Genomic DNA, 54,979 nt, shown 5'->3' on the forward strand with positions numbered 1-54,979 from the left:
GACTACCTGGCCGACATCTTCACCCTGCCCGGCTCGCTGGCCGGGCTGCCCGGCATGAGCGTGCCCGCCGGTTTTGGCGAGGGCGGCATGCCAGTGGGCCTGCAGTTGCTGGGCAACTACTTCCAGGAAGCCCGCCTCCTGAACGCTGCGCACCGCCTGCAGCAAGCCACCGACTTCCACCTCCGCCGTCCGGAGGGCTTCTGACATGACCGCCAAACTGATCCATGGCTACGAAGTTGTCATCGGCTTCGAAACCCACACCCAGCTCGCAACCCAGAGCAAGATCTTCAGCCGTGCTCCCACCGCCTTTGGCGCCGAGCCCAACACGCAAGCCTGCGCGGTGGACCTGGCCCTGCCGGGCACCCTGCCCGTGATGAACCGCGAGGCCGTGGCCTGCGCTATCAAATTAGGACTGGCACTGGGCTCCCACATTGCGCCAGTGAGCATTTTTGCGCGCAAGAATTACTTCTACCCCGACCTGCCCAAGGGCTACCAGATCAGCCAGTTCGAGATTCCGGTGGTGCAAGGCGGTGAGGTGGAATTCTTTCTGGGCGATGAGAAAAAGACCGTGCGCCTGGTGCGCGCCCACCTCGAAGAAGACGCAGGAAAGTCCTTGCATGAAGACTTCATCGGCCAGAGTGGTATCGACCTGAACCGCGCGGGCACACCGCTCCTGGAGATCGTGACGGAGCCCGACATGCGCTCGTCCGAAGAGGCCGTGGCCTACGCGAAGGAGCTGCACAAGATCGTCACCTGGATCGGCATCTGCGACGGCAACATGCAGGAAGGCAGCTTCCGCTGCGACGCCAACGTGTCGGTGCGCAAGCCCGGCGCCGAATTGGGCACGCGACGCGAGATCAAGAACCTGAACTCGTTCAAGTTCATGCAGCAGGCCATCGACTACGAAATCCGCTGGCAGATCGAGCAGATCGAGGACGGCCACGCGATCCAGCAGGCCACCGTGCTGTTCGACCCGGACACGGGCGAAACGCGCGCGATGCGGACCAAGGAAGATGCGGCGGACTACCGCTACTTCCCAGACCCCGACCTGCCTCCACTACACATTTCAGAGCAGTGGGTGCAGGAGGAACGGGCGCAAATGGCCGAATTGCCTCGTACCATGGCCGCACGTTTTGTGGCGGACTATGGCCTGCCCGAGTACGACGCCACCACGCTCACGCAGAGCAAGGCCATGGCGGCGTACTTTGAAGCGGCCGCCAAAGCCTGCAGCCAGCCCAAGCTGGCCAGCAACTGGATCATGGGAGAGGTGTCGCGCCGCCTGAACATGGCGGAGACCGGTATCGAGCAGGCTCCTGTCACGGCAACTCAGCTGGCCGCATTGATCGGCCGCATTGCCGACGGCACGATCTCCAACAACGCCGCCAAGCAGGTGTTTGATGCGCTGTGGACCGGAGAGTCGAACGACGTGGATGCCGTCATCGAATCCAAGGGACTCAAGCAGATGAACGACTCCGGCGCGCTGGAGAAGATCATCGACGAAGTGATTGCCGCCAACCCCGACAACGTGGCGCAGTTCCGCGCGGGCAAGGACAAGGCCTTCAACGCGCTGGTCGGCCAGGTCATGAAAGCCAGCAAGGGCAAGGCCAATCCGACGCAGGTCAACGAACTGCTGCGCGCCAAACTGGCGGACTGAGCGCAAGGCTGTTGAAGCTGCCGCAAAAGCAAAGGGGCCTTTCGGCCCCTTTGCTTTTATGCTGTCCATCCGAGGCAGCGATGCGGCGCGTTCTCTGGTCCGCTGCTACCCTAACTCGGTGGGTTATCGGCTGCCGCCCGCAGGCACCGCGCTGGCAGCGGGCGCCGCAACAGCAGACGCTGCGGAGGGGGGCACACGCTGCGCATCCCACAGCTTGCGCAACTGCGCCAGCTCGGTGTCAAACCGCGCATGCACGCGGCGCTTTTCCTGGTCTTGCCCCGCGATGAAGCGCTGCTGCTCGGCCAGGCTGTCGTCAATCTCAGCGATCTTGCGGCGCAGCGTCATGGGGGCCTTGTTGGGGTCCTTCTTGTAGAACTCCATCTCCACATCGAGCTTCTTGCGCTCCGCCTTCAGCTCCAGCGTTCGCTTTTCTGCGGTGGCCGTCACGTCATCCACCATCTGGATGGCCGCAGCGCGCTCCATATCGTGGGCGGCCTTGTCGGGGTAGCGGGCCACCAGCACGCGTTCGCGGCGGCGCTCTTCCACCACACGGGCGCGCTCTTCGGCATCCTTGCGGTTCTGGGCGTCCTGGGCTGCGCGCTCCAGCTCGGTGAGCGAGGGGCCAATCTGGCGGCGCGTGATGCCCGAAGGGCTGAGTTCGCGCTGCTCGCGGTCCAGGCATTCCGGGATGGGCCGGTCGGCCGTCAGCCGACGGCCGTTGCGGTCCACGCACGTGTAGATACCGCCCGTCGCACCCTGGGACTGTGCCGAGGCCAGCTCTGCGCCCAGTGTGAGCAGCATCACCCCGCCCATGATCCACGCCGACTTGCTCAAATGGTCTACCCTTCGTTAACACCGTACCGCTGGCGATAGGCCAGCACTTTTTCGTGATGCAAGCGCATCCCCTCTTCCCCGTTTTGGGAGAGATACAGCAATAAGTCTGCCAACCGGGCAATGGCACACACCTGCATGCCCAGTTGCTCGCGCACGTACTGCACGGCGCTGTGGTCCACGTCCTGGCCATTCTCCGTGGCTTTTTCCTGGCGGTCCAGCGCAATTGCAACCGCATGCGGCGTGGCACCCGCAGCGCGGATGATGGCGATGGACTCGCGGGCGGCGGTGCCAGCCGACATCACGTCGTCCACGATCAGCACCCGGCCTTTGAGGGGTGCGCCCACCAGCGTGCCGCCCTCGCCGTGGTCCTTGGCCTCCTTGCGGTTGTAGGCAAAGGGCACGTTGCGGCCCAGGCGCGCCAGTTCCACGGCCACGGTAGCGGCCAGCGGAATGCCCTTGTAGGCAGGGCCGAACACCATGTCGAATTCGATGCCGCTGGCCAGCAGGGCTTTTGCATAGAATTCCGCGAGCCGCCCGATCTTGCGGCCATCGTCGAACAGCCCTGCGTTGAAGAAATACGGGCTCAGGCGCCCCGCCTTGGTCTTGAATTCGCCAAACCGCAGCACGCCAGATTCGACGGCAAAACGTACAAAATCCTGCGCCAGCTGGCCCTGTTCAGAGGTTTGCGCGCCAACATCCACCATGGGGAATTCCTTGTTCAAGTTAACCAGCCTCAATCTCAATGGCATCCGCTCGGCCACCAGCAAAGGCGTGGAAAGCTGGATGGCAGCCACGCGGCCGGATTGTATTTGTGTGCAGGAAGTGAAGGCCCAGGCGGCCGACATGGCCAACCGGTTCGAGCGCATGGCGGGCCTGCAGGGCCACTTCCACTTTGCCCAGAAAAAGGGCTATTCCGGCGTGGGCATCTATACCCGGCACGAACCCTCTGATGTAGTCATTGGCTATGGGTCAGCAGAATTCGATACAGAAGGCCGATATGTGGAGCTGCGTTTTGACACACCGGCCCGCAAGCTGTCGATCATCAGCGCTTACTTTCCGAGTGGTTCCTCGGGCGAAGAACGCCAGCAGGCGAAGTTCCGGTTCCTGGCCGAGATCCATCCCCACCTGATGAAAGTCAAGCGCGAACGTGACTTCATTCTGTGCGGCGACATCAACATTGCGCACCAGCAAATCGACCTCAAAAACTGGCGCAGCAACCAGAAAAACAGTGGTTTTTTACCCGAAGAACGGGCCTGGATGACAAAACTGTTGCACACAACTGATGAGGGCGGCGGCATCATAGACGTTTACCGTCAGTTACAACCTACCGCCACAGACACCGCCTACACATGGTGGAGCAACCGGGGGCAGGCGTATGCCAACAACGTGGGTTGGCGGCTGGACTACCACCTGGCCACCCCCGCGCTCGCGGCGCTGGCACGTGCTGAATCCATCTACAAAGGTGAAAAGTTCTCAGACCACGCTCCCATCACGGTGGACTATGACTTCAGCCTTTGACGATGCCCGCTCCTGACCCTTGATGACCGACACCGCTGTTCCCCCCTCCCTCCCCGCCCACGGATTCCGCCCTCCCAATGCGGAATCCTTGTGGAAACAGCTCTCCGCCCCCCATCCCACCGTCGGCAAAGCGCGGCACCTGGGTGAGGCGCTGATCCACGCCGGCATGTTGTCCCCGTCGGCCCTGCAAGACGGCCTGCAGGCCCAGCAGCAGGAGCGCAGCGCCGGGCAGAACCGGCTGATCGGGCAGATCCTGGTGGATGACGGTGTCTTGACCCAGGAGCAGTTGCGCCAGGTTATTGCCGCGTGGTTGGGCGACTACACCGTGCACCCCGGCGACATCACCCCCGATCCGGCGGCCCTGGCCCTGGTGCCCCGGGCGATGGCAGAGCGTGAATCGGTGCTGCCGCTGATTGCCCGCGATGACGCGCTGGTGCTGCTGATGGCCGACCCGCTCGATCGCGTGCTGCTGGACGAACTGCGGTTTCTCACGCAGCGGCGGCTCATTCCGCTGCAGGCCGCGCCAGGCACGCTGATGCCCGCCATTCACCGCGCCTACCGCACCCAGTCTGGCGGCGCCGACGCCACCACCGCGGCCCGAGCCACCTCGCGCGAGCTGGCCGCCAACCTGGGCAGCACCGTCCCGGACGCGGACTCCGAGCAGGCCGACGTGATCAGCGAGTCGGACAACACCCTGGTGCGGCTCATCAACTCGGTGATCGACGAAGCCATCCACCACCGCGCGTCCGACATCCACATCGAGACCGAGCCCGCGCCGCAGAACGTGCGCATCCGCCTGCGCATCGACGGCGACCTCACGCCCTACCTGGAGCTGCCCGCGCGCTACCGCTTTGCGATGGTGGCGCGCATCAAGATCATGGCGGGCATGGACATCTCCGAGCACCGCAAGCCCCAGGACGGCAAGATCGACTTCGCGCGCTTCGGAGGCCCGCCGGTGGAGCTGCGTGTGGTTACCGTGCCCACCTCGCGCGGACTGGAAGACGTGGTGCTGCGCCTGCTGGCGGGTGCCAAGCCCCTGCCGCTGGAGAACATCGGCCTGAGCCAGCCCAACCTGCTGGCGCTGCGCTCCGTGGTGCAAAAAAGTTATGGCCTGGTGCTGGTGTGCGGCCCTACGGGCTGCGGCAAGACGACCACGCTGCACTCGGTGGTGCGCGACATCAACACCGCAGGCCGCAAGATCTGGACGGCCGAAGACCCCATCGAGATCACGCAGGAGGGCCTGCGCCAGGTGCAGGTGAACCCGCGCATCGGCTGGACCTTTGCCGCCGCCATGCGCACCTTTTTGCGCGCCGACCCCGACGTGATCATGATCGGCGAGATGCGCGACGAGGAAACCGCGCGCATCGCCATCGAGGCCTCGCTGACGGGACACCTGGTGCTGTCCACCCTGCACACCAACTCGGCGCCCGAGAGCATTGCGCGGCTGCTGGAGATTGGCCTGGACCCGTTCAACTTCTCCGATTCGCTGCTCGCCATCCTGGCCCAGCGCCTGGTGCGCCGCCTGTGCACAGCCTGCCGCGAGCCACGTGTGGCCGACCACGACACGCTGCTGGGCCTGGCATCGCAGTACCTGGACAGCGGCACCAACAACTCCCCCGAGGCCCGCGAGGCACAGGTGGCGCGCTGGCGCCAGCAGCACGGCGGCGCACAGGGCGAGCTGCGCCTGTGGCGCCATGTGGGCTGCACGAAGTGCGAAGGCCATGGCTACCACGGCCGGCTGGGCATCCATGAGCTGATGATGAGCGACGAGACCATTCGCCAGCACATCCGCCACCGCGCCCCCGCCTCGGACATCCGCCACTCGGCACTGGCCGCGGGCATGCTGACGCTGCGCCAGGACGGCATCGAGAAGGTGCTGCAGGGGCTGACCGATATGTCGGAAGTGGTCGCGGCGACCAACCTGTGAGGCGGGCCCACCGCCGGTGATGCCTGCCGCCGGTTTTTAGCCAAATTGGGCTCTAGCGCTTATCTGGCAAGCGCTAGCAGCTATCAATCAATGAGTCCTTCCGAGAAGAGGAACTCGCCCACCGGCTTGCGCGCACCGCCGCCTCAGCGATCCAGTTCGTAGTGAAACACCTTGGCAATGATCTGCCAGCGCCCGTCCACATGGATCAGGGTCAGCAGGTCGGTGAAGTGCTTGGGCAGGATGGCGCATTCCACCTTGGCCAGGGCCGTCACCGGCCCGGCAAACTCGATGGACAGGATGCGCTCCTGCACCGTCTCGCCCCGGCTGGCGGGCGAGGGGCGCTGGTCCACGATGGGGAAATATTCCTCCATGCGCAGGATCAGCGCAGGCTCGGCCGTGGCGCAGGCATAGACCGCCTGCGGGTGGAACACGCGGCGCAGGCGCTGTGTATCGCTGTGGCACAGACCGTCGAAATATTCCTGCAGCACGGCGGCGACTGCGTCAAAGCGCGGGTCACTCATGGCGCGCTCCCGTCGGCGGCGGCGCGAGCGCGCTGGCGGCGCACGGTCACCGTCTCCCCGGCCACGCCCCAGTTGTCGGTCTCGACCTCGTCGATCACGACAAAGGTGGTGGCGGGCTCCTTGTTCAGAACGCGCACCAGCAAATCGGTGGCGCCTTGGATCAGCGCCGCTTTTTGCGCACTGCTGACGCCTTCACGGGTCACTTTGATGTTGATGTATGGCATGGCTATTTTCCTTGGGATGAAGCAATGGCCTCTCAGCCCAGCAACCCTTCGGCCCGCATCGCGGCCTGCACGGCGGGGCGCGCGGCCACACGGCGCAGGAAAGCCTGCAGATGGGCCAGGTCGCTGATATCCAGCTTCACGAACTTGGCCCAGCCCAGCACCACAAAAAGGTAGGCATCGGCCGCCGTGAAGTGCTCGCCCGTCAGGTAGGGGCCGTGCTGCAGCTGCGCGTCCAGCCAGTCCATCTTCTTGCGCAGCAGAGCGGCCAGCGTGGCCTTGGCGTTGTCGTCCAGCCCGGCGTGGAACAAGGGCGTGAAGGACTTGTGCAGCTCGGTGCTCACGTAGTTCTGCCACTCCATCACCCGGTAGCGCGCCAGCGTACCAGCTGTGGGCATGAGCTGCGTGGCCTGGGCCTGGTCGGCGATGTATTGCGCAATGACCGGGCCTTCGGTGAGGCGGGAGCCGTCCGCCAGCTCCAGCACAGGCACCTGGCCTTTGGTGTTGATGGCATAAAAATCGCGCCCGTCTGCCGTGCGGTGGCGCTCGGTATCGACCTTCTCCAGTTCGAAAGTGAGGCCACATTCGCGCAGCAGGATGTGGGGCGACAGGGAGCAGGCGGCGGGAGAAAAGTACAGCTTCATGGGGTTGCCTTTGGAGCGTGGTGGAAAGATGAAGCGATGGTATTGAGGATGCAAACAGCAATAAACTAGGCTTCAGGAATTTCACTGATTACATGAAGTAATAAACAGAACATGGCGCGCCAATTTGACGACCTGAAGCTGGGCAGCATCGAACTGTTCTGCCTGACCGCGCAGTGGCAAAGCTTCACGGCCGCCGCCCAGGCGGCCGGGCTGACGGCGGCGGCCGTGAGCCGATCGGTGGCGCGCATGGAGGCGCGCCTGGGCGTGCGGCTGTTCCAGCGCACCACGCGCCAGGTGCGGCTGACCGACGCAGGCAAGCGCTACTACGAGCAATGCCGCCAGGCGCTGGGCCAGCTGGCCGAGGCAGAACGCGAGCTGTCGGGCCAACAGCAAAGCCCGGCAGGCCTCGTGCGCTTCAGCCTGCCCACCTCCTACGGGCACTGCCGCATCCTGCCCCTGCTGCCCGCATTTGCGCAGGCCTACCCCGACGTGGAGCTGGAGCTGCAATTGAGCAACCGCAACGTGGACTTCACCGAAGAAGGCTTTGACCTGGCCGTGCGCGGTCGAGCCCCCATCGACTCGGGGCTGGTGGCGCGCACGCTGGAGGACGCCGCCCTGGTGGTGGTCGCTGCCCCGGCGTACCTGGCGCGTTGCGGCACGCCGCATGCCATCGCCGACCTGGCGGCGCACGAATGCATCCAGTTTGTGCTGCCCAGCAGCGGCCAGGCGGTGCCATGGATACTGCGCGACGCCGCCGGGCGCGATGTGGAGGTGCCCACCCAAGGCCACCTGCGCTGTGCCGACGACATCCTGGGCCCCGTGACCCTGGCGCGTGCAGGCGCAGGGCTGCTGCAGACCTACCGCTTCATTGTGGAGGCCGATCTGCACGGCGGCGCCTTGCGGGAGGTGCTGCCCGCCCATGCCGGTGCCTCTCGCCCGTTTTCGCTGCTGTATCCCGCCAACCGGCACATGCCGCTGCGCGTGCGCGTGCTGGTGGATTTTCTCGTCGATCGGCTGGCACGGGCTTGAGCCTCTCCCGACTGCCGTGCGCCACGGCCTGCAAAAATACACACCACCACCTCACCCACCATGCTCCACTACCTCACCATCCCCGTCACCGCGTTCCAGCAAAACTGCTCCCTCGTCTGGTGCGACGCCACCCACAAAGCCGCCGTCATCGACCCCGGCGGCGACCTGGAGGTGCTGCTGGCAGAGATCCAGCGCCTGGGCCTCACGCTCGAACAGATCTGGCTCACCCACGCCCACATCGACCACGCGGGCGGCACGGGCGAGCTGGCAGAGCGGCTTTCGCTGCCCATCATTGGCCCCCACCCGGGCGACCAGTTCTGGATTGACGGCCTGCCGCAGCAAAGCGCGATGTTTGGGTTTCCGCCCGCGCAGCACTTCACGCCCACGCGCTGGCTGCACGATGGCGACACGGTGCAGATCGGCAACGAGACCCTGAACGTGCGCCACTGCCCCGGCCACACGCCTGGGCATGTGGTGTTCCATGCGCCGCAGATCGACCGGGCGTTTGTGGGCGATGTGCTGTTTGCGGGCAGCATGGGCCGCACGGATTTCCCGCAGGGCAACCACCAGCAGCTCATCGACAGCATCACCCAGCGCTTGTGGCCCATGGGCAACCAGACAGTGTTCATCCCGGGGCACGGTCCGGAGAGCACTTTCGGGCGTGAGCGCCAGAGCAATCCCTACGTGGGCGGGACCTGAGACGTGCCAGAAGAGCCTCAGTAACGTCCCGCAGCGCTTCGCTGCACATCGCCTCATTAGTATCTTTTTGATAGCTGCCAGCGCTTGATGGACAAGCGCTAGTGACCAATTTGACTACTACTTTCTCCTTTTAGGAGGTAGCCCCGCCCCACCCAGGCGCCCGCCCGGGGCGGATATGCGCGGCAAAAGCGGCCAGTTCTGCGGACCGCCGATGGTCTGCATGCTTACGATGTATCGTGTTGTAAGCAGCTTGTGGCACCCTTGCCCAGGCTCCATCCGCCCCGCCCCGCCCCGCTTTCGCGCCATGAACCCCACCTTCAAGCCACGCCCTCCCCTAGCACCGCAGCGCGGCTCCAGCCTGGCGGGCAAGGCTTACTGGGCCATGGTGCAGCGGGTGGCGCTGACCGCAGCGGCCATTGATGTGGGCTACATCGTGCTGTTTCTGTGGCTGGGCTCGCTACCCCTGGCGGCCATCAACGTGATCAGCATCGGCATGTACCTGGGCACATACCGGCTCATACAGAAACGCTACAACGTGGCCGGGCTGTTGCTGATCTGGCTGGAGGTGGTGGGGCATTCGGCGCTGGGTTCGCTGCTCATCGGCTGGGACAGCGGGTTTCACTACTACCTGCTGATGTTCATTCCTGCCATCGTGATTGCCAATACGCGGGGGTATGCCGCACCGATGGTGCTGGCGTTGCTGGCGTACTACCTGGGCCTGCATGCACTGAGCAGCCACCTGGGTCCGCTCGACCCCCTGCCCGCCCGCAGCGTCAACATCGTGAACTGGGTGCACATCTGTCTGGTGTTCGCCATGTCGGCCGCGCTGTCGGCCTTTTACCGCCGCACGATCCTGATCGCGGAGGCCCGCTTGCGCAAGCAGGCCACGCTCGATGCGCTGACCGGCCTGGCCAACCGCAGCCACTTCGAAGCCCTGTCCACCAACGCGCTGGCGCGCAGCCAGCGCGACGGTGCGCCAGTCACCCTGCTGCTGTGTGATGTGGACTTGTTCAAACGGATCAACGACCAATACGGCCACGCCGTGGGTGACGAGGTACTGGTGGCCATGGCCAAAGTGCTGGCCGCCAACCTGCGCGAAGGGGACGTGCTGGCGCGTTGGGGCGGCGAGGAGTTTTTGGCGCTGATGCCCGCCAGCCCGCTGGACGCCGCCTGCGCCACCGCCGAACGCATCCGCGCCGCCATCGAGCAAACGCCGCTGGACGTGGGCCAGGCGCCCATCGCGCTGACCATGTCGTTTGGCGTGGCCCAGGTGCACAGCGCCGAAGACCTGCAAGCCGCCATTGCACGCGCCGACAAGGCGCTGTACCAAAGCAAGAACGCGGGCCGCAACCGGGTGAGCGTGGCATAGCTCCACGGCAGCCAAATTCTTAGTCAAATTGGCCGCTATCGCTTACTCATCAAGCGCTAATAGCTATCAAAACAGTAGCATCAGGATTCCCAGACACCTTTCGATGGCGCGCGTCTGCCACCGACCCGCCGTCCACGACTACCCGTTGCGCCGCGCCGCCTCGTACAGGCCCTGCACTTTGGGCACATTCACCTCCAGCTCACGGATGCGCGCGGGGCCTGAAGGGTGTGTGGACAAAAACGCCAGCCCGCCCTGCTTGCTGCCGCTGGCGTTGCCCATCTTCTGCCACAGGCTTACGGCGGCCGAGGGCTGGTAGCCTGCGCGGGCGGCCAGCTCCAGCCCCACCAGGTCGGCATCGGTCTCGTCCGAGCGGCTGAACTGCAGCGTGAGCAGCTGCCCACCCAGCCCCGCCGCCGCCTGGCCCAGGTCGCCAAGCCCCAGCAGCTGCGAGCCCAGGCGCAGTGCCAGGTTGGTGCCCTGCGTCTTGGCGATGCGCTCGCGCGCGTGTTCACGCAGGGCGTGGGCCATTTCGTGGCCCATGATCATGGCGGTCTCATCGTCGGTGAGCTTGAGCTGGTCCAGGATGCCGGTGTAGAACGCAATCTTGCCGCCAGGCATGCAGAAGGCGTTGATCTGCGAACTGCCGATGAGGTTGACCTCCCAGCGCCATTGTTTGGCGCGGTCGTTCCACGGCATGGTGTGCGGAATCAGCCGCTTGGCGATGGCGTGCAGGCGCTGCAGCTGCGGGTGGTCGCTGGGTGCCAGCGCGCGCTTGGCCTTGGCCTGCTGCAGCATCTGCTGGTACTGCTGGGCGGCGGAGTTTTCCAGCGTTTCAGCGGGCACCAGCTTGCGCAGGCTGGATGCCGAGCCCACCTCGACCTGCGCGAGCACTGGCGCCGCAGCGCTGGCGCCTGCCGCCAGCAGGAAGGCGCGGCGCGCCGACCACGGGGACGAGGGCGCAACAGAGGGAGCGGGGCAGAAAAGACACATACAAGGCAATCCCAGAAGGAATAATGAGCGGCGCTGGCACACAACACACCAAAGCCTGCCGCGCAGATGGAGGCCGACAGGCTGGCTACAAGGGTGTGTCGGCGATGATAGACAAAACCTCCACGCGCCCATGTCAGACACCTCCACTTCATCCGCCCCCAACCTCACCCCGGAAAAGCCGCACCGCACGCCCTGGCTGCAGACCCTGCGCGTGTACCTGGAGCCCGCCAGCCTGCGCATGCTCACGCTCGGGTTCTCGGCCGGGCTGCCACTGCTGCTGGTGCTGGGCACGCTGAGCTTTCGCCTGCGCGAGGCGGGCATTGACCGCAGCACCATCGGCTACCTGAGCTGGGTGGGCCTGGCCTACGGCTTCAAGTGGGTGTGGGCACCACTGGTAGACCGGCTACCGATTCCGCTGCTCACACACGCGCTGGGGCGCAGGCGCAGTTGGTTGCTGCTGTCGCAGGCGCTGATCGTGGCCGGGCTCATCGGCATGGCGCTGGCCGACCCGCGCCAGACCCTGGGGCCCATCGTGTGGTGCGCGTTGGCCGTGGCATTTGGCTCGGCCACGCAGGACATCGCGCTCGATGCGTTTCGCATCGAATCCGCCGACGCCAACCACCAGGCGGCGCTGGCAGCGTCGTACCAGACGGGCTACCGCCTGGCCATGATCTGGGCCGGAGCGGGCGTGTTGTGGATTGCAGCGCGCTCCGAGGTGGCGCCCGCCGTGGGCCAGGCCATCGCACAAGGCGCTGCGGCCTACCAGAACAGCGCGTGGCAGGTGGCGTACCTGGTGATGGCGGCCTCGATGGCCGTGGGCGTGGTGACCGTGCTGTTCTCGCGCGAGCCCGCGCCGGTGCAACTGCCCCCTGCGCGCAACGCGGCGGAGTGGATTCAGAGCGCCATGGTGGAGCCGTTTGCCGACTTTCTGCGCCGCTATGGCTGGCACGCGGCGCTCATCCTCGCGCTGATCGCCGTGTACCGCATCAGCGATGTGGTGATGGGCATCATGGCCAACCCGTTCTATGTGGACATGGGCTTCACCAAGGACGAGGTCGCCGCCGTGACCAAGATCTACGGCGTGATCATGACGCTGGCCGGCGCCTTTGTGGGCGGCGTGTTGTCGATGCGGTTTGGCGTGATGCGCATCCTGATGCTGGGCGCCATCCTGAGCGCGGCCAGCAACCTGCTGTTCGCCTGGCTAGCGGGCCACGGACACGACGTGACGGCGCTGATTGCCGTGGTGTCGGCCGACAACCTGGCCAGTGGCATTGCGTCGGCCGCATTCATTGCCTATCTGTCGAGCCTGACGAACGTGAGTTACTCGGCCACGCAGTACGCACTGTTCAGCTCGATGATGTTGCTGCTGCCCAAGTTTGTGGCGGGTTTCTCGGGCGACTACGTGAATGCGTTTGGCTATGCGCAGTTCTTCACATCGACGGCGCTGCTGGGGCTGCCGGTGCTGGTGCTGGTGTGGCTGGCATCGCGGGTGCAGGCTCCCCCAGCAACGCAATCCGCACACACGTCCCCTGGCCCGGCACAGACGTGACATCCAGCTGCGCGCCGATAGCCTGCGCGCGTGCGCGCATGTTGGCCAGGCCCTGGCCCCTGGCTACAGCCGGTCCGGGCATGCCGATGCCGTTGTCGGCGATCTCCAGCACCAGACACGGCGACTCATCATCGGGCTGGCGCACCGGCCCCGGCTGCTGGCGCGCGCTGACCCGTACGCGGGTGGCCTGCGCATGCCGCAGCACGTTGGTGAATGCCTCCAGCAGGATGCGCTGGATCTGAAGCACCCTGTGCGGTGTGAGGCTGTCCAGCGTGGGCAGTTCTTCGTCCACCTGCCAATCGACCGAGATGCCCGAGGCGGACAGCCGCGGTTGTAGCCGGTAGCGCAGCGTGGCCAGCACGGTGGCCAGGTCACCGTCCACCGGCTGCATGGCGTCCACGGCCATGCGCAATTCGTCCAGCGCCGCATTCGCGTGCTCACGCAGCGCGGCCCGGCTGGACCGGCCTTTGCCAATGAGGCTGAGCAGCCCCACCAGTTGCGATCCCACGCCGTCGTGGATGTCGCGCATGATGCGCTGGCGCTCCTGCAGGGCCGCGTGCTGCTCATGCTCCTGCTGCAGGAGCGCGTAGCTGACCTCCAACTCACGCTCGCGCTGGCGCACCTTCTCGTCCAGGGAATTGCTCAGGGCCTGGTATGCACGCACCTGGCGGGCATAACGATCCAGGATGAGCCAGCCCATCAGGAGCACGAAGAGCATGGTCGCCAGAGGAAGGTACGAAGAGCGGCCCACGCTTTCTGTCGCGATGCGGATCTCCAGGAAGTCGTACAGGCCCGCGCCTATGGGAACGAAGCTGGCAATACAGAAGGCGATGGCCTCGGGCTTGCGGGCCACGATCGCTTCCCGTGCAGCGATGACATAGGCCCCAACCGCAGGCACGAACAGCAATCCCAGTGCGGCGGTCCAGTACTCCGGCTGGAACAGGCCAAAAGCTGCTGACACCAGGATGGTTTCAGCGAGCAGCAGCACCCAGAACGCCCGCCGGGCCCCAGGCCCGTCGCGGCCGATCAAAGCCAGCGAGAAGCGCACCAGCAGCAGGACGTGCACCGCCAGCGAGAGCGCCACGATGCCGCCCCACACCGGCCATCCCAGGGGCGAGGTGCTCCACAGCCGGTCGCCGAAGCGCAGCATCCCGAACGGCGCGCACAGCGCGAAATAGCCGTACACCGGCTCCCGGTTGAGGTGCCACAGCCCTGCGGCAATCACGCCCGTGAGGGCCAGTGCAAACACCACGGCCACTGCGCCCCACTGCCGCCAGACATAGCGCTCGCGGTACTGCGGCTGAAGCACGGCCTCATGCCCGAAGCGCGGTGCGGCCAGTCCACCCCAGCGCACCGCTTGCACGGCTACACGAACCTCCAGCACGGTGGGGACGCTTTGTGACAACAGGCGCGCAGGCACGGGCACCCACAGCGGCGCCTTGGTCGCATCGGTGCGGCCATCGCCCAGCACGCCGCGGTGTGCAATCAGATCGCCGCCGACGAAAACTTCGACCTGGTTGCCCACCCGGGGAAAATAGATCCCCCTGAGGACCCCATCGGACGGCACGGGAGGAAGCGCCAGCAGGTAGCGCGCGCGCCCGGACTTGCCGGGGTAGGCCTTGTCCCAGAGATGTGGAAGCGCCACCAGCCCCGCCCAGGGTTCGGCGCCATCGGGTTCGAGGTACGCATGCGCCTGCGCAATCGTCCCTACCTCCGGTTGGGCCTGCACCGTGCCGCCGAGAAGCACCCACAGCACCGCAATCCAGAGCACGCGCAGCGGCGCCTCCCGCGGCATGCCCGGTAGCCTGCTACAGAAGCCCCAGCTGCCGCGCCTCGTGAATCGCCTCCGTCTTTGAATGAACCGCCAGCTTGCTGTAGATGTTCTTGACATGCGATTGGACCGTGGAAGGCGAGATGCCTAGGATCTCTGCGGTTTCGGCGTAGGTGTAGCCGCGCGCAAGCTTGGCGAGGATATCCCGCTCCCGCGCCGTCAAGGTCGCATCGGCGGGAGGCGCACTGGTCGTCGCTGGCGCGGGCGACAGACGTGTCAGCAACTGGCGCGCGATGATGGGGGTCATGGGCGATCCGCCGGCATTCAGGCTCAGGACATGGTCGGCGAGATCGTCTTCGGTCCCGTCCTTGAGGAGGTAGCCGCGTGCGCCGGCTTCGAAGGCGCGCATCATGTTGGCTTCGTCGCCGAACATGCTGATGACCATGATCTCGGTTCCGGGCGAAAGCTTGCGGCAATGGCTGATGACCTGAAGGCCGGAGCCGTCGGGCAACCCGAGGTCCACGAGGAGCACGTCCACACGGTTGTCGCGCAGCCAAGCCACCATCTCGCCCACCGTGCCCGCAGAGTAGGCCAGCCACAGGCGGTCGGCCCGCGCCAGCGCGTGCTCGAACCGCCGCCGCGTGCGCGGATCGTCCTCCACGATCGCCACGGAGACGTCGCGCCCGGACGGGGCAAGGCGAGGCTCCGGGAGCGTCATGCGGACGGCGGGCTGGCGCCGTGGCATCCCGGCGTAAGGAAGGGGGAATTCATGCTTCGAGCGTAGGGGCAAAGCAGTGCCCACACAAGAAGAAGCTGCGCCTCCTGCGCATGGCATGCGTGCAACACAAGCGGCCCGGGCGGGACCGCGCGGCAGGGCAAGTTTGACCGCGGTCGTACGGCTGCACGGGCTTGGTGGCTTTACGGGAGGTTTACATGGCCGACAACGCACCGAGACAGCCCTTGGCGACCATGAAGCCACCCGCTACTACACTGCCCCCATGAGTTCCCAACTGCTGATGATCGAAGACGACGCCCGCCTCGCACAGATGGTGGGCGAGTACCTGGGCCAGTCGGGCCTGCAGGTCACGCACCGCGCGGACGGCAAGAGTGGCCTGGCGCAGCTGCAGGGACCCGACGCCGGGCCGCTGCCCGACCTCGTGATCCTGGACCTCATGCTGCCCGACATGGACGGCCTGGAAGTGTGCCGGCGCATCCGCTCGTTGCAAGGCCACGCGGCCCAGGTGCCGGTGCTCATGCTCACCGCCAAGGGCGACCCCATGGACCGCATCATCGGCCTGGAGCTGGGTGCCGACGATTACCTGCCCAAGCCGTTTGAGCCGCGCGAGCTGCTGGCCCGCATCCGCGCCATCCTGCGCCGCCGCACCGATGGCGGCAATGCAACGGCGGCCACGCAGGTCCTGCGTTTTGGCACTCTGGAGATCGACCGCGACGCCCGCACCGTGACCGTGGCAGGCGAGCTGGCCGACCTCACCTCCTACCAATTCGATTTGCTCGTGGCGCTCGCCGAGCGCGCGGGTCGCGTGCTCACGCGCGACCAGATCATGGAGGCCGTGCGCGGCCGCGAGCTGGAGGCGTTTGACCGGTCCATCGACGTGCACATGGGCCGCATCCGTGCCGCCATAGAGGCCGACGCCAAGAACCCGCGCCGCATCCTCACGGTGCGTGGCGTGGGCTACGTTTTTGCGAAACAACAAGACTGACCGGTAGGGCGCGGCCCCGCTGCGGCGCGCACCTCCACTTTTGCTGAATGTCCCTTTCCACCCCCTTCTCCCGCCGTCTGTACCTGCGCATCTGGCTGGCCGTGGTCGGCGGCATCGCGGTGCTGACGCTGACCGTGGGCTGGGCCTGGCGCATGGCCGAGGAACAAAAGGCGCAGAACGCCCAGCCGTTCGTGCCGCCCTCGCGCGAGATGGTGCTGCGCGATCCCAACGGCACGCAGGTGCTCAAGGGCCTGGCCACGCGCCAGCCCAGCGAGCCGGGCGAAGGCATTGAATTCCAGATCCAATCGGACACTGGGCAGGTCTTTCTGCTGCAGATGGCGCCTCGCCAGCCACGCGGCGATCGGGTAGGCCGACCCGGAGGTCCGAACCAGGGCGACGCCGCGTTCTGGACCCGGCCACCGTTCGGCTTTTTGTGGCTGCTGGGCATCGTGGGCCTGGCCGTGGCCGTGGGTGTGTACCCCATCATCCGGCGCCTCACGCTGCGGCTCGAAGCCCTGCAACGCAGCGTGCAAAAGTTTGGCGAGGGAGACCTGTCGGTGCGTGTGCCCGAGCAAGGGCAGGACGAAGTGGCCGACCTCGCGCGCCAGTTCAACGCCGCCGCTGCGCGCGTGGAAACGCTGGTCAAGTCGCACAAATCGCTGCTGGCCAACGCCTCGCACGAACTGCGCTCACCGCTCACCCGCATCCGCATGGGGCTGGAGCTGATGGGCGGGCAGCAGCCCTCGCCCGCGTTCCGTGAGGAAATCCTGCGCAACATTGCCGAGCTGGACCAGCTGGTGGACGAGATCCTGCTGGCCAGTCGCCTGGATGCACGCGAAGCCGATGTGGGTACCGTGGAGCTGGTGGATCTGATCGGTCTGGCCGCCGAAGAGTGTGCACGCGTGGACGCCGATCTGGACGTGAGTTCGGACTCCGTGGATGTGCGCGGCATCCCAAAGCTTCTGCGCCGCGCCATCCGCAACCTGTTGGAAAACGCCCGGCGCTACAGCACCGGCGAGATCACCCTGGTGGTCGAACGCCGCCAGGGTCACGCCGAGGTGCGCGTGTGCGACCGGGGTCCGGGCGTGCCCGTGACCCACCGTGAACGCATCTTCGAGCCCTTCTACCGCTTGCCCGGCGCCAGCGAGCGCGCCGGGGGCGTGGGCCTGGGGCTGGCGCTGGTGCGCTCGATTGCAGGGCGCCACAACGGCACGGTGCACTGCGAGGACCGGCCGGATGGCGCGAGTGGCGCGTGCTTTGTGCTACGGTTGCCCCTCCCCCAATAGCTATCACATCGATAGCTGCATGCGCTCATTGGAAAAGCGCTACAAGCCATTTTTAGCTTAGCTCACGTTCTCCAGCGCCAGGCCATCAGCGCATACAGCGCCGCCCCCAACCCCAGCGCAGCCCCCGCCACACCCAGCGCCCAGTCAAACCCCTGCGCCTGCGAGCCCGCGCGCGCCAAGAGTGCAGCCGCCATGGGCGGCCCCGCGATCTGGCCGATGCCGTACAGCGCGGTCATCAGGCCGGTGAAGCCTGCGCCCGCCTGGGGCCACTGGTGTCGCGCCTCCTGCAACGCAAAGAACGTGATGGCCGTGAAGGGCAGGCCCAGCAGCAAGCTACCGAATGCAAAGCCTGCCGGGCCGGGCCAGAGCAGGCCCAGGCCGATAGCCGCCGCCTGCAGCAGGTAGGCCCCCGCCAGCAGCAGGCGCCGGTCCCGCGCAGGGTGAATGCGCGTGGACAGCAGCGCCCCCAACGCCACACCCGCGCCGAAGATGGGCCAGAACAGGTCGGGCCAGGCCGAGCCTGCAGGCAGCGCGGCCCGCGCGATCACGGGCAGGAAGGTGGCCGTGACGATGTAGCCCAGGCCGGCCAGGCCATAGGCCAGCGCCAGCAGGGCGCGCTCGGCTGCCGGGTGCGGCGCGGGCGGAGGTGGCGCCGTTGCCGCCGTGTTTGCGGCGCTTGGCACCACCGAGGAGGCTTCGCTGCCCCGCACCACCGGCCACACCAGCACGCACAGCAAGGCGGCGAGCACGGCGAACACGGCCCAGCCCGTGGCGGCGCTCCAGCCCGCTGCCACCATGGCACTGGTGGGCAGGCCGGTGGCGACGATGCCCAGGCCCGGGCCGCAAAAGATCAACCCGCCCAGGGCGGGATGCCCCAGGTGAGCCAACCGGCCCATGCACCAGTTGGCCGTGCCCAGGAACACCATGGCGCTGGCCACACCGGCCAGCAACCGCATCAGCGGCCACAGCACGGGCCATGGCAGGGCCAGCGCGGCCGTGAGCAGCACCGTGGCCACCAGCCCGCTGCGCACCAGGGCTGCATTGCCAGGCACCGCGTCCAGGCGCCGGCCCAGCCAGGGCAAGGCCATGTACAGCAGCGCACCCCCCAGGTAGCCCGCGTAGTTGGCCGTGGCCAGCCAGCTGCCGGTGGCGATGTCCACCACGCCGTCGTGCAGCATCATGGGCAACAGCGGTGTGAAGGCGAAGCGGCCGATGCCCATGGCGGCCGCCAGCGCGGCCATGCCCGCCAGTGCGACCTGGAGCGCGGAGGAGCCGGTGTCGCCACGGCGGATGGATGCAAGCGTGGAAGAAGAAGTGGCCTGGGTCACGGCATTGGGGCAATTGCGCGGTGGGACGGTGGGACGGGAGTTGCGGCGTCGGATGCGGGGTCTTATGATCTTAGCAAGAGATTGAATTTTTGACATTCATACTTTTTCAAGATGGATAAAGCATCCCCCCCACTCGATCTGGCCGCCCTCGACATCTTCCGCACCGTGGCGGCAGAGGGTAGCGTCACGCGCGCGGCCGAGCGGCTGCAGCGCGTGCAGTCCAATGTGACCACGCGGGTGCGCCAGCTGGAGGCCGACCTGGGCACCCCGCTGTTCCTGCGCGAGGGCAAGCGCATGGCGCTCACGCCCGAGGGCGAAGTGCTGCGGGGCTACGCTGACCGGCTGCTGGCGCTGGCCGAGGAGGCTCGGCAGGCCGTGCGGCCAGGCCAGCCCACGGGACGCCTGCGCCTGGGCTCGATGGAAAGCACCGCCGCCAGCCGCCTGCCCGCCCCGCTGGCGCAACTGCACCGCCAGTGGCCCGGGGTGGCGCTGGAGCTGTCGACCGCGCCCACGCGCGAACTGCTGGAGCGGCTGCGCGCCCATGCGCTCGACGCCGTGCTGGTGGCCTGGCCGCCAGGGCAGTCGCCCGACCCTGCGCTGGAAGCCAGCCCCGTGTTCGCCGAGGAACTGATCCTGGTGCTGCCCACGGGGCATCCGCCCGTGTCCGGCCCGCAGGATGTGGTGCCCGGCACGCTGGCGGTGTTCGAGCCCGGCTGCACCTACCGGGGGGTGGCGCAGGACTGGTTCGCAACCCGCACCCCGCCCATGCAGACACTGGAACTGGGCTCGTACCACGCCATCCTGGCCAGCGTGGCGGGGGGTGGCAGCGTGGGCATCGTGCCGCGCTCGGTGCTCCAGCTCTCGCCCCACGCCGCGCTGCTGGCCCAGCACCCCCTGACCACCCTGCAGACGCTGCTGGTGTGGCGCCACGGCTACCGGTCCGCGGCGCTGGATGCGCTGCAGCAAGTGCTGCGCGACTGACAACCCTTCTCTTCTTCCCTTTTTTAGCGAACGGAACGCCACCATGCCCCACCCCAGCCTGCGCACCGCCCTCTCCCTGCGCCTGCCCATCATCCAGGGGCCCATGACGGGTGCCGACACCCCGGCGCTGGCTGCCGCCGTGTCTGCGGCGGGCGGGCTGGGCACCCTGGGCTGCGGCATGCGTTCGCCCGCCGCCATGGCCGAGGCGGCGGCCGAGGTGCGGCGGCGCACCGACCGGCCCTTCGGGCTCAATCTCTTCGTGCAGGACACGCCCGCGCCCGATGCGGCCACGGTGGAAAAGGCCGTGGCCCATCTGGCGCCGCTGTATGCGGAGTTCGGCCTCACGCCCGCCGTGCCCGCGCGCTGGTGCGAGGACTTTGCGGCCCAGTTCGACGCCCTGGTCGAAGCGCGCCCGGCCGTGGCGAGTTTTACCTTCGGCATCCTGAACGCCGCGCAGGTCGAGCGGCTGCACAGCGCGGGCTGCACCGTCATCGGCACGGCCACCACCGTGGCCGAGGCCGTGGCCTGGGCCGATGTGGGCGCGGACGCGGTGGTCGCATCGGGCATGGAGGCGGGCGGCCACCGCGGCACTTTTTTGCCCACGGGCCGTCTGCAGGCCGAGGGCCTTGCGCCCGTAGAAAAGGCCCCTGCCGCCAAGGGCCCCTCGCAGGCCGACTTTGCGGCGTCCATGGTGGGCACCATGGCCCTCATCCCGCAGTGCGTGGATGCGCTGCGCCCCCGGGGCGTGGCGGTGATCGCGGCCGGCGGGATCATGGACGGCCGCGGTATCGCCGCGGCCCAGGCCCTGGGCGCCGAGGCGGTGCAGATGGGCACGGCCTTCCTGGCCTGCGACGAGTCGGGCATCGGCCCGGCCTACCGTGATGCGCTGGCCCACGCCACCGGCACGGACACGCGCACCACCCGCGTCTTCTCGGGCCGCCCGGCGCGTGGCATCGTCAACACGATGCTGCAGCGACTGTACGCGCACGAGGCCGATGTGCCAGCCTACCCGGTGCAGAACGCCCTCACCGGCGCGCTGCGCCGGGCCTCTGCCGAGGCGGGGCGGGCGGACTACCTCTCACTGTGGGCCGGCCAGGGCGTGGCGGCGGTGCGCCCCATGCCCGCGGCGGCGCTCGTGGCGGTGCTGGAAGCGGAATGGCGGGCTGCGCTGGCAGCCGCGGGAGCGCAGGGCGCGGGGTAGAGGTGATTTTGCTATTGATTAAATAGCATATTGCGCTTGATGAATAAGCGCTAGCGGCCAATTCGATCAGTTTTTCACACGCCTCCGCCGCGCGGAACGCGCCCTGGCTTCGACCGGCCCAGTCCGAGCGGGCACGGGTAGGACGATATGTGCACGCTGGTAGACGGTCCTGCACCGCCAAGCAACCAGCCCGCGATGTTCACGCCCTTCGATACCGGAGCGCACCCAAGCCAGTGCACCCGTGGAACCGGCTCTGCCGGGCCACTGGGTGCGTCCCCCTCCGGGGGAAGGCGCGCAGCGCCTCAGGGGGGGTTCAGCCCTTCCAGGGCAGTTCGCGTGCGGGCCCCTGGATGACGGGCGGCTGGGCGTTGATCTTCTCACCCGCCAGCACGCGCTCGTACATGCGCAGGTAGTTGCGGGCCATGCGCTCGGCGCCGAAGTGATCGACCACATGCTGGTGACAGGCGCGGGCGTCAAAGCGGTTGTTGCGCACCGCCTCGGCCAGCACGGAGGCTTCGGCCGACAGCACGCCGCAGTGCACCGGCACCAGCTCGGGCAATGCGCCGTAGGGCGTGGAAAACACCGGGCAGCCGAAGTACAGGCTTTCGATCACGGCCAGGCCAAAGGGCTCGTGCCAGCGCACCGGAAAGATCAGCCCGCGCGAGGCATTGAGCAGGCTGGTCTTCTGCGAGCCGCCCACCATGCCGTGAAAGTGGATCTTGCGCGACAGCGTCCAGCGAAAGCCGCGCTTGAAGTTGATGCGGTCTCCGCCCAGCACGTCCAGCTCCACGCCAGCCATCTTGGCCACCTTGATCGCGCCGCGCACGTTCTTCACGCCCCAGGCCGCCTTGCCCAGAAAGTGGTAGTGGGGCCGTGGGCGGTCAAAGTCCACAGGGCCATAGCCGCTCCAATCGAGTCCGTTGTAGACAAACTCGGTGGAACCGTAACGCGCGGCGTGGTCACGCGAGAGGAACACGGTGTTCAGCGGCAGCGGCTTGGGCTTGCGCGCGTTGCCGTGCTCGGTGACCAGATAGGGCCGGCTCAGCTCGGTGCGGGGGTTGAACTGGAAATGCGCAATGTCCACATCGGCCGGGATCTGGCCCTCCCAAGGTGCGTCGGGGCGGATGGGCAGCACATGGCCGAAGTCGCAGCTGGACCCGTCGGGCACCAGATAGCTCACGCGGTGACCGAGCTGCACCAGCGTCTTGCCCAGATCCCAGATCACACGCTCGGTACCGCCGTAGCCGTAGACGGGGATGGGGGAGTTGTTGATGAGCAGAATGTGCATAGGGAAATCTTTCGTCTCAGTTTTCCATGGCGCTAAGCGACACCCGCAATGCATGAAACCGGCGCGCTCCAAGCCAGCGCCCCCGTGCAAGGGCCGCCCCGCCGCACTGGGGGCGTCCCCCTCCCGCCTTGCGCAGCAAGGCGAGAGAGGGGGAAGGCCCGAAGCGACTCAGGGGGTGCTTCATCTAAAGCGGTCTTGGGCAGCCCATGCGCGTGCGCCGCTCGTGCAGGGCCGCCAGCACCAGGGGGCACATGAAGAGGTAGAACATGTTGCCGCTGTTGTGAGCCAGAAACACTTGCGTGAGCCCAAAACCGATGTACGACAGGGGCACCATCACACCCACCAGGCACAGCGAGAGCGACTCCTTGTCCATCTTGCCGGCACCGTCGCGAATGCGCCGCGCCGTGGGCCAGAACATCGCCAGCGGAATGCCGTAGAACGCCATGAGCAACAGCACGCCAGGCAGCCCGCGTTTGGCAAACAGGTCCAGGATTTCGTTGTGCGCATGGCCAAATTCGAGCACCACGGGATGCGCCAGCCCGGCGGCCACGCGCCGGGCCTTCTCGTCGGTGTACCCGGCCCGGCCCCAGCCGGTGAAGGGCCGGTCCCAGCCCATCTGCCACGCCAGGCGCCAATGCGCCAGCCGCTGGCCAACCGAGCTGCGGCCGTCACCGTGGTCCTTGTAGACCTGCACTTCCTGGCGCGCCTCGTCCACCCGCTGCTCCACCGCAGGCACCTGCGACAGCGCAGCCGCCGCCAGCGCCAGCGCACACAGGCCCCAGTACACGCGCCGCTGCCCGGTGGTGCGCACCAGCAGCCAGGCACACACGGGCAGCAACAGCACCAGCGCCAGCCAGCCGCCGCGCGACTGGGAGAGCACCGAGCCGGCAGCACCCAGCCCGATGGCGCTGGCCAGCAGCAACCGCTGCCACAGGCACCAGCGCTTCCATTGCACGACGAGCAGCAGGCCGCTCATCACGGCCAGCAGCATGCTCAGGTTGCCGTACTGGATGGCGTTGGTAAATCCATTGGCACGCGGCAGCTCCATCACGAAGGTCTGGTACAGCGCAACCAGCCCGCTGCCCACTGCGCCGACCGCCACCCCCATCCACAGCCAGGCGGCACGGGGCTCGAACGTCATCAGGAAAAAGATGCAAGGCAAGGCCAGGAGGTATTTGACCGGCCGATCCATGCTGCCCCAGCCCCAGGTGGCGCCCACATCCAGCATCCACAGCGCAGCCATGCACGAAAAAGCCGCCGTCAGCCACCAGGCGGCACGCGGCGCAGGGCGGCGCCACCACAGCGGCGCGCTGGCCAGCGTGGCCAGCAGCAGCAGCACGGCGCCGTAGGAATAGCCCGAGGGCAGCCACAGCGCCAGCCCCGGGACCATGAACGCGCCAATGCTGGCGCAACGGGAAAACCAGCGGTGGGTATCCTGCGGAGACGTCATCAGCGAATCACCCGCCCCGTCAGGCTGTCGCGGTCGTAGTGCAGGGCGGCGTACCGGAAAAAGCCCTCCAGCGCCACAAACAGGCAGTACAGAAAGCCCGCGCCGCCACACAAAAAGCCCAGCCGGAACACATATAGACGCACGAACATCGACCCGCCCGACGCCAGGCCCCGCAAGACCCCGCCGCGTTTGCCCGCCTCCGCCCGCTTGGCGGCACCGAGCATCACGTACTGGGTAAGCTTCTCCAGGCTGCCGCGCACCGTGGTGCGGGAGTAGTGCAGCAGCCGAGCCTTGATGAGGCGACGCGGCACCGCTGCGCCACCGGGCAGGGCATGGAGCTGGGCCTGCTCGTGCACCACCCCGGTGTATTCCTTCACCAGCGCACGCACAAACAGGCGCTCGATCTGCGACTGCGACCGGAAATACTTGAGCTCGTGCCCATAGGCCACCATGCGCCAGCGGATGGTCCACACTGCCTGCTCGCCCGAACGGACGATGGCCTGCAGCTCCTGCGCAAACGCGGGTGTCATCACCTCGTCAGCGTCGAGGAAAAACACATAGTCGCCGCGCGAATGCGCCAGCAGCCGGTTGCGCTGCACGGCAAAGCCCTGCCAGTCGGGATAGCTGTGGACTTCGGCGCCCAGGCTTTGGGCGATGGCCACGGTGTTGTCCGTGCTGCCGCTGTCCACCACCAGCAGCTGGTCGGCGAACGCGGCGCTTTTCAGGCAGGCCTCAATACGGTGCGCCTCGTTGTGGGTCAGCACCGCCACGGTCAACGTGGGCGGCGCCGATGCGCCGCCGGTTCCCACGGGCATCAATCAGTGGCCAGCGTGTACGTGCTCGCCCGCCTTCAGGCGGTACACCGTGCCACAGTACGGGCACTTGGCCTCGCCGGTGCGGGCCACATCCAGGTACACCTTGGGGTGGCTGTTCCAGATTTTCATATCGGCCTTGGGGCTGGGGCAGAAAACCCCACCCTGGGCATTGAGGTCCTTGGCCAGGAGTTCGATGGCGGCTTGGGACATGGTGTTCAGACTTTCGCGAGCCAGTGGGCGTAGTTGGAGTTGCGGCCGTTGACGATGTCAAAGAAGGCGCTCTGGATTTTTTCGGTGATGGGGCCGCGTGATCCGCTGCCCAGCTCGATCCGGTCGAGTTCGCGAATGGGCGTCACTTCAGCGGCCGTGCCGGTGAAGAAGGCTTCGTCGGCGATGTAGACCTCGTCGCGCGTGATGCGCTTTTGCACGATCTCCAGGCCCAGGTCCTTGGCGATGTGGAACACGGTGTTGCGGGTGATGCCGTTGAGGGCACCGGCCGACAGGTCGGGCGTGTAGATCACGCCGTTCTTGATGACAAAGATGTTTTCGCCCGCACCTTCGGACACAAAACCCGAGCTGTCGAGCAGCAGTGCTTCGTCGTAGCCGTCGTCCAGCGCTTCCATGTTGGCGAGGATGGAATTGGTGTAGTTGCTCACCGCCTTGGCCTGCGTCATGGTGATGTTGACGTGGTGGCGGGTGTAGCTGCTGGTCTTGACGCGGATGCCGCGCTTCATGCCTTCTTCGCCCAGGTAGGCGCCCCAGGCCCAGGCGGCCACCATGAGGTGGATCTGGTTGCCCTTGGGCGAAACACCCAGCTTTTGCGAGCCGATCCAGGTCAATGGACGCAGATAGCAGGATTCGAGCTTGTTTTCACGCACCACAGCCTTCTGGGCTTCGTTCACTTCTTCCTTGGTGAACGGGATCTTCATGCGCAGGATCTTGGCGCTGTTGAAGAGGCGGTCTGTGTGCTCTTCCAGGCGGAAGATCGCCGTGCCGTTGGCGGTGTTGTACGCGCGCACGCCTTCGAAGGCGCCGCAGCCGTAATGCAGGGTGTGGGTCAGCACATGGATCTTGGCGTCGCGCCAATCGACCATCTGGCCGTCCATCCAGATCTTGCCGTCACGGTCGGCCATCGAGGGAACTACGGGGCTCATGGGAATCCTTTGGTTGCTGTGGGTCGCAAAACCGGGATTTTACGGGGCCGCAGCGGGCCAGGAACCGAGGCACCAGGGTGCAGTGCAGCAAATGGTGCCCCGCCAAGGGCAAGGGCCTGTGCAGCGGTCAGCCTTGGGGGGGAGTGGCGGCCGCTTCGCCCTCCGGCCGCACCAGCGTCCATTTCACCAATTTGCCATGGCGAAACTCGCAGGTCACATGCGACTGTGTGCCGTCTGTCCAGCGGTACACCTCGGGGTCAGCGCCCTCGGGCGACAGCAGTTCCCCCAGCGCCTGCGTCATGGCCACCACATGCATCAGGTTCACGCCCTCAGCCAGCCGGGCATTGAGCATGACCGCACTGCCCACATAGCCGATGGGGCGCTTGGCGGCCTTCTTCATCACATTCACCAGCCGCGTGAAATGCAGCAGGGCCCACATGACCAGCCCGCCCACCACGGCCGCCACACCGGCCCAGCCGTAGGCTGTAAAACCAAACCCGACCAGGGCCACCGCCCCCAGGGGCACCAGGATATTGCGCAGATTCATAGGCTGGGATTGTCTTACGGCCTCAACCGTGTGTGGCTGTGGGCATTGCTTACAAGCCCCGCACGACGTTCATGGCCTCTTCCACCCGCTCCACCGCGTGGATGGTCAGCCCCTCAATGGGTTTCTTGGGCGCATTGGCCTTGGGCACCACGGCCACACTGAAACCGAGCTTGGCAGCCTCCTTCAGGCGCTCCTGGCCGCGGGGCGCGGGCCGCACCTCGCCCGCCAGCCCCACCTCGCCGAACGCCAGAAAGCCGCGCGGCAGCGCCTTGCCGCGCAGGCTGGAGGTGATGGACAGCATCACCGCCAGGTCGGCCGCTGGCTCGCTGATGCGCACGCCGCCCACGGCGTTCACGAACACGTCCTGGTCCATGCAGGCCACGCCCGCGTGGCGGTGCAGCACGGCCAGCAGCATGGCCAGGCGGTCCTTGTCCAGGCCCACGGACAGACGCCGCGGGCTGGGGCCACCGCTGTCCACCAGGGCCTGGATCTCCACCAGCAGCGGGCGTGTGCCCTCCAGCGTCACCATCACGCAGCTGCCGGGCACGGGCTCGGAATGCTGGCTCAAAAAGATGGCGCTGGGGTTGCTCACGCCCTTGAGGCCTTTCTCGGTCATCGCAAACACGCCGATTTCGTTGACCGCGCCGAAGCGGTTCTTGATGGCCCGCACCAGGCGGAACTGGCTGTGCGTGTCGCCTTCGAAGTACAGCACCGTGTCCACCATGTGCTCCAGCACGCGCGGCCCAGCCAGCGCACCTTCCTTGGTCACATGGCCCACCAGCACGATGGCCACGCCCGAGGCCTTGGCACAACGCGTGAGGTGCGCCGCACATTCGCGCACCTGCGCCACGGAGCCGGGCGCGGACGTGAGCTGGTCGGAGTACACGGTCTGGATCGAGTCGATCACGGCCACCGCAGGCTGCATGGACTCGATGGTCGCCAGGATCTTTTCGAGCTGAATCTCGGCCAGCACGTTGACCTGGCTATGGTCCAGCCCCAGGCGGCGCGAGCGCAGGGCCACCTGGGCACCGCTTTCCTCACCCGTCACATACAAGGTGGGCAGCCCTGCGCGCTGAAGCGCATCCAGCGCCTGCAGCAGCAGGGTGGACTTGCCAATGCCCGGGTCGCCACCGATCAGTACCACGCCGCCTTCGACAATGCCGCCGCCCAGCACCCGGTCCAGCTCGTCGATGCCGCTCGGTGTGCGCTCCACATCGCTGGCCTCGATGGCCGACAGCGGCATCACGGCCTGCGCCTGTGCCAGGCCCGCAAACTGCGATCCGCTGTAGCGGTTCTTGCCCGGCCCGGCCTCGGCCACCGATTCGATCAGCGTGTTCCAGGCGCCGCAGGCCGGGCATTTGCCCAGCCAGCGCGGGCTGGTGCCGCCGCATTCGGTGCAGGTGAACGTGGTTTTTTCTTTGGCCATGGTGGGTGGGTGTGGGCAGACTCAAAAGCGGGGCAGCCGACTATAGCGGCCATGCCCACTGGAATAGCAACAGCCCGTACGATGGCGGGCTTGGCACTGCCGCATGGAGTTCAGATTGCAGACACCCGTCAACCCTTTCAAACAGGCCATGGCCCAGGGCCAAGCGCAGATCGGCCTGTGGCTGGCCCTGGCCGATGCTTACAGCGCAGAAATCATCGCGGGCACCGGCTACGACTGGCTGCTGGTCGATGGCGAACATGCGCCCAATGACCTGCGCTCCATCCTGCATCAGCTGCAGGCCATTGCCAGCGCCAGCAGCGCCCTGCCGCCCGGCGCGCAGGCGCCCCACCCCATTGCGCGCGTGCCCGTGGGCGACACCGCACTGATCAAACAGTACCTGGATATCGGCGCCCAAACCCTGCTGGTGCCCATGGTGGACACCGCCGAGCAGGCACAGCAAATGGTGCGCGCCACGCGCTACGCGCCCGAGGGCGTGCGCGGCATGGGCAGCGCCCTCGCCCGCACGTCGCGCTGGCAGGCCTACCCCCAGTATGTGCACGAGGCCAACCAGCAGATCTGCTTGCTGGTGCAGGCCGAGACGGTGGAAGCCATGACCCACCTCGATGCGATTGCCGCCACCCCCGGCGTGGACGGCGTGTTTATCGGCCCGGCCGACCTGTCGGCTTCCATGGGCCACCCCGGCAACCCGGGGCACCCTGACGTGCAGGCCGCCATCCACGACGGCATCACCCGCATCCTGCGTGCGGGCAAGGCGCCAGGCATTCTGGCCACCACCGAATCCCAGGCGCGCCAGTGGCTGGCAGCGGGCGCACTGTTTGTGGCCGTGGGCGTGGACACCATGCTGCTGGCCAGCGCTGCGCAGAATCTGCTGGCGCGCTTTCGCGCCGACGCTGGGGGCACACCAGCGCGCCCCGCGGGCTACTGAAGCCCACAAGACACCACACACCGATTCACCACGACACTCACCGGAAGACAAAGGCACGACCACCATGAAAGTTTGTATTTACGGCGCAGGCGCCATCGGAGGTTGGCTGGGCGTGGCCCTGGCGCAAGCGGGCCACCCGGTCAGCATGGTGGCGCGCGGCGACACGCTGCGCGCCCTGCAGGCCGACGGGCTGCGCATGCGGCGCGCGGACGGCACGCTGGCGCAGGTGCCCGTCACGGCCCACAGCGACCCGACAGCGCTGGGCGTGCAAGACCTGGTCGTGGTCGCCGTCAAGGCCCCGGGCCTGCCCGACGTGGCGCGTGCCATGGCGCCGCTGATCGGGCCGGACACCATCGTGCTCACCGCCATGAACGGCGTGCCGTGGTGGTTTCTCGACGGCTTCGGCGGCGCCGCGCAGGGGCGTGCCCTCGAATCCGTGGACGCGGGCGGCGTGATTGCCCAGGCCATCCCGGCGCGCAACGTGGTGGGCAGCGTGGTGCACACCAGCTGCTCGCTGGAGGCTCCGGGCTTCGTCAAACAACACTTTGGCAACCGCCTCATCGTGGGCGAGCCGGACGGCAGCCAGAGCGCGCGCCTGCAAGCGCTGGCCGACACGCTGCAGCGCGGTGGCATCGATGTGGAGGTGAGCAGCTGCATCCAGAAGGACATCTGGTTCAAGCTGTGGGGCAACCTCACCATGAACCCCATCAGCGCGCTCACCGGCGCCACTACCGACCGCATCCTGGACGACGAGCTGGTGCGCGGTTTTGTGAGCGCCGTGATGCTGGAAGCCAAGGCCATCGGCGACAAGCTGGGCCTGCCGATTAACCAGCAGCCCGAGGACCGCCACGCCGTCACACGCAAGCTGGGCGCGTTCAAGACCTCGATGCTGCAGGATGTGGAAGCGAACAAGCCCATGGAGATCGACGCCCTGGTGGGCGCGGTGCGCGAGCTGGGCCAGATCACCGGCACGCCCACGCCCCACACCGGCGCGCTGCTGGGCCTGGTGCGGCTGATGGCACGCACGCGCAAGCTTTACTGAAAAATTCAAGCCAAGCTGGCCTCCAGCGCTTATCCAAAAAGCGCTTATAGCTACTCAATTTATAGCAAACAACCTATGACCAACCTGACCCTTTACTACACCCCTGGCACCTGCGCGCAAGCCGTGCGCATCGGCCTGGAAGAAGCGGGCGCTCCCTATGACCTTGTGCGCGTGGACTTTGCCGCTGCCCAGCAACGCACGCCCGAGTACCTGGCCGTCAACCCCAAGGGCCGCGTCCCCGCGCTGGTCACGCCACACGGCACTTTGACCGAAACACCCGCGCTGCTGGCTTATGTGGCTCAGAGCTTTCCCGAGGCACGCCTGGCCCCCACCGATGCCCATGGCTTTGCACGCATGCAGGAGTTCCACAGCTACCTCGCCTCCACCGTGCATATCGCCCACGCCCACCGCCCCCGCGCCAGCCGCTGGGCCGATGAGCCCGAAGCCCAGGCGGCGATGCAGCGAAAGGTGCCGCAGAACATGACCGAGTGCTTCAACCTTATCGAAAGCCACTATCTGCCCAAAGCGGACCAGGGCCCCTGGGTCATGGGCGAGCAGTACACCGTGGCAGACGGTTACCTGTTCACCATTGGCACCTGGCTAAAAAGCGACGGCGTGGACATCGCCTCGTTCCCGAAGGTGTTTGCACACACCCAGCGCATGCTGGAGCGCCCGGCAGTGCAGCGCGCGCTAGCCTGAATTTCCCAGGCACCAAACATCACCGCCGCTAGAGTGCGCGGCTTTTGAGACTGGCGCGGCCCAGGCCAGGGCCGCCGCGCAAGGGCCCCCCCGCCGCGCTGGCGGCGTCCCCCTTCCCGAATTGTTCAGCAATTCGAGAGAAGGGGGAAGGCGCGAAGCGCCTCAGGGGGTTGTCACTCTCAATTCACCTTCAAATACCGCCAATCAATCCGGTTGTCCGCCCGATGGATGATCTCCACCTTCTTCGTCCCCGCCCACGGGATCACCTGGTTGTACAGCGGGATGTGCGACACCAGCTCGTGCTCCTTGATCAGCGCCTGCTCGATCAGGCTGTTACGCGTGGCGGTGTCCGTTTCCTTCTTCACACGCTCGATCAGCGCATCCATCTGCGGGTCCGAAAAGCGGCCCAGGTTGAAGTTGCCATCCCCACCCGCGCCGGGCGAGCGCACCAGCGACTGCAGGCTGTAGAACGCGTCAAACGTGGGCACGCCCCATCCCAGCAGGTAGATACTGGCTTCGTTGCGCTGGATCATCGGGAAGTAGGTGGCAAACGGCAACGAGCGCAGCTTGGCTTTAACGCCCACCTTGGCCCAATGTGACGTGATGGCCTGGCACAGCTGCTCGTCGTTGATGTAGCGGCCCGCGCTGCAGGCAAAGTCCACCTCAAACCCGTTGGGGTAGCCCGCATCGGCCAGCAGCTTTTGCGCGGCCTTGGGGTCGAAGGGGTAGCGCACATCGGCCTTCTTAGTCCAGCCGTTGACCTGGTTGGCAATCAGCGTGCCCGTGGGCTGGGCCAGGCCGCGCAGCACCACGCGCTGGATGGACTGGATGTCAATCGCCTGGTACAGCGCCTTGCGCACGCGCAGGTCTTTCAGCGGGTTCTTGCCCTTCACATCCGAGCCGGGCAGCTCGTCGCGGAACTGGTCCAGACCCAGGAAGATAGTGCGGTACTCCGGCCCTTCGAGCACCTGCAGGGTGGGCGTCTGCTTGATGCGCGCCAAGTCTTGCAGGCTGGGGTCGATCACAAAGTCAATCTCACCCGACAGCAGCGCCGCCGTGCGCGTGGCGTCGGCCTTGATGGGGGTGTAGACGATCTCGGTCAGGTTGGTGGGGTACTTGCCCTTGCCCCACCAGTGCGGGTTGGGCTCCAGCACCACGCGCTGGTCGGGTGCCCACTGCTTGAGCTGGTACGGGCCGGTGCCCAGCGCATTGCGGTGGGCGTACGTTTCGTCCTTGGTCTTGATGTCCTTGGGCTCGACCGACTTGTTCTTTTCGGCCCAGGCGCGGCTCATGATGCGCAGCTCGGTCAGCTGGTTCACCAGCACCGGGTTGGGCAGGTCGGAGTGGATGTCGATGGTGTAGGCATCGACCTTTTCCACGCGGTCAATGCCCTGGGTGTAGACGGCGAAGTTGGAGGTCTTGGCCTTGGCCCGCTCCAGCGAGAACTTGGCGTCGTCGGCCGTGAACTCGCTGCCGTCGCTGAACTTCACGCCCTTGCGCAACGTCAGGCGCAGCTGCGTGGGCTTGATCAGCTTCCACTCGGTGGCGAGCGATGGCTCGGGTTTGAAGGTCTTGCTGTTGTATTCGACCAGCGTGTCGTACACCGCGCCGTGCATGGTGTTGTTCACGCCCACGTTCTGGGTGTGGATGTCCCAGGTGGAAATATCCACCGAGCGGGACCAGCGGAAGGTCTTGGCCTGCACAGCCATCGGAAGCGCCGTGGCCAGCGCGGCCGCGAGCAAGAGGGTCTTGAAACGCATGGGGGAATCACTCCAGGTCAGTCAGTCCCCCACTATGGCGCAAGTCGCTTCTCCGTGTAACGAACTTGTATTTGTTAGCTTAGAACCATCACCATGGCCAAACCCATCATCGTGACGGCCGTGCCAGCGTCCAGCACCCGCCACGCACCGGGCGATGCGAACAAAGGCGCCAGCCAGCGCGAGCCAAACCCGAGGGTCAGGAACCACAAGGCGCTGGCCAGCGAGCCCCCGGCGGCAAAGGTGGCACGGCCCCAGGTAGGGTACGGGGTGGCCATGGTGCCCAGCAGCAGCACGGTGTCCAGGTACACATGCGGGTTCAGCCAGGTCAGCGCCAGCACCGTGAGCACGATAGTGCGCAGGCTGGCGCCCGGCCCGTTGGCGGACACCAGCAGCTGGGCAGGCTTGAAGGCCCGGCTGGCGGCCTGCACGGCGTAGGCGGCCAGGAAGAGCGCGCCCGCCCAGCGCATGAACTGCGCCCACTCGGGCCGCGCCAGCAGCACCCCGCCCATGCCCCACACGCCCGCCTGCAACAGCAACGCATCGGACAGCGCGCACACCAGCACCACCGGCATCACATGCTCGCGCCGCAGGCCCTGGCGCAGCACAAACGCGTTTTGTGCGCCAATGGCCATGATCAGAAGGGCCGTCGAAGTGAATCCGTGAAGAAAGGCAGTGGTGCTCATGGGCGTGGATTGTGGGGATCGCATTCTCGTCACGCCAGCTATACTTTTTAACGATCCGTCAAAATGGCTAACGCACCATGCGCCTCGACTCTGCCCAGCTCAACGCCTTTGCCACCGTGATCGACGAGGGCAGCTTCGAGCGGGCCGCCGCCGTGCTGCACGTCACCCGCTCGGCGGTTTCGCAGCGTGTGAAGCTGCTCGAAGAACGCGTGGGCCAGGTGCTGGTGCGCCGCGCCACGCCCTGCACACCCACCGAAGCCGGGCAGGCGCTGTACCGGCATGCACGCGAAGTGGCACTGAGCGAGACCGACGCGCTGGCCACCATTGGCGGTGGGCAGCACACGTCCACGCGCCTGGCCATTGGCGTCAATGCCGACTCGCTGGCCACCTGGTTCCCGCACGCCATGGCCCAGGCAGCCGAGGGCCAGAGCATCACCTTCGACATCCATGTGGAGGACCAGGACCATTCAGCCAACCTGCTGCGCGAAGGCCGCGTGATGGCCGCCGTGACGGCCGACCCGCAACCCGTGCAGGGCTGCAAGGTGCTCCCGCTGGGCACGCTGCGCTACCGGGCGCTGGCCAGCCCCGCGTTCATGCAGCGCTACTTTTCCCAGGGGGTGACCGCTGCTGCGCTGGCTACGGCGCCCATGCTGGTGTTCAACCGCAAGGATGCGCTGCAGGCCCGGCTTGTGGGGCGCATCACGCGCCGCAAACTCACGCCGCCCGTGCACTGGCTGCCCGAGGCAAACGCGTTTGTCATGGCCACCCGGGCCGGGCTGGGTTGGGGCATGACGCCCGACCCGATGGTGCAGCACGACCTGGAGGCCGGCACGCTGGTCGAGTTGCTTCCGGGCAAGCCGGTGGACGTGCCGCTGTACTGGCAATCCTGGCGCCTGAACGTGCAGGCGCTGCATCACATGACCGAAGCAGTGCAGCGGGCGGCAGGGCTTACCCTGCTGCGCTGAGTAGTCCAGTGAACCTGAAAAATCGACGGTACGCCGGTGCTCCAAGGGGTGCGGGGCTGGGCGCAGGCCGCAGTCAAGGCTGGCCGCCTTGACAAGGACTGCAACGCTGCACTGCGACTCGAGGGGCCCCGGCCCTTTGGGTGAGTGCCTCGCCGCCCCGCATGCGTCGTTGCCGTGCTCGCCGGGTATTCAACCCGGCTGCGCCCGCCGCCTAGCATGCGGGGCGGCTAGGTACTCACGTACCGCCGATTTTTCAGGCTCACTGGACTAAGTCTTCGTGGTGGTCAGCGGCGCCCCGTTTCCAGTAGGCGGAGATGCGCATGCGCTTGGCATCCACACCCGGCTTGGCGAGCATGGCGCGGCGCACGGCGGACATCTCGCTGTGTTCGCCGGCAGCCCAGACAAACCCGGCGCCGGTTGGCAGGGCCAGCGCTTCCACGGCGGCGGGCAGCGCGCTCACCCATTTCAGGTCGAGCTGTGCCGCACTGGCCAGCACGCGCTGGTCGGCTGGGTTGCGCACCTGGATGCGCACCGTGGCCTGGGTGTGGGCGGGCAGCTCGGCCAGGCGGCGGGCGATGGCGGGCAGCGCGGTTTCGTCGCCCAGCAGCCAGTGCCAGTCAAACCCGGTGGGTACCACCATGCTGCCGCGGGGCCCGGCAATGCCCACCCACTGGCCGACGGCGGCACTGGCGGCCCAGTCAGTGGCGGGGCCTGCGTCGTGCAGGGCGACTTCGATGTCCAGCTCGCCCGTGGCGGCGTCATAACGTGCAGGGGTGTAGTCGCGCAGCACGGGGCGCGGATCGGGGAAAACCGGGCGGCCGTTGTGCAGGGACGGCAGCGAGGGGCGCTCCTGGCCCGGCTGAGGCAGGATGAGCTTGAGATGGTCGTCGAACCCCGCGCTCACAAACCCGGCCAGCTCGGGCCCGGCCAGGGTGAGCCGCACGAAACCGGGGCTGACGGCGGTGCGCCGCACCACCTGGAGGTGGCGGGCTTGCAATGGGTGGCGGACGCGTTCGACGGCAAGGTGTGCGGAGTCAACCGGGGGAGTGGCGGTAGGCAGAGGTGCGTTCATGGCTTAATATGTTGATTTAGTCAACCAATGATCTTCGCATTGGTTGATTTTGTCAACCACATATCGCCATGACCACCCACGCACCCGCCGATGTCTTTGAAGCCATGCACGACCTGCTGCATGTCTACCGGGCGCACATGGTGCGCACGATGGCCGCCATCCACCCCGACCTGACGCACAACGAAGTGCGGGCGCTGATGTTCGTGGGGCGCCACCCTGGCACCACGCAGCGCGAACTGGTGGCGCACAGCGGTGCCGACAAGGCACAGGTGGCCCGCATGGTGGGGATGCTGCAGGACAAGGGTTGGCTGGAGAGCGCACCGAATGCCGAGGACAAGCGCAGCCGCTGCCTGCGCCTGAGCGCCCAGGGTGCGACCCTGCACCAGGCGCTACGCGACGCCCGCCGGGGGCTGGCGGCGTCGCTGCTCAAGGGGTGTGACGACGCCACGCAGGCCCAGCTGCTCGCCCTGCTGGCACAGGTGCGCAGCAACCTGGACGCCATCGACACCGGCTGCCAGGGCGGCCGGGACTGCCGCAGCTAGCGACGGGAAGGGAGGTGCAGGAGGCCCGCCCCCGCTCCAAGAGGGAAAAATGATGAAAACCGGGGCCTAGCGCCTTATGGATATACATTTATAGCTATTAATTTAGTAGCATTTCATCTTTTCCATCACTGCCCCTGGATCACCCGCACGGCCTGGGGCAGCGACTGCACGCCGGGCATGAAATGGTCGATGGTGGCGCCCAGCACCACGGCGCAGACCAGCGCGCCCAGCAGCGGCTTCCAGGTCAGGCGCACGGCAGCCGTGAGCCAGCCCTCGCGCTCCACGCCCACAGCGGCACGGGCGGTGGCCACCGAGAAGGCGATCTCTACCGCCACGGTCAGCAGCACGTCCCAGCCAAAGAACAGCATGGCCAGCGAGCCCGCGCCAAAGATGATCGCCGCGCCGATGAGAAAAATCGCCACCACGGGCACCACCACCACCGCGCCTTCGTCGGCGCTGCCAATGGCGTCGGCGGCGCCGCTGGCCAGGTCGCCCAGCGCGCTGGAATCGCTGCCCGAGCCCCCGCTGGACAGGCCCTGCGTCCACGCACCGCCAAAGTCACCGGATGCGCCGCCGCCGCCAAAATCACCGCCGCCGGTGCGCGGCACCGGCACCTGGCCACTGCCGCCAGACGAGGAGCCACTGGGCCAGGACACATCGGGCACGTCCAGGCTGCTGCCATCGCCCCCTTTGTCCCGGTCCGACCGTACCAGCCGCGCCGCCCAGGCCCGCAGCACCAGCAGGTAGCCCAGGTAGCCGACCGAGAGGGTCACGAAATACCGCAGCGCCAGCGACTCCACGCCCAGCAGCATCTGCACATGGGAGGTGCACCACATCAGCAGCAGCGTGAAGCTGCCGATCAGCAGCCCATGCCAGCGCAGGCTGTAGCGCTGCTGCAGGGTGCGCGCCACCGTGCCGTGGTGCGGCATGCGCACGGAGCGCCAGGTGGAGGTTTTCTTCTTGCTGTTGCTGCTGCGGTCGCTGCGGGAAGTGGCCATGGAGGGAACGCCTGCGGTGAAAAGTGGGTGGTCGCCGGCCGCATGTTCGGCCAGAACCGCGCCATTTCACACCAGTTTGCCGCGCCGCTGCAGCCCAGCATACGGCCGTGCGTGAACTTGTCGATGAATCAGGCGCTGCCGTCCACCGACACCGGCACCCGCTGGGCCAGCGCCGTCAGCAGCTCCCAGCTCACGGTGCCCGCAGCGGCGGCCACCTCGTCCACACCCAGCACCGTGCCGTTGCTGGCCTGGCCCCACAGCGTGACTTCCGCGCCAAACCCTGCGGCCACGCCCGCCTGCTGCAGCGGCGTGAGATCCACCGTGATCATGTCCATGCTCACCCGCCCCACCAGCCGCGTACGGATGCCGTTGACCAGCACGGGTGTGCCGGTGTCGCAGTGGCGCGGGTAGCCGTCGGCATAGCCGCAGGCCGCCACGCCAATCAAGAGCGGCCCCTCGGCCGTGAAGCGCGAGCCATAGCCCACGGTGTCGCCCGCCTGCAGCTGCTGCGTAGCGATGAGGCGGGTGGCGAGGGTCATGGTGGGGCGCATGCCCCAGTGGGTGGCGGTGTGCTCCGGGTAGTCGGGGGCGCTGCCATACAGCGCGATGCCGGCCCGCACCCAGTCGGCACGCACGCGTGCGTCCGCCGCATGGCGCAGGGTGGCGGCGCTGTTGCTCAGCGTGCGCTCACCCGGCAGGTCTTGCGCTGCGGTGTTGAACACGGCCAGCTGGTGCGCCACGCCCCGGGGGCCATCGGCGTCGCTGAAGTGGGTCATGAACGAAATTTCGTCCACCTGCGGCAGCGCATTGAGGCGCGCCCAGGCCGCGCGAAAGCGCTGGGGCGCAAAGCCCAGGCGGTTCATGCCCGAGTTCATCTTGAGGAACACACGGTGCGGCACCTGCGTCTTGTGGGCGGCCAGCATGTCGATCTGCTCGTCGCAATGCACTGCGTGCCACAGGCCCAGGCGCGAACACAGCTCCAGGTCACGCGGCTCGAACACGCCTTCGAGTAGCAGGATGGGCCCGCGCCAGCCCAGGTGGCGCACGCGCTCGGCCTCGGCCAGGTCCAGCAGCGCGAAACCGTCGGCGCCGCGCAGGCCTTCGTACGCGCGCTCGATGCCGTGCCCGTAGGCATTGGCCTTGACCACGGCCCAGACCTTGGCATCAGGGGCCGCCTGTCGGACACGCTCCAGGTTGTGGTGCAGGGCGGCGGTGTGGATGGTGGCGGCAATGGGACGGGGCATGGGGTTTGACCGGGTGGGAAGCACCGGATTCTGGCACCGTGGCCGTTTATCCGCGTGATATAACCGTCCGTCACTTGCCAGGGTCCCCACATTTAACAGGGCATCAGCCGAACTGATGCTGCCACCAGCCATTCGATGAAGCGCGGTTTTTACACCATCATGTCGGCGCAGTTTTTCAGCTCGCTGGCCGACAACGCACTTTTCGTGGCCGCCGTGGAGCTTCTGCGTACAGAAGGTGCCCCCGAGTGGCAGCGCGCCGCCCTGGTGCCCATGTTTGCGCTCTTCTATGTGGTGCTGGCGCCTTTTGTCGGCGCCTTTGCCGACGCCCTGCCCAAAGGCAAGGTCATGTTTGTCAGCAACGCCATCAAGGTGGTGGGCTGCCTCATGATGCTGTTTGGCTCGCACCCGCTGATGGCTTATGCGGTGGTGGGGCTGGGTGCGGCGGCTTACTCGCCCGCCAAATACGGCATCCTCACCGAGTTGCTACCGGCCTCGCAACTGGTCAAGGCCAATGGCTGGATCGAGGGGCTCACCATTGCGTCCATCATCCTCGGCGTGCTGTTTGGCGGCCAGCTGGTGGGGCAGCACCTGTCGCACATGCTGCTGGGCATCGACATCCCCATGATCGACACCGGCGTGGACACGCCCGCCGAATCCGCCATCGCCGCTCTGATTGCGGTGTATGCGCTGGCGGCCTGGTTCAACACCCGCATCCCGCACACCGGGGTGGAGATGCGCCCCCTGCGCGCCGACCCTTCGCGCAGCGTGCTGGCCAACGCACTCAATCTGCTGCCCGACTTCTGGGCTTGCAACGGCCGCCTGTGGCGCGACAAGCTCGGCCAGATCTCGCTGGCCACCACCACCCTGTTCTGGGGAGCAGGCGGCAACCTCAAGTTCATCGTGCTGGCCTGGGCGGCTGTGGCGCTGGGCTACAACACCACGCAGGCCTCGGCCCTCACCGGTGTGGTGGCCATCGGCACGGCCGTGGGCGCGGTGGTGGCGTCCATGCGCATGCGCCTGGACATGGCCACCAAGGTGATCCCGCTGGGCATTGGCATGGGGCTGTTGCTGATCCTCATGGTGTTCATCAGCAACATCTGGCTGGCGATCCCCTTCCTCATCCTGCTGGGCGGCCTGGGCGGCTACCTGGTCGTGCCCATGAACGCGCTGCTGCAGCACCGGGGCCACAACCTGATGGGCGCGGGCCGGTCGATTGCTGTGCAGAACTTCAACGAACAGGCCTGCATCCTGGGCCTGGGCGCGTTCTACAGCCTGTCGCTCAAGCTGGGGCTGTCGGTGTTTGGCGCGATCATCACCTTTGGCCTCGTGGTGGCCGGAATCATGTGGATCATCCGCCGCTGGCACCAGCGCAACTGCATCAACTACCGCGACGAAGTGAACCACTTGCTGGACATTGCGCGGCACGATACGCACCACTGAATCCCCCTGAGTCGCCTTCGGCGCCTTCCCCCTGAGGGGGACGCACCCGCTGGCCTGGCAGAGCCAGTTCCACGGGTGCACTGGCCTTGGGGCGTGCCTGTTTTGAGCGCTGTGTGACTTGGCGCAAATCGCTACATAATTTATAGCTTCCAGCGCTTATCCATAAAGCGCTAGAGCCTATTTTTACTCTCAATGCAATCTCCCCTGCCCTTTGCCGCCCTGCTGTTCAACGCTTTCGTGTGGGGCCTGGCGTGGTGGCCGTTTCAGCGCATGCACCAGGCGGGGCTGCATCCGCTGTGGGCCACGGCGTCGATGTACGCCGTGGTGCTGGTGGCGCTGCTGGCCTGGCGGCCGGGGATCATTCAGCAGGTGCGCGCGCACCCGCAGCTGTGGCTGCTGGCGCTGGCATCGGGGCTGAACAACGTGGCTTTCAACTGGGCCGTGACCATTGGCGACGTGGTGCGCGTGATCCTGCTGTTCTACCTGATGCCCGCCTGGGCCGTGCTGCTGGCCTGGCGCATTCTGGGCGAGCGCCCCACGCCCTCGGCGCTGCTGCGCCTGGCGCTGGCCTTTGCAGGCGTGGTGCTGGTGCTGCTGCCCGAGGGCGCGCCCGCCACGCGCCTGCTGCAGAACCTGTCGCTGGCCGACGGCCTAGCGCTGCTGGGCGGCTTCATGTTCGCGCTCACCAACGTCACGCTGCGCCGCCTGCACACCGTGCCGGGGCCTGCGCGCATGGTCACCATGTTCGGCGGCTGCATGCTCATGGCGCTGGTGGTGGCCTGCATCGGACTGCAAGTGGGTGTGGTGGAGCCTTTCCCTGCCCCCAACAGCACCTGGGTCGTCACCGGCCTGCTGCTGGCGGGGGTGCTCATGCTGGGCAACTGGGCGCTGCAGTTCGGCGCCGCGCGCCTGGCGGCGGGCACCACGGCGCTGGTGATGCTGTCGGAGGTGATGTTTGCCAGCGTGTCGTCGGCCCTGCTGGGCGCCTCCACCCTGAGCACGCGGACCGTGCTGGGTGGGGCGCTGATCCTGCTGGCATCCTTGCTCGCGGCGCTGCAGTTTCGCCGCCCCGGCGCCACGGCCCACTGAGCAGGCCACGCGCCGCACGCGGATTGGCAGCAGGGGCTACCATGGCCCGTCAATCCCAACCCCGGAGGTTCCGCATGCCCACCAGCATCTACGACTTTGAAGCCCAGCAGATGAACGGCAAGACCGTGCCCTTGTCGCAATACAAGGACAAGGTGCTGCTCATCGTGAACACCGCCAGCGCCTGCGGCTTCACGCCCCAGTTCGGCGGGCTCGAAGAGTTGCACAAACAGTACGCCGACCAGGGCCTGGTGGTGCTGGGCTTCCCCTGCAACCAGTTCGGCAGCCAGGACCCCGGCAGCAACGACGAGATCGCCAGCTTCTGCCAGCTCAACTACGGCGTGAGCTTTCCGATGATGGCCAAGATCGACGTGAATGGCGCCAATGCCTCACCCCTGTACCAGTGGCTGGCCGCCGAAGCCCCGGGGCTGCTGGGCAGCAAGGCGATCAAGTGGAATTTCACCAAGTTCCTGGTCGGCAAGGACGGCCGGGTGATCCGCCGCTACGCGCCGCAGGATGCGCCGAAGAAGCTGGCGGGGGATATCGAGGCAGCGCTGGCGGGTTGATCCCAACGCAGCCATCGATGCATGGTGTTCATCGCACCAGCGGTCGTGGTAGCGCTTCCTATCCCAGACTTGCTGGGGCCCGTTTGACCAACGGCTTTTCGCCCTGGCCCGGCAACCCGAACAGCGGCCGCAGCCACCGCACCCGCCGTACCACCGCCGTCAGCCCCCAGCAAAGCCCCACCGTCCCGGCCACCAGGGCCAGCGGCTCCACCACCGGCCCCAGCTGCGCAGGCGCCAGCCACACCACCAGCACGATGATGGCCGTCTGGTGCAGCAGGTACCAGGGGTAGACCGACTCACTGGCCCAGCGCAGCCAGGGCCAGGGCCGATTGAGGCGGTGATGGGCCCAACCCAGGATAGTGAGCAGGGCCGCCCACAGGTACACGTCTGCCAGCACGCGCAGCGGCCAGCGCGCGGACCGCACGCCGTGCTGCTGCGCCAGGCCGAGCAGACCCAGGTACAGAACCAGCAACACGAGCGCCAGGGCGAGGGTGCGCCAGCGCAGCCGCACGAGTTCCGCCCACAGACCGGTATCCAGCCCGATCCAGTAGCCGTAGACAAACACCGTGAAGTACACGGCGTGCAGCCACCCGTCATGGACCAGGTCGTGCGTGGGCGGGAAATGCGGCCACAGCAGCACCGAATACAGCGCCAGCGGCAGCACGGGCACCACCATCAGTGCAGCGCCCCGCAGCCCGGTGAAGGCTCGGCGCAGGCGCTGCCCGGCGGCGGATTCCGCCAGGGGCAGCAGCAGCGCCAGCACCACGGTGTAGGCCCACAGGTAGGCCAGGTACCACAGGTGGTTCCAGGTGACGCCCGCGTGCCAGCCGTCAAATGCGCCCGGCGGCCAGGTGCTGCCGCTGTAGTAGCGCAGCAGAAAGGCGCCGAAGCCCGGCGCGATGAGCCCGTTGGCCACCCCCTGCGCGTAGGGCTGGTAGGGCACGATGACGGCCATGCCAAAAGCCAGCGGCACCAGCAGCCGCAGGCTGCGCAGCCGCACCAGCCCCGCCACCGAATGCCCCCGCCGGACCAGCCCGAAGGCCAGGCCCGAGACCAGGAACACCAGGTCCATGCGCCAGAGGTTGAGCGCGCGCATGGGCGCCTGCAGCCATTCCGCCGCGTACGGGCTTTTGAGGTGCCAGTGCCAGTCGGCCACGTAATACATGGCCACGTGGTACAGGATGACCAGGGCAAAGGCCAGCGCCCGCAGCGCGTCGATGTCATGGCGGCGGACGGGGGTGGAGGCACAGGAAGGTGTAGACATGGCACAACGCAGACAGGGTGGGCACAGAGCCCGATGCTGCGGCCCCGCCCCTTCTCACGGCACCGCCGGGGGACGGGCCGGGGTGCCACTGGGACCAGCGGCGGGCAGGAGGGACGAAAAGAAACCGCCCCGGGGAAACTCCCGCCCGGCGGCGCACGGCCCTGCCTACACTTGCCACCCATGACCGCCCCCGCGCCCGCCTGGATCGACCGCTACCCCCACGACCGCGCCCTGCGGCGCCGTGCGGAAGTCAGCTTCTGGGCCGTGGTGCTGCTGGTGCAGGCGACCTTCAACACGGTGGTGACCCGGATCGAACTGCGCAGCGCCGGGCGGACCGTGGCCGCGTGGGAGCCGCTGCTGTGGGAGCTGACGAGCGCGCTGGTGGTGGCTGCGCTGATCCCGGCCGTGGTGGCGTTCGAGCGGCGCTTTGTGCTGCGCTGGGGCACGCTGCGGCGCCATCTGCCCTGGCACGTGCTGGCCAGCGTGGCCTACTGCACCGTGCACCTGGCGGGCATGTGGGCGCTGCGCCATGCGGGCTATGCGGCCCTGGGCGAGCGCTACCAGCCGCCAAGCTGGTGGGCGCAGTGGGGGTATGAATACCTGAAAGACGTGCGCAGCTACGCGCTCACGGTGTGTGCGCTGGTCAGCTACCGCTTCTTGCTGCTGCGCCTGCAGGGCGAGGCGCGCGTGCTGGATGCACCCGAACCGCCCGCGCCCCAGGTGCAGGACGTGCCCGAAACGCCCGCCGCGCAAGCCCCGGCATCAACGCCCGAAACCCCGCACGCCCCGCCCGCACAACGCCCCGAACGCTTCCTGGTGCGCAAGCTGCGCCGCGAGTTCCTGATCGCCGCAGGCGACATCGCTTGGCTGCAGGCCCAGGCCAACTACGTGGGCCTGCATGTGAATGGGCACGACTACCTGCTGCGCTCCACGCTCACCGACTTCCTCACCCAGCTGGACCCGTCACGCTTCGTGCGCGTGCACCGCAGCTACGCGGTCAACCTGGACGCCATCGCCGTGATCGAGCCGCTGGACAGCGGCGACGCGCGCCTGGTGATGAAGGACGGCAGCAGCGTGCCCTGCAGCCGGCGCTACCGGGACGGGCTGGCACCCCGCGCGGGCTAAATACCTCGGGAGCTGTTCAAGCCCCATACCCGACTGCGTTCACAAAACACAACCCTTCACGCTGAGCGTGGACGGCTTGCGGCGATCAAACGCGAATCGATGTCAGCTATTCATTGTGCTGCGCGCCACCCTCCACGCATAAAACTGGCGCGGCCAAGGCCAGTGCCCCCGCGCAAGGGCCGCCCCGCCGCGCTGGGGGCGTCCCCCTCCCGACTCGCGCAGCGAGGAGAGAGAGGGGGAAGGCGCGAAGCGACTCAGGGGGTGCTTCACTTCACGCATTGAGCCCCGGCGTCTGCGCAGCCCCCCATTCGGGCGGGCAGGCGGCCATCTCCGCTTCCACCTTGCGCAACATGTCGGCCAGGGTCTTGCCGGGCTCCTGGCGGAACTGTTCGTCGAGCACCACCAGATCCACGATGCGGTCGATGCGAAAACCCCGGAAGTCATTGCGCAGCTCGCACCAGGCCGACAGCGTCCAGACCTTGCCCCAGTAGAAGCAACCCAGTGGGCGCAGGCGGCGCAGGCTGGGGCGGCCGTGTACGTCGGCGTAGTTGATCTGCACCACGTGGCGACTGTGCACCGCCTCGCGCAGGGCCTGCAGGGTGGCCTGCACGCGGGGGTCCAGCCCCACCGATGGCGCATACAGCGCCTGCGCCTCGGCCGCCACGCGGGCAGCGGGGGGCAGCACCGACAGGATCTTGCCCAGCGCCCCCTCGACCTCGCGCGCCAGCCCGGCGTCGAGCCAGGCCTGGGCCAGGCGCGCGGCGGCCACCAGGGCGTTGGCCTCGCCCTGGCTGAACATCAGCGGCGGTAGTTCGAAACCCGCGCCCAGGCGGTAGCCCACACCGGCTTCGCCCTCAATGGGCACGCCCTGGTGCTGGAGGTCCGCCACGTCGCGGTAGATGGTGCGCTGCGAGACTTCGAGCCGCTCGGCAAGGAAGGCGGCCGTGGACAAGCGCCGACCCCGGATGAGCTGGACGATCTGAAACAGGCGGTCGGCGCGGCGCATGGTGGTTTATTTTTTCAGAGTTCTAAGGCCCTAGCGCTTATCCATCAAGCGCCACAAGCTATCAATTTTGAAGCAGCACTCCGATATGGATGGCCACCTGGTCCGGGCCCTCATAGGCCTCGAAGTCGGTTCCAAAGCGGCGTTGCACCTGTGGGTTCTCGGCAAAGTAATGCCAGATGCGCACCCAGGTGTCGATCACCATTTGGGGCATATCGCCCTGGCCGGTAAAGACCAGGTAGTCGCCAGCCTGAATGTCAACGCGGCTGGCGCCGGGTACGGCCTGGGCCCCATCGGGGTCGGCCACGGCCACACCGGCGGTCACATCAAAGGCGCCGTGCTCGTTCGACTCGTAGCCGCTGTACACGCCGAAGATGCGTCCATCGTCGCCCCGGCTGGGCAGTTTGCGCTCCCAGCTCTGGCTGAAGAAACGGTTCCACAGGCCTCCGAGGCGCGCGATGGCGGGGTTCATCTCTTCGCTGTTGCGGGTGCGCACGGCGATGCCGGCCACGCTGAATGCTGGAATCTGGATGATTGCGGGGGTGTTTGTCATGGCGGGTCCTCTCTGGTCTTCAATGGATGGAATTGACGCGCGGGCCGCTGGGCGCCGTGCAGGAGAGGCATGGTGCGTGCACGCTACTGACAACCTGATGTCAGTAGCGTGCACGCACGCTGGTGACTCCGGGTGGGCTCAGCCCATGGGCGGCGTGAGGGTGCCCACCGCCCGCCACGCGATCGGTCAGCGCGGCTGCTCGACGATAGCCGCCGTGATGCGGCGCACCACAGGCAGCACCAGCAACAGCGTGGGGAAGGCCACTACCCAGGACAGCGCCCAGGCACTCAGCCACAGGCGCGGGAGGTCCAGCGAGAAGCCCGCCACGCGCACGGTGCTGATCAGGGACACGATGAAGGTCATGAGCAGCGACAGCAGCAGTGGCATGACCCAGGCCGCCGAGCGTGCGGGCAATCTGCGCAGCCCGAGGAAGGTCTGGCGGGACGACGGCGGGAGCGAGGAAGGTTGGTTCATTGAAATTCCAGAAAGCAGACCGGTCAAGCAAGGTGCCGCCCCCACCCTGCAGCAGATGCAGGCCAGGGACCACAACCCCGGCAGGGCCGGTGTTGGTTGGCACGTTGATGGACGCAAGAACGTGTTTGCGATCTTTTCGGGGCCGCGTTGGGGCGCAATCGGGATGAGTGGCTGCTTCGGATGCGCAGCTTGGGCCCATGCCCATGCAAGCAGCCGGGGCATCCAATCGCCCGATTTCGCCCCAACCCTTCGGGCAAGTGCCTTGCCGGGCGGTCTGCGGCGTTGCGGCGCTTGTGGATAGCCGGGCTATCCACTGCGCACCGCGCCTGGCAACCCATCCCGGCAAGGCACTTGCGCGGCCCCGAAAAGACCGCAAACACGTTCTAGACGCTTACGGCAACCCATGAACCGGGTCGCGGGGAGATTCTAGGCCCCGTCGGCCCGGGCCGCGCTGGCCTTAGCTGCTTTGGCCCTCAGGCGCCGCAGCCACGGTGGCCTGGGCCCGCGCGGCGGCTAGGCGGCGCGCGCGTTCGACCTGCTGGGCCGCAGTGCGAGGCACCATGCCGTACATGTCGGCAAAGGCCTCCAGCGTCTGGCCACTGGCTTCAAAGGCGCGCAGCAGGGCTTCGTCCTTGGCATTGCGGGCTGCCCATTCGGCAAAGGCTTCTTCGAGGATGGCGTTGGCGGCCTCGTCGCGGCTTTGCACCAGCTCGGTATACGCCTCGCGCGTGAGGCCCGAGGCCTCGAACGCGGCGATCATGCGGTTGCGCAGCTTGGGCAGCAGGTCATCGGTGGCGCGGGCCTTCTTGCGGCGGTAGACCTCCAGCAGCGCGTGGTGCACATGCTCGGGCGCCATGTCTTCCACAGGCTGGCCTTGCAGGTCGTGGCGCTTGTCGCCCGCCGCCACGCTTTGCAGATACCGTGTGGAGCGGGTGTGGATGCCCAGAGCCACCTTGAGCGCCTCGCGCTCAAATAGCTCGGGGTGCGCAGCCAGCAGGTCCTGGAAGATGCCGCGCTTGAGCGGGCGGAACACGGCGCCAAACAGATGGGGATAGAGCCCCGCCAGTTGTTCCAGCGCGGGGTGAACACGCTGAGGCGCACGCGGGCCCGGGGCGCCAGCTGGCACGGTGGCGCCCTCGGCACCCTCCGCGCTCCGGGGCGCCTGGCGCCCGTCAGCATTGCGGCGGTTGCGGCCACCACGGCGCGAGCCCCCTGTGCGCTGGGGGGGAGCCCCAGCCTCCGCGGGCGCGGCTGCCACAGGCGCTGCCAAGGGTTCGACAGGGGCTGTGTGGGGTTGTTCTTGTGCGGACACGGAGTCGGTCATGGCGGTGCAGTTCCGGGGCAAAAATGGGGGCGACAAAACCCTCGATCATGCCAGCGTTGGGTCGGCGGGCGCAAAACAGCCTCTGACAGAGGCCTGAATTACCCTGTGCCTGTGCAGCAGGGCATGGGAGGGTCAGCCTGCGCGCAGCGCCTCGTCCAGCACCTCTACCCAGTGCCGCACGGGTGTGCCCGTGCCACTTTGCAGGTGCGTGATGCAGCCGATGTTGGCCGACAGGATCATGTCCGGAGGCTGGTCGCCAAAGGCTTCGCCGAGCACGCCGAGCTTGCGGTCGCGCAGCTGGTACGACAGCTCGGGGTTGAGCACGGAATAGGTGCCCGCCGAGCCGCAGCACAGGTGGGCATCGTTGCGCGCCGCGCGCAGCTTGAAGCCCAGCTGGTTCAGGTGCATCTCCACCCCGCCCCGCAGCTTCTGGCCGTGCTGCAGCGTGCAGGGCGGGTGGTAGGCGAACAGCGTGTCGGGCTTTTGCACGCGACCGGCGAGCTTATGCGCCAGCTCGGGCAACAGGTCAGGCAGCAGCTCCGACAGGTCGCGCGTGAGGGCGCTGATGCGCTCGGCCTTGGCCGCGTACATCGTGTCGTCTTTGAGGATGTGGCCGTATTCCTTGACCGTCACGCCACAGCCGGATGCGTTCATGACGATGGACTCCACCCCCTGCTCCACCAGCGGCCACCAGGCGTCGATGTTGGCGCGCATCTCGGCCTTGCCGCCTTCCTGGTCGTTGAGGTGGAACTTGACGGCGCCGCAGCAGCCGGCCTTGGGTGCGATCACGGTCTGGATGCCCACGGCGTCCAGCACGCGGGCGGTGGCGGTGTTGATGTTGGGCATCATGGCCGGTTGCACGCAGCCCGCCAGCATGAGCACCTTGCGGGCATGCTCGCGTGTGGGCCAGGCGCCGGCATTTTGGGGCGCGGGCACCTTGGCCTTGAGGGATGCGGGCAGCAGGCCGCGCACCAGTTGCCCGGCCTTCATGGCAGGGGCAAACAGGGGCGAGGGCAACCCCTCCTTCAGCGCCCATCGCAGGGCTTTTTCGCCCACGGGGCGAGGCACTTTTTCATCAACGATCTTGCGGCCGATGTCCACCAGGTGGCCGTATTGCACGCCGCTCGGGCAGGTACTTTCGCAGTTGCGGCAGGTCAGGCACCGGTCCAGGTGCATCTGGGTCTTGCGCGTGGGGGTCTCGCCTTCGAGCACCTGCTTGATGAGGTAGATACGACCGCGCGGACCATCCAGCTCGTCGCCCAGCAGCTGGTAGGTGGGGCAGGTGGCGGTGCAAAAGCCGCAGTGCACGCATTTGCGCAGGATGGATTCGGCCTCCAAGCCATCGGCGCGGGCGCGGTATTCAGGGGAGAGCTGGGTTTGCATGGTGCATGCCTGGGCGAAGAGACAAAAAAGATCAGGGCCGATTCAGCGCGGCGCGGTCGGTGGGTCCAAGGGCGCTTCCAGCGCCAGCGGCTTGCGCAAGGGGTTGCGCAGCCTTGCGCGGTCGGCCCACAGCGGGGGCAGCGACAGGGCCAGCAGCACCAGCGCCAGCGGCACCACAAACACAAAGCCCACATGCTTGAAGCCCGCCGCGCCTGCAATACCGCCCACCAAAAACATGGCGACGAGCCCGGCAAACAGCCGCAGCCGGGCCTGGTTGGCGCGCACTTGTGATTCGGGCGCGGTACCGGTGCGGTTCCAGTAGAGCATCTTGCCCATCTCGATGCCCAGGTCGGTCACCACGCCCGTCATGTGGGTGGTGCGGATCTGCGACGACGACATCTTGGTCACCGTGGCGTTCTGCAGGCCCATGATGAAGGAGAGCAGCAACACCGCCAGCGGCACGGCAAACGGTGTGGGCCAGGTGAGCGTGATGGCCCCCACCAGGCCGAACAGCAGCATGAGCACGGACTCCAGCACCAGCGGCAGCGCAAAGGTGCTGCGCAGCTTGCGCTGGCGCGCCCAGTTGATCATGATGGCCGTGGTGCCTGCGCCCGACATGAAGGCCCACAGCGCACCGATGGCACCCAGCACGATCTTCATCTGGCCCAGTACCAGGTTGTCGGCCAGCGAGGACAAAAAGCCGGTCATGTGCGAGGTGTACAGGTGCACCACCAGAAAGCCCCCTGCATTGACGGCCCCCGCATTGAACGCCAGCAGCAGGCCCAGCACCCGGTTGCTGGCGACCGTGCGGCGGTTTCCGGTGAGGTGGCGAAGGCGTCGCATGGCCAAGGTGACGGTGAAAACGGTGGTGGTGATGGAACTGACCCCGCCTACCAGGCCCGCGCCATGCGGCCGGGGTTGAAGATGCCAGCCGGGTCAAAGCTGTGTTTGAGCCGGGCGTGGATGTGTTCCAGCGCCTTGGACTGAAGGTCAAATGTGCCACTGGCGCTTGTCCCACCTGCGCTAGCAGCTACAAAAATAGAAGCATTTCCACCCACAGCCCGAGCGGCTTCGCGCAGGGCGTCGCCTGTGGATTCGGGCGCTTGCACCCAGCGCAGCGCGCCATGCCACTCGACCAGCGGCTGCGCGCCGCCCGGCAAGCTCAGCACCGGGGCTGTGGCGGGCACGGACAGGCGCCACAGGGCGTGGCCGGGCTGTGCAGCACGTGCGGTGAACCAGGGCAGGGTCTGCTCGCGGCAGGCCGTCCAGTCGGCAGCCACCGTGGCGTTGTCCATGCGCGTGCCACCCACCGTTTTGCAGGCGGCCTCGACCGCCGCCACGGCGCCGCGCAGGCGCACATAGAGCGTGCCCACGCCACCGTCTTGCACCCAGCAGCTGGCGTTCAGGGGCAGCGGCTGGCCGCCCCAGGCGTGCAGCTTGCGCAATGCGTCGGCCTGGTTGATGTCGTCAAACCGCAGCGTGGCCTCGCCGGGCGCCACGGGCAGCACCTTGAGGCTGACCTCGGTCAGCAAACCCAGCGTGCCCCAGGCACCGGCCATGAGGCGGGACACGTCATACCCCGCCACGTTTTTCATGACCTGGCCGCCAAAAGTCAGCAGCTCGGCTTTGCCGTTGAGCAGGGTCACGCCCAGAAGATAGTCGCGCACAGCCCCTACGCTGGCGCGGGCGGGGCCTGAGAGGCCTGCCGCGACCATGCCGCCCACGGTGGCGGCATCCGAGGAGGCCTTGGCGAAATGCGGGGGCTCAAAAGGCAGGCATTGGCCTTGTTCGGCCAGCGCGGCCTCCAACTCGGCCAACGGGGTGCCCGCCCGCACGGTGACAACCAGCTCGCTCGGCTCGTAGCTCACGATGCCGCGCAGCACCCGCGTGTCGAGCACTTCACCATGCAGTGCCAGGCCATGAAAATCCTTGGTGCCCCCGCCACGGATGCGCAAGGGGGTCTGGTCGGCGGCGGCGGTGCGCACACGTTCGGTGATCTGGGCAAGGGCGAGGTCCATGCCTTGCATCGTAGCGGCAGCCATGTCCGGTGCTACACCCGCAGTGCGTGAATTTTTTGAACAGGGCGCGTGCAAAGGACTCGGGCCTGCGGGCAAGTTGTCTGGGGGAACCTGCCTTGGCAACCCTGCCAAAGCCAACAGCGAGCCCCCCACCGGTACGAAAAAAACCCGCCGTTGCCGGCGGGCTCAACAACCAGAGGAGTGACTCGCTTGTTCTTGTTGCGACGCTGCGGTGCCACCAGACACCGCAGCGCGTGGGGTGCAGGCGGATCAGCGGTTGTACGCTGTCTCGCCGTGCGAAGTGATGTCCAGGCCTTCGCGTTCGTCTTCTTCCGTGACACGCAGGCCCACCGTGAGGTCAACGATCTTGTAGGCGACGAAGGAGACCACACCCGACCACACGATGGTCAGCAGCACAGCCTTGGCTTGTGTCCAGACTTGCGCGGCGATGGAGTAGTCGGCCGATGTCACCATCGTTGCCGTCACCCAGTCGGCCACGTAGCCAGGGCCACCCAGGCCAGGGGCGTTGAACACGCCGGTCAGCAGGGCACCCACGATACCGCCGATGCCGTGCACGCCGAACACGTCGAGCGAGTCGTCCGCACCCAGCAGCTTCTTGAGACCGTTGACACCCCACAGGCAGGCAAAACCGCCCACCAGGCCGATCACCAGGGCGCCGCCGATACCGACGTTGCCAGCGGCAGGCGTGATGGCCACGAGGCCGGCCACGGCACCCGATGCTGCACCCAGCATCGAAGCCTTGCCACGCATCAGCGCTTCACCGATGCACCATGCCAGCACGGCAGCGGCGGTGGCCACCAGCGTGTTGATGAAGGCCAGGGCGGCAAAGCCGTTGGCTTCCAGGGCAGAGCCGGCGTTGAAACCGAACCAGCCCACCCACAGCAGCGAGGCACCGACCATGGTCAGCGTCAGGCTGTGAGGCGCCATGGCTTCCTTGCCGTAGCCGATGCGCTTGCCCACCATGAACGCGCCCACCAGGCCCGCCACAGCGGCGTTGATGTGCACCACGGTGCCGCCAGCGAAGTCCAGAGCACCCCACTGCCAGATCTGGCCAGCCTTGCCGGTCATGGCGTCGGCCACTTCCTTGGAGGCGTAGGCATCAGGGCCCATCCAGAACCACACCATGTGGGCAATGGGCAGGTAGCTGAAGGTGAACCACAGCACCATGAACATCATGACGGCGCTGAACTTGATGCGCTCTGCGAACGCACCGACGATCAGGGCGCAGGTGATGCCGGCGAACGTGGCCTGGAAGGCGGCGAACACCACTTCAGGAATCACGACACCCTTGCTGAACGTAGCCGCGTTGGCAAACGTGCCTGCGGCGTTGTCCCAGATGCCTTTCATGAACAGGCGGTCGAAGCCACCGATGAACGCGCCGCCTTCGGTGAAGGCCAGGCTGTAGCCGTAGATGAACCACAGCACCACGATCATCGAGAACGTGACCATCACCTGCATGAGCACGGACAGCATGTTCTTGCTGCGCACCAGGCCACCGTAGAACAGCGCCAGGCCGGGCAGGACCATCAGGATCACGAGGATGGTGGAGGTCATCATCCAGGCGGTGTCACCCTTGTTGGGGACGGGAGCGGGTGCCTCGGCGGCAGCTGCGGGAGCGGCGGCTGCTGCCGCTGCGGGGGCTGCGGCAGCAGCAGGAGCCGGGGCTTCTGCGGCAGCAGCGGGCGCGGCAGCAGCCGGCTCGGAGGCGGCGGGCGCCTGTGCCAGGGACAAGTTGCCCATGGTCAGCAGACCCAGCCCCAGAATGAAGGAAGCAAGCAGTTTTTTCATGGCGTTTCTCTTCTTGGATGTAGTACGGCCGCGCCCTTACAGCGCTTCCTTGCCGGTTTCGCCAGTGCGGATGCGCACCACCTGCTCCAGGTGGGTCACGAAGATCTTGCCGTCGCCGATCTTGCCGGTGCGGGCGGCGCTCTCGATGGACTCGATCACGCGGTCCACGAGGTCGTCCGCCACAGCGGCTTCGATCTTGACCTTGGGCAGGAAGTCAACCACGTATTCCGCGCCGCGGTACAGCTCGGTGTGGCCCTTCTGGCGGCCAAAGCCCTTGACCTCAGTGACCGTGATGCCTTGCACGCCGATGTCCGAAAGCGCTTCACGCACCTCGTCCAGCTTGAAGGGCTTGATGATGGCTGTCACCATTTTCATTTTGGTTCCTCCGACATGGGCGCAGCAAGCGCCCATTGAGACTTGCTTACAGGGTTTTGGTGAGCGTGACGATCACGCGCGACTTGTTGACGTGGCCGAAGAAGGCCTTCTTGTTGGCACCCACCACGGCAGCGCCCAGCGACAGGCCACCGCCGAAGTCGTAGGCACCGCCCACGCTGTAGTCCATGTAGTTGGGCACGCCCAGGTCCTTGATGTCGCTGGCAAAGCGCGTGAAGCCGACCGAGGCCTTCACCGTCACGCTGGGGGCAACTTCCTGCGCAAACGCGAAGTTCAGGTAGCCGGTGTTGCGGCCCTTCAGGCCCGAGCCAGCCTTGGCGCCGGCAAAGCCGAAGTAGTCCTTGGAGATGGTGTGCGAATACTTGGCAGTGAAGGGGCCCATGGTGGCCGCGCCATACAGCTCGGTGGTGTTGCCGTTGCTGTTGCCAGGGTAGATGTAGGTCAGGGCGCCCACGTCCAGGTCGGCGCCGCCAGCCTTGAACTTGTAGCCGCCGTACAGGTCGGACTCGAGCGAGTTGTTGGCAAGCCAGTCCACGCTGGAGTTCCAGTTGCCTACGTACCAGCCGGTGTCGCCGAAGGCGTAATCAAAACCGCCTTGCAGTGCAGGCTTGACCGCTTTGGACTTGGAAACGTCCTGGTCCTGGCCACGGAACTTGTAGTTGGTGGTCAGGCTGACATTGCCGGTGAGCTGGGCACTGGCCAGCATGGGAAGGGTTGCAACAAGGGCAACGCCCAGGGTCTTGATGATGGCGCGGGTCATGTTTCCTCCGGTTGGACAAAGTAGGGACGAGCGTTTTAAGCACGGACCGTGCCACGCCAGTGCAACCATTGCATCGCCTTCACATCGCCGTTGCGTTGCGTTACACCGATCCCCAAGTACAGTGACGGTGTGCGCGCGGACCATGTTGCACCTTGTTGGTGCACAGCACAACCGGACCGCGCTAAAAAACCATAAAACGCACCCATCTGGGGAGAAACCGCTTCATGAGTCTTGCTTTGGTGCAAAGCCGCGCCCTTCTGGGGCTGCAGGCGCCTTCTGTCACCGTCGAAGTGCATCTGGCCAATGGTTTGCCCAGCTTCACGCTGGTGGGCCTGGCCGAGGTGGAGGTCAAGGAAGCCCGCGAACGGGTGCGCTCGGCGCTGCAGAACGCGGGGCTGGAGTTCCCGCATAACAAGCGCATCACGGTAAACCTGGCACCAGCCGATCTGCCCAAGGACTCAGGGCGCTTCGATCTGCCGATTGCACTGGGCATCCTCGCCGCCAGCGGGCAGGTGGACGCAAGCCGTCTGGCGGGCTATGAGTTTGCGGGCGAGCTGTCGCTGTCGGGCGAACTGCGCCCTGTGCGCGGCGCGCTGGCCACCAGCCTGGCGCTGCAGACCCAGCAGATCACCGCGCAACTGGTGCTGCCCCCCGGCAGCGCTGAAGAGGCCGCCCTGGTGCCCGCCGCGCAGGTGGTGCGCGCACGGCATCTTCTGGATGTGGTGCGCGCCTTCCTGCCGCCGGGCAGCGTGGCTGCGGGCGATGCCGACGTGGCCAACGACGGCTGGACCCGCCTGCAGGCCACCCCCATGGCGGCGAGCACAGCAGGCCCCGACATGTGCGACGTGAAAGGCCAGGCCAGCGCCAAACGCGCGCTCGAGATTGCTGCCGCTGGCGGGCACAGCGTGCTCATGGCCGGGCCGCCCGGGTCGGGCAAGTCGATGCTGGCGCTGCGGTTTGCGGGACTGCTGCCCGCGATGACCGTGGACGAGGCGCTGGAGAGCGCCGCCATTGCCAGCCTGGCCGGGCGCTTTCGCACCGACCAGTGGGGCCACAGGCCCACAGCCGCGCCACACCACACCGCCAGCGCAGTGGCCCTGGTGGGCGGCGGATGTGAATTACAATAATTTTTGCGACTACACAATAATTTATACGACTGAAAGGCTCCCGCACTCGCCTTCTCGGCGCCTAAAAAAGCAACCAAGCAGAGACTTCCTCCAGCTACTTTCGACAGGCCCCTTGGCTTGTCATACTGGGATCAGCACATCGCCAGTAAGTCGAGTACCGGTTCAACATTGCGGCAACACATCCGACGGCGACTCCGGCAACGGTTTCAACTCGGGGAACAAGAACTCAAAAAGCATCTGGTGTCGTTGGTCGGACCCATACCTCTCGGGGTTCATGCGCATATCTTTTTTGTAGGCCTTCACTCTTTTCAACCAACTCCCAGACTTGTCCTGTTTTACGAGCAGGTCGCCGCGCTCATAGACCTGAAGCGCCTTGCGGAACCACAGCAGATACCGGGGGTAGGACTCAGCAAGATAGTGAGCGATCTCAATCAAATGCTTGCGCTTGATGCCTATGGGCCTGCCGTGCTTGGCTGAATAGAAGCAGTCCAACATAGCAATCGGCAGGCGCAGTTCTGAGCCATAAAAGCGGAGTGGGGTCAACGAGAGCATGCCCCAATCGTTCCAATCTCGTGGAGCGCAGCTCGGGAAGCCGCGCAGTTCGTCCTCCTGGTCCGCAAGTGATGACTGGCGGTTTGCCACGTCAAGCCACCAGTTCTCGAATCGGCTGGGCCAACTGGCTCTTTCCTTGGTCTCGTCGGCATCTCTCTGCGCCACAGAGCCCGCGTAGTCGAAAAAGTATGCCTGCTGCTTTTCCAAATCCAGTGTGAGTTCGTCAAA

Annotated in this window: 54 protein-coding genes and 1 pseudogene (2 of these 55 cut by a window edge); 22 read left to right on the top strand and 33 right to left on the bottom strand. The window is 66.7% G+C overall.

Translation table 11 applies throughout. From position 1 onward, the window contains the following. A protein-coding gene (gatA, locus tag ACSQ22_RS21905; protein ID WP_228897654.1) for an Asp-tRNA(Asn)/Glu-tRNA(Gln) amidotransferase subunit GatA crosses the window boundary here: on the top strand, positions 1-204 show its final stretch. The gene continues 1,290 nt to the left of window position 1, outside the view; the window shows 204 of its 1,494 coding nt (coding positions 1,291-1,494); its start codon lies beyond the left edge, outside the window; its stop codon occupies positions 202-204. A gap of 1 nt (position 205) precedes the next feature. Beyond that, positions 206-1,654 carry an Asp-tRNA(Asn)/Glu-tRNA(Gln) amidotransferase subunit GatB gene (gatB, locus tag ACSQ22_RS21910; protein WP_436131523.1) on the top strand — a complete coding sequence of 483 codons (1,449 nt, stop codon included), beginning with the start codon at positions 206-208 and terminating at the stop codon, positions 1,652-1,654. A 123-nt stretch (positions 1,655-1,777) separates the two neighbouring features. Here gatB and ACSQ22_RS21915 read toward each other — a convergent pair whose 3' ends face one another. Both ACSQ22_RS21915 and pyrE read right to left on the bottom strand, forming a co-directional pair. Beyond that, positions 1,778-2,488: a DUF4124 domain-containing protein gene (locus ACSQ22_RS21915; protein ID WP_436131524.1), complete on the bottom strand. Its 711-nt coding sequence runs from the start codon at positions 2,486-2,488 to the stop codon at positions 1,778-1,780. A gap of 5 nt (positions 2,489-2,493) precedes the next feature. After that, the gene (gene pyrE / locus ACSQ22_RS21920) at positions 2,494-3,192 is read right to left on the bottom strand and encodes an orotate phosphoribosyltransferase (protein ID WP_436131525.1); all 699 of its coding nucleotides are present in this window, start codon (positions 3,190-3,192) and stop codon (positions 2,494-2,496) included. 10 nt (positions 3,193-3,202) lie between these two features. On the opposite strand from pyrE, the gene ACSQ22_RS21925 reads away from it, so the two are divergent. After that, entirely contained in the window at positions 3,203-4,006 is an 804-nt protein-coding gene (locus tag ACSQ22_RS21925) for an exodeoxyribonuclease III (RefSeq protein WP_121421965.1), read from the top strand. Between the two features lie 22 nt (positions 4,007-4,028). Then, the gene (locus ACSQ22_RS21930; protein ID WP_436131526.1) at positions 4,029-5,933 is read left to right on the top strand and encodes a GspE/PulE family protein; all 1,905 of its coding nucleotides are present in this window, start codon (positions 4,029-4,031) and stop codon (positions 5,931-5,933) included. A 143-nt stretch (positions 5,934-6,076) separates the two neighbouring features. On the opposite strand, the gene ACSQ22_RS21935 is transcribed toward ACSQ22_RS21930, so the two are convergent. The 3 genes from ACSQ22_RS21935 to gstA are packed head-to-tail and all read right to left on the bottom strand — an operon-like array spanning position 6,077 to position 7,319. After that, positions 6,077-6,454 carry a nuclear transport factor 2 family protein gene (locus ACSQ22_RS21935; RefSeq protein WP_436131527.1) on the bottom strand — a complete coding sequence of 126 codons (378 nt, stop codon included), beginning with the start codon at positions 6,452-6,454 and terminating at the stop codon, positions 6,077-6,079. Further along, entirely contained in the window at positions 6,451-6,678 is a 228-nt protein-coding gene (locus ACSQ22_RS21940) for a tautomerase family protein (protein ID WP_121421962.1), read from the bottom strand. The genes ACSQ22_RS21935 and ACSQ22_RS21940 overlap by 4 nt, the downstream gene beginning before the upstream one ends. A 32-nt stretch (positions 6,679-6,710) precedes the next feature. Continuing rightward, on the bottom strand, positions 6,711-7,319 hold the full coding sequence (gene gstA, locus ACSQ22_RS21945) for a glutathione transferase GstA (protein ID WP_436131528.1): 609 nt from the start codon (positions 7,317-7,319) through the stop codon (positions 6,711-6,713). A gap of 111 nt (positions 7,320-7,430) precedes the next feature. Between gstA and ACSQ22_RS21950 the strand changes: the two genes are divergently transcribed. The 3 genes from ACSQ22_RS21950 to ACSQ22_RS21960 all read left to right on the top strand — a co-directional run bounded on the left by ACSQ22_RS21950 (position 7,431) and on the right by ACSQ22_RS21960 (position 10,416). After that, entirely contained in the window at positions 7,431-8,348 is a 918-nt protein-coding gene (locus ACSQ22_RS21950; RefSeq protein WP_436131529.1) for a LysR substrate-binding domain-containing protein, read from the top strand. Between the two features lie 60 nt (positions 8,349-8,408). Next, a complete protein-coding gene (locus tag ACSQ22_RS21955; RefSeq protein ID WP_121507853.1) occupies positions 8,409-9,047 on the top strand; it encodes an MBL fold metallo-hydrolase in 639 nt (212 codons plus the stop codon). A 304-nt stretch (positions 9,048-9,351) separates the two neighbouring features. Continuing rightward, entirely contained in the window at positions 9,352-10,416 is a 1,065-nt protein-coding gene (locus tag ACSQ22_RS21960; protein ID WP_436131530.1) for a GGDEF domain-containing protein, read from the top strand. A 138-nt stretch (positions 10,417-10,554) separates the two neighbouring features. On the opposite strand, the gene ACSQ22_RS21965 is transcribed toward ACSQ22_RS21960, so the two are convergent. Further along, entirely contained in the window at positions 10,555-11,406 is an 852-nt protein-coding gene (locus ACSQ22_RS21965; RefSeq protein WP_055401567.1) for a M48 family metallopeptidase, read from the bottom strand. 130 nt (positions 11,407-11,536) lie between these two features. Here ACSQ22_RS21965 and ACSQ22_RS21970 point away from each other — a divergent pair, with 130 nt between their 5' ends. Beyond that, positions 11,537-12,955, top strand: coding sequence for an AmpG family muropeptide MFS transporter (locus ACSQ22_RS21970; RefSeq protein WP_436131531.1), 1,419 nt, complete (start codon positions 11,537-11,539; stop codon positions 12,953-12,955). Here ACSQ22_RS21970 and ACSQ22_RS21975 read toward each other — a convergent pair. Both ACSQ22_RS21975 and ACSQ22_RS21980 read right to left on the bottom strand, forming a co-directional pair. Continuing rightward, complete coding sequence (locus ACSQ22_RS21975) at positions 12,837-14,750, bottom strand: ATP-binding protein (protein WP_436131532.1); 1,914 nt, start codon at positions 14,748-14,750, stop codon at positions 12,837-12,839. The two genes, ACSQ22_RS21970 and ACSQ22_RS21975, sit on opposite strands and share 119 nt — an antisense overlap. A gap of 13 nt (positions 14,751-14,763) precedes the next feature. After that, the gene (locus tag ACSQ22_RS21980) at positions 14,764-15,444 is read right to left on the bottom strand and encodes a response regulator (RefSeq protein ID WP_436131533.1); all 681 of its coding nucleotides are present in this window, start codon (positions 15,442-15,444) and stop codon (positions 14,764-14,766) included. A gap of 280 nt (positions 15,445-15,724) precedes the next feature. Between ACSQ22_RS21980 and ACSQ22_RS21985 the strand changes: the two genes are divergently transcribed. Further along, entirely contained in the window at positions 15,725-16,447 is a 723-nt protein-coding gene (locus ACSQ22_RS21985) for a response regulator transcription factor (protein WP_055401574.1), read from the top strand. A 47-nt stretch (positions 16,448-16,494) separates the two neighbouring features. Beyond that, on the top strand, positions 16,495-17,733 hold the full coding sequence (locus ACSQ22_RS21990) for a HAMP domain-containing sensor histidine kinase (RefSeq protein ID WP_436131534.1): 1,239 nt from the start codon (positions 16,495-16,497) through the stop codon (positions 17,731-17,733). Between the two features lie 62 nt (positions 17,734-17,795). Here ACSQ22_RS21990 and ACSQ22_RS21995 read toward each other — a convergent pair whose 3' ends face one another. Beyond that, positions 17,796-18,974 (bottom strand): YbfB/YjiJ family MFS transporter, encoded by a 1,179-nt coding sequence (locus ACSQ22_RS21995; RefSeq protein ID WP_436131568.1) that lies wholly within the window; start codon positions 18,972-18,974, stop codon positions 17,796-17,798. Between the two features lie 198 nt (positions 18,975-19,172). On the opposite strand from ACSQ22_RS21995, the gene ACSQ22_RS22000 reads away from it, so the two are divergent. Continuing rightward, complete coding sequence (locus ACSQ22_RS22000; RefSeq protein ID WP_431151553.1) at positions 19,173-20,042, top strand: LysR substrate-binding domain-containing protein; 870 nt, start codon at positions 19,173-19,175, stop codon at positions 20,040-20,042. Between the two features lie 43 nt (positions 20,043-20,085). Then, on the top strand, positions 20,086-21,243 hold the full coding sequence (locus tag ACSQ22_RS22005; protein ID WP_436131535.1) for an NAD(P)H-dependent flavin oxidoreductase: 1,158 nt from the start codon (positions 20,086-20,088) through the stop codon (positions 21,241-21,243). Between the two features lie 313 nt (positions 21,244-21,556). Here the strand turns inward: ACSQ22_RS22005 and ACSQ22_RS22010 are convergent, their stop codons facing one another. The 7 genes from ACSQ22_RS22010 to radA all read right to left on the bottom strand — a co-directional run bounded on the left by ACSQ22_RS22010 (position 21,557) and on the right by radA (position 27,923). Then, positions 21,557-22,531 (bottom strand): glycosyltransferase, encoded by a 975-nt coding sequence (locus ACSQ22_RS22010; protein ID WP_228897667.1) that lies wholly within the window; start codon positions 22,529-22,531, stop codon positions 21,557-21,559. A gap of 184 nt (positions 22,532-22,715) precedes the next feature. Then, positions 22,716-23,981 carry an O-antigen ligase family protein gene (locus ACSQ22_RS22015; RefSeq protein ID WP_055399862.1) on the bottom strand — a complete coding sequence of 422 codons (1,266 nt, stop codon included), beginning with the start codon at positions 23,979-23,981 and terminating at the stop codon, positions 22,716-22,718. Continuing rightward, positions 23,981-24,796: a glycosyltransferase family 2 protein gene (locus ACSQ22_RS22020; RefSeq protein ID WP_436131536.1), complete on the bottom strand. Its 816-nt coding sequence runs from the start codon at positions 24,794-24,796 to the stop codon at positions 23,981-23,983. The genes ACSQ22_RS22015 and ACSQ22_RS22020 overlap by 1 nt, the downstream gene beginning before the upstream one ends. Before the next feature lie 3 nt (positions 24,797-24,799). Further along, on the bottom strand, positions 24,800-25,006 hold the full coding sequence (locus ACSQ22_RS22025) for a zinc-finger domain-containing protein (protein WP_055399857.1): 207 nt from the start codon (positions 25,004-25,006) through the stop codon (positions 24,800-24,802). 5 nt (positions 25,007-25,011) lie between these two features. Next, entirely contained in the window at positions 25,012-25,950 is a 939-nt protein-coding gene (locus ACSQ22_RS22030; protein WP_121421947.1) for a branched-chain amino acid transaminase, read from the bottom strand. Between the two features lie 127 nt (positions 25,951-26,077). Beyond that, positions 26,078-26,497: a glycerate kinase gene (locus ACSQ22_RS22035; RefSeq protein ID WP_176887903.1), complete on the bottom strand. Its 420-nt coding sequence runs from the start codon at positions 26,495-26,497 to the stop codon at positions 26,078-26,080. 49 nt (positions 26,498-26,546) lie between these two features. Beyond that, a complete protein-coding gene (gene radA / locus ACSQ22_RS22040; protein WP_121421946.1) occupies positions 26,547-27,923 on the bottom strand; it encodes a DNA repair protein RadA in 1,377 nt (458 codons plus the stop codon). Positions 27,924-28,038: 115 nt separating this feature from the next. Here radA and hpaI point away from each other — a divergent pair, with 115 nt between their 5' ends. The 3 genes from hpaI to ACSQ22_RS22055 all read left to right on the top strand — a co-directional run bounded on the left by hpaI (position 28,039) and on the right by ACSQ22_RS22055 (position 30,610). After that, the gene (hpaI, locus tag ACSQ22_RS22045; protein WP_436131569.1) at positions 28,039-28,869 is read left to right on the top strand and encodes a 4-hydroxy-2-oxoheptanedioate aldolase; all 831 of its coding nucleotides are present in this window, start codon (positions 28,039-28,041) and stop codon (positions 28,867-28,869) included. A 64-nt stretch (positions 28,870-28,933) separates the two neighbouring features. After that, positions 28,934-29,911, top strand: coding sequence for a 2-dehydropantoate 2-reductase (locus ACSQ22_RS22050; RefSeq protein WP_436131537.1), 978 nt, complete (start codon positions 28,934-28,936; stop codon positions 29,909-29,911). A 75-nt stretch (positions 29,912-29,986) separates the two neighbouring features. Beyond that, positions 29,987-30,610 carry a glutathione S-transferase family protein gene (locus tag ACSQ22_RS22055; protein ID WP_436131538.1) on the top strand — a complete coding sequence of 208 codons (624 nt, stop codon included), beginning with the start codon at positions 29,987-29,989 and terminating at the stop codon, positions 30,608-30,610. Between the two features lie 179 nt (positions 30,611-30,789). On the opposite strand, the gene ACSQ22_RS22060 is transcribed toward ACSQ22_RS22055, so the two are convergent. Both ACSQ22_RS22060 and ACSQ22_RS22065 read right to left on the bottom strand, forming a co-directional pair. Next, a complete protein-coding gene (locus ACSQ22_RS22060) occupies positions 30,790-32,370 on the bottom strand; it encodes an ABC transporter substrate-binding protein (RefSeq protein ID WP_436131539.1) in 1,581 nt (526 codons plus the stop codon). Positions 32,371-32,444: 74 nt separating this feature from the next. Then, positions 32,445-33,053, bottom strand: coding sequence for a LysE/ArgO family amino acid transporter (locus ACSQ22_RS22065; RefSeq protein ID WP_436131540.1), 609 nt, complete (start codon positions 33,051-33,053; stop codon positions 32,445-32,447). Positions 33,054-33,130: 77 nt separating this feature from the next. Here ACSQ22_RS22065 and ACSQ22_RS22070 point away from each other — a divergent pair, with 77 nt between their 5' ends. Continuing rightward, positions 33,131-34,018 carry a LysR family transcriptional regulator ArgP gene (locus ACSQ22_RS22070; RefSeq protein WP_436131541.1) on the top strand — a complete coding sequence of 296 codons (888 nt, stop codon included), beginning with the start codon at positions 33,131-33,133 and terminating at the stop codon, positions 34,016-34,018. A 259-nt stretch (positions 34,019-34,277) separates the two neighbouring features. On the opposite strand, the gene ACSQ22_RS22075 is transcribed toward ACSQ22_RS22070, so the two are convergent. Continuing rightward, complete coding sequence (locus tag ACSQ22_RS22075; protein ID WP_436131542.1) at positions 34,278-35,090, bottom strand: siderophore-interacting protein; 813 nt, start codon at positions 35,088-35,090, stop codon at positions 34,278-34,280. 68 nt (positions 35,091-35,158) lie between these two features. On the opposite strand from ACSQ22_RS22075, the gene ACSQ22_RS22080 reads away from it, so the two are divergent. Beyond that, on the top strand, positions 35,159-35,632 hold the full coding sequence (locus tag ACSQ22_RS22080) for a MarR family winged helix-turn-helix transcriptional regulator (RefSeq protein ID WP_218301257.1): 474 nt from the start codon (positions 35,159-35,161) through the stop codon (positions 35,630-35,632). A 125-nt stretch (positions 35,633-35,757) separates the two neighbouring features. Here the strand turns inward: ACSQ22_RS22080 and ACSQ22_RS22085 are convergent, their stop codons facing one another. Both ACSQ22_RS22085 and alr read right to left on the bottom strand, forming a co-directional pair. Further along, the gene (locus ACSQ22_RS22085; RefSeq protein ID WP_436131543.1) at positions 35,758-36,630 is read right to left on the bottom strand and encodes a hypothetical protein; all 873 of its coding nucleotides are present in this window, start codon (positions 36,628-36,630) and stop codon (positions 35,758-35,760) included. A gap of 128 nt (positions 36,631-36,758) precedes the next feature. Continuing rightward, positions 36,759-37,874: an alanine racemase gene (gene alr, locus ACSQ22_RS22090; protein WP_436131544.1), complete on the bottom strand. Its 1,116-nt coding sequence runs from the start codon at positions 37,872-37,874 to the stop codon at positions 36,759-36,761. A gap of 135 nt (positions 37,875-38,009) precedes the next feature. Here alr and lplT point away from each other — a divergent pair, with 135 nt between their 5' ends. The 3 genes from lplT to ACSQ22_RS22105 all read left to right on the top strand — a co-directional run bounded on the left by lplT (position 38,010) and on the right by ACSQ22_RS22105 (position 40,966). Beyond that, entirely contained in the window at positions 38,010-39,314 is a 1,305-nt protein-coding gene (gene lplT, locus ACSQ22_RS22095) for a lysophospholipid transporter LplT (RefSeq protein WP_055399829.1), read from the top strand. Between the two features lie 192 nt (positions 39,315-39,506). Further along, complete coding sequence (locus tag ACSQ22_RS22100; RefSeq protein WP_436131545.1) at positions 39,507-40,403, top strand: DMT family transporter; 897 nt, start codon at positions 39,507-39,509, stop codon at positions 40,401-40,403. A gap of 74 nt (positions 40,404-40,477) precedes the next feature. After that, positions 40,478-40,966, top strand: coding sequence for a glutathione peroxidase (locus ACSQ22_RS22105; RefSeq protein WP_436131546.1), 489 nt, complete (start codon positions 40,478-40,480; stop codon positions 40,964-40,966). A 58-nt stretch (positions 40,967-41,024) separates the two neighbouring features. Here ACSQ22_RS22105 and ACSQ22_RS22110 read toward each other — a convergent pair whose 3' ends face one another. Beyond that, positions 41,025-42,230, bottom strand: a complete 1,206-nt coding sequence (locus tag ACSQ22_RS22110) for an acyltransferase family protein (protein ID WP_436131547.1) — start codon at positions 42,228-42,230, stop codon at positions 41,025-41,027. Positions 42,231-42,410: 180 nt separating this feature from the next. On the opposite strand from ACSQ22_RS22110, the gene ACSQ22_RS22115 reads away from it, so the two are divergent. After that, positions 42,411-43,355 (top strand): LytTR family DNA-binding domain-containing protein, encoded by a 945-nt coding sequence (locus ACSQ22_RS22115; RefSeq protein WP_218301262.1) that lies wholly within the window; start codon positions 42,411-42,413, stop codon positions 43,353-43,355. A 271-nt stretch (positions 43,356-43,626) separates the two neighbouring features. Here ACSQ22_RS22115 and ACSQ22_RS22120 read toward each other — a convergent pair whose 3' ends face one another. The 10 genes from ACSQ22_RS22120 to ACSQ22_RS22165 form a co-directional block, all read right to left on the bottom strand. Continuing rightward, positions 43,627-44,361, bottom strand: coding sequence for a helix-turn-helix transcriptional regulator (locus ACSQ22_RS22120; protein ID WP_055399814.1), 735 nt, complete (start codon positions 44,359-44,361; stop codon positions 43,627-43,629). A 61-nt stretch (positions 44,362-44,422) separates the two neighbouring features. Further along, a complete protein-coding gene (locus tag ACSQ22_RS22125) occupies positions 44,423-44,911 on the bottom strand; it encodes a GyrI-like domain-containing protein (protein ID WP_218301263.1) in 489 nt (162 codons plus the stop codon). 186 nt (positions 44,912-45,097) lie between these two features. Beyond that, positions 45,098-45,385, bottom strand: a complete 288-nt coding sequence (locus tag ACSQ22_RS22130; RefSeq protein WP_121421932.1) for a DUF2798 domain-containing protein — start codon at positions 45,383-45,385, stop codon at positions 45,098-45,100. A gap of 457 nt (positions 45,386-45,842) precedes the next feature. Next, the gene (locus tag ACSQ22_RS22135; protein ID WP_436131548.1) at positions 45,843-46,709 is read right to left on the bottom strand and encodes a ProQ/FINO family protein; all 867 of its coding nucleotides are present in this window, start codon (positions 46,707-46,709) and stop codon (positions 45,843-45,845) included. A gap of 132 nt (positions 46,710-46,841) precedes the next feature. Next, on the bottom strand, positions 46,842-48,092 hold the full coding sequence (gene glcF / locus ACSQ22_RS22140; RefSeq protein WP_436131549.1) for a glycolate oxidase subunit GlcF: 1,251 nt from the start codon (positions 48,090-48,092) through the stop codon (positions 46,842-46,844). Between the two features lie 42 nt (positions 48,093-48,134). Then, positions 48,135-48,935, bottom strand: a complete 801-nt coding sequence (locus ACSQ22_RS22145) for a YoaK family protein (RefSeq protein ID WP_436131550.1) — start codon at positions 48,933-48,935, stop codon at positions 48,135-48,137. 47 nt (positions 48,936-48,982) lie between these two features. After that, entirely contained in the window at positions 48,983-50,119 is a 1,137-nt protein-coding gene (glcE, locus tag ACSQ22_RS22150; protein WP_436131570.1) for a glycolate oxidase subunit GlcE, read from the bottom strand. Between the two features lie 261 nt (positions 50,120-50,380). Beyond that, positions 50,381-51,919, bottom strand: a complete 1,539-nt coding sequence (gene amt, locus ACSQ22_RS22155) for an ammonium transporter (RefSeq protein WP_121421929.1) — start codon at positions 51,917-51,919, stop codon at positions 50,381-50,383. A 36-nt stretch (positions 51,920-51,955) separates the two neighbouring features. Next, entirely contained in the window at positions 51,956-52,294 is a 339-nt protein-coding gene (glnK, locus tag ACSQ22_RS22160) for a P-II family nitrogen regulator (RefSeq protein ID WP_010466918.1), read from the bottom strand. Positions 52,295-52,340: 46 nt separating this feature from the next. Further along, positions 52,341-53,072 (bottom strand): TorF family putative porin, encoded by a 732-nt coding sequence (locus ACSQ22_RS22165; RefSeq protein ID WP_121421928.1) that lies wholly within the window; start codon positions 53,070-53,072, stop codon positions 52,341-52,343. A 224-nt stretch (positions 53,073-53,296) separates the two neighbouring features. On the opposite strand from ACSQ22_RS22165, the pseudogene ACSQ22_RS22170 reads away from it, so the two are divergent. Beyond that, positions 53,297-54,184 (top strand): annotated as a pseudogene (locus ACSQ22_RS22170) (YifB family Mg chelatase-like AAA ATPase); the annotation flags it as partial. A gap of 177 nt (positions 54,185-54,361) precedes the next feature. On the opposite strand, the gene ACSQ22_RS22175 reads toward ACSQ22_RS22170, so the two are convergent. Further along, positions 54,362-54,979, bottom strand: partial view of a DUF6035 family protein gene (locus ACSQ22_RS22175; RefSeq protein ID WP_436131551.1) — the 3' portion only. The gene runs 795 nt beyond the window's last position; only the last 618 of its 1,413 coding nucleotides appear in the window; its start codon lies off the right edge, out of view; it ends in the stop codon at positions 54,362-54,364.

It is taken from the genome of Acidovorax sp. LjRoot38, from assembly GCF_964252975.1.
Lineage (GTDB): Bacteria > Pseudomonadota > Gammaproteobacteria > Burkholderiales > Burkholderiaceae_C > Acidovorax > Acidovorax facilis.

Coding starts and splice junctions, on each gene's coding strand:
- ACSQ22_RS22005 (WP_436131535.1), top strand. CDS start 20,086: ATGCCCCACCCCAGCCTGCGCACCGCCCTCTCCCTGCGCCTGCCCATC.
- ACSQ22_RS21990 (WP_436131534.1), top strand. CDS start 16,495: ATGTCCCTTTCCACCCCCTTCTCCCGCCGTCTGTACCTGCGCATCTGG.
- ACSQ22_RS22010 (WP_228897667.1), bottom strand. CDS start 22,531: ATGCACATTCTGCTCATCAACAACTCCCCCATCCCCGTCTACGGCTAC.
- ACSQ22_RS21970 (WP_436131531.1), top strand. CDS start 11,537: ATGTCAGACACCTCCACTTCATCCGCCCCCAACCTCACCCCGGAAAAG.
- ACSQ22_RS22035 (WP_176887903.1), bottom strand. CDS start 26,497: ATGAATCTGCGCAATATCCTGGTGCCCCTGGGGGCGGTGGCCCTGGTC.
- glcE (WP_436131570.1), bottom strand. CDS start 50,119: ATGCAAGGCATGGACCTCGCCCTTGCCCAGATCACCGAACGTGTGCGC.
- amt (WP_121421929.1), bottom strand. CDS start 51,919: ATGAAAAAACTGCTTGCTTCCTTCATTCTGGGGCTGGGTCTGCTGACC.
- ACSQ22_RS22105 (WP_436131546.1), top strand. CDS start 40,478: ATGCCCACCAGCATCTACGACTTTGAAGCCCAGCAGATGAACGGCAAG.
- ACSQ22_RS21965 (WP_055401567.1), bottom strand. CDS start 11,406: ATGTGTCTTTTCTGCCCCGCTCCCTCTGTTGCGCCCTCGTCCCCGTGG.
- ACSQ22_RS21935 (WP_436131527.1), bottom strand. CDS start 6,454: ATGAGTGACCCGCGCTTTGACGCAGTCGCCGCCGTGCTGCAGGAATAT.
- ACSQ22_RS22080 (WP_218301257.1), top strand. CDS start 35,159: ATGACCACCCACGCACCCGCCGATGTCTTTGAAGCCATGCACGACCTG.
- ACSQ22_RS22115 (WP_218301262.1), top strand. CDS start 42,411: ATGACCGCCCCCGCGCCCGCCTGGATCGACCGCTACCCCCACGACCGC.
- glcF (WP_436131549.1), bottom strand. CDS start 48,092: ATGCAAACCCAGCTCTCCCCTGAATACCGCGCCCGCGCCGATGGCTTG.
- ACSQ22_RS21930 (WP_436131526.1), top strand. CDS start 4,029: ATGACCGACACCGCTGTTCCCCCCTCCCTCCCCGCCCACGGATTCCGC.
- ACSQ22_RS22145 (WP_436131550.1), bottom strand. CDS start 48,935: ATGCGACGCCTTCGCCACCTCACCGGAAACCGCCGCACGGTCGCCAGC.
- ACSQ22_RS22065 (WP_436131540.1), bottom strand. CDS start 33,053: ATGAGCACCACTGCCTTTCTTCACGGATTCACTTCGACGGCCCTTCTG.
- gstA (WP_436131528.1), bottom strand. CDS start 7,319: ATGAAGCTGTACTTTTCTCCCGCCGCCTGCTCCCTGTCGCCCCACATC.
- ACSQ22_RS22015 (WP_055399862.1), bottom strand. CDS start 23,981: ATGACGTCTCCGCAGGATACCCACCGCTGGTTTTCCCGTTGCGCCAGC.
- ACSQ22_RS22130 (WP_121421932.1), bottom strand. CDS start 45,385: ATGAACCAACCTTCCTCGCTCCCGCCGTCGTCCCGCCAGACCTTCCTC.
- ACSQ22_RS22135 (WP_436131548.1), bottom strand. CDS start 46,709: ATGACCGACTCCGTGTCCGCACAAGAACAACCCCACACAGCCCCTGTC.
- ACSQ22_RS22055 (WP_436131538.1), top strand. CDS start 29,987: ATGACCAACCTGACCCTTTACTACACCCCTGGCACCTGCGCGCAAGCC.
- ACSQ22_RS22025 (WP_055399857.1), bottom strand. CDS start 25,006: ATGTCCCAAGCCGCCATCGAACTCCTGGCCAAGGACCTCAATGCCCAG.
- ACSQ22_RS22000 (WP_431151553.1), top strand. CDS start 19,173: ATGGATAAAGCATCCCCCCCACTCGATCTGGCCGCCCTCGACATCTTC.
- lplT (WP_055399829.1), top strand. CDS start 38,010: ATGAAGCGCGGTTTTTACACCATCATGTCGGCGCAGTTTTTCAGCTCG.
- ACSQ22_RS22050 (WP_436131537.1), top strand. CDS start 28,934: ATGAAAGTTTGTATTTACGGCGCAGGCGCCATCGGAGGTTGGCTGGGC.
- ACSQ22_RS21980 (WP_436131533.1), bottom strand. CDS start 15,444: ATGACGCTCCCGGAGCCTCGCCTTGCCCCGTCCGGGCGCGACGTCTCC.
- ACSQ22_RS21950 (WP_436131529.1), top strand. CDS start 7,431: ATGGCGCGCCAATTTGACGACCTGAAGCTGGGCAGCATCGAACTGTTC.
- ACSQ22_RS22060 (WP_436131539.1), bottom strand. CDS start 32,370: ATGCGTTTCAAGACCCTCTTGCTCGCGGCCGCGCTGGCCACGGCGCTT.
- ACSQ22_RS21995 (WP_436131568.1), bottom strand. CDS start 18,974: ATGGCCGCGCTGGCGGCCGCCATGGGCATCGGCCGCTTCGCCTTCACA.
- ACSQ22_RS21975 (WP_436131532.1), bottom strand. CDS start 14,750: ATGCCGCGGGAGGCGCCGCTGCGCGTGCTCTGGATTGCGGTGCTGTGG.
- radA (WP_121421946.1), bottom strand. CDS start 27,923: ATGGCCAAAGAAAAAACCACGTTCACCTGCACCGAATGCGGCGGCACC.
- ACSQ22_RS21960 (WP_436131530.1), top strand. CDS start 9,352: ATGAACCCCACCTTCAAGCCACGCCCTCCCCTAGCACCGCAGCGCGGC.
- glnK (WP_010466918.1), bottom strand. CDS start 52,294: ATGAAAATGGTGACAGCCATCATCAAGCCCTTCAAGCTGGACGAGGTG.
- ACSQ22_RS22110 (WP_436131547.1), bottom strand. CDS start 42,230: ATGTCTACACCTTCCTGTGCCTCCACCCCCGTCCGCCGCCATGACATC.
- ACSQ22_RS22165 (WP_121421928.1), bottom strand. CDS start 53,072: ATGACCCGCGCCATCATCAAGACCCTGGGCGTTGCCCTTGTTGCAACC.
- ACSQ22_RS22020 (WP_436131536.1), bottom strand. CDS start 24,796: ATGCCCGTGGGAACCGGCGGCGCATCGGCGCCGCCCACGTTGACCGTG.
- ACSQ22_RS21985 (WP_055401574.1), top strand. CDS start 15,725: ATGAGTTCCCAACTGCTGATGATCGAAGACGACGCCCGCCTCGCACAG.
- gatB (WP_436131523.1), top strand. CDS start 206: ATGACCGCCAAACTGATCCATGGCTACGAAGTTGTCATCGGCTTCGAA.
- ACSQ22_RS22075 (WP_436131542.1), bottom strand. CDS start 35,090: ATGAACGCACCTCTGCCTACCGCCACTCCCCCGGTTGACTCCGCACAC.
- ACSQ22_RS22070 (WP_436131541.1), top strand. CDS start 33,131: ATGCGCCTCGACTCTGCCCAGCTCAACGCCTTTGCCACCGTGATCGAC.
- pyrE (WP_436131525.1), bottom strand. CDS start 3,192: ATGGTGGATGTTGGCGCGCAAACCTCTGAACAGGGCCAGCTGGCGCAG.
- ACSQ22_RS22030 (WP_121421947.1), bottom strand. CDS start 25,950: ATGAGCCCCGTAGTTCCCTCGATGGCCGACCGTGACGGCAAGATCTGG.
- ACSQ22_RS22120 (WP_055399814.1), bottom strand. CDS start 44,361: ATGCGCCGCGCCGACCGCCTGTTTCAGATCGTCCAGCTCATCCGGGGT.
- ACSQ22_RS22100 (WP_436131545.1), top strand. CDS start 39,507: ATGCAATCTCCCCTGCCCTTTGCCGCCCTGCTGTTCAACGCTTTCGTG.
- ACSQ22_RS22125 (WP_218301263.1), bottom strand. CDS start 44,911: ATGACAAACACCCCCGCAATCATCCAGATTCCAGCATTCAGCGTGGCC.
- alr (WP_436131544.1), bottom strand. CDS start 37,874: ATGCCCCGTCCCATTGCCGCCACCATCCACACCGCCGCCCTGCACCAC.
- ACSQ22_RS21940 (WP_121421962.1), bottom strand. CDS start 6,678: ATGCCATACATCAACATCAAAGTGACCCGTGAAGGCGTCAGCAGTGCG.
- ACSQ22_RS22085 (WP_436131543.1), bottom strand. CDS start 36,630: ATGGCCACTTCCCGCAGCGACCGCAGCAGCAACAGCAAGAAGAAAACC.
- ACSQ22_RS21955 (WP_121507853.1), top strand. CDS start 8,409: ATGCTCCACTACCTCACCATCCCCGTCACCGCGTTCCAGCAAAACTGC.